The sequence below is a fragment of the Streptomyces goshikiensis genome (genome assembly GCF_014650555.1).
Taxonomy (GTDB): domain Bacteria; phylum Actinomycetota; class Actinomycetes; order Streptomycetales; family Streptomycetaceae; genus Streptomyces; species Streptomyces goshikiensis.
On sequence record NZ_BMVE01000006.1, the window covers coordinates 399990 to 456111 of the forward strand.

49 protein-coding genes and 3 tRNA genes (2 of these 52 only partly in view) are annotated in these 56122 nt (G+C 72.3%); 25 read left to right on the forward strand and 27 right to left on the reverse strand.

Features of this window, described 5'->3' with window-relative positions; all coding sequences use genetic code 11:
* Positions 1 to 342 carry the 3' portion of a maleylpyruvate isomerase N-terminal domain-containing protein gene (locus IE248_RS20500; RefSeq protein WP_190031331.1) on the forward strand. The gene continues 315 nt to the left of window position 1, outside the view, so 342 of the gene's 657 nt are visible here — the last part of the coding sequence; the start codon falls outside the window, past its left edge; its stop codon occupies positions 340 to 342.
* 58 nt (positions 343 to 400) lie between these two features.
* On the opposite strand, the gene IE248_RS20505 is transcribed toward IE248_RS20500, so the two are convergent.
* Complete coding sequence (locus tag IE248_RS20505) at positions 401 to 1765, reverse strand: MFS transporter (RefSeq protein ID WP_190031332.1); 1365 nt, start codon at positions 1763 to 1765, stop codon at positions 401 to 403.
* 19 nt (positions 1766 to 1784) lie between these two features.
* Here IE248_RS20505 and IE248_RS20510 point away from each other — a divergent pair, with 19 nt between their 5' ends.
* From IE248_RS20510 to era, 3 genes are all read left to right on the forward strand, one after another.
* Entirely contained in the window at positions 1785 to 2840 is a 1056-nt protein-coding gene (locus tag IE248_RS20510; RefSeq protein WP_190031333.1) for a GlxA family transcriptional regulator, read from the forward strand.
* A gap of 98 nt (positions 2841 to 2938) precedes the next feature.
* Positions 2939 to 4288 (forward strand): WxL domain-containing protein, encoded by a 1350-nt coding sequence (locus IE248_RS20515; protein WP_229895419.1) that lies wholly within the window; start codon positions 2939 to 2941, stop codon positions 4286 to 4288.
* Between the two features lie 980 nt (positions 4289 to 5268).
* The gene (era, locus tag IE248_RS37445) at positions 5269 to 6219 is read left to right on the forward strand and encodes a GTPase Era (RefSeq protein WP_037791844.1); all 951 of its coding nucleotides are present in this window, start codon (positions 5269 to 5271) and stop codon (positions 6217 to 6219) included.
* 45 nt (positions 6220 to 6264) lie between these two features.
* On the opposite strand, the gene IE248_RS20525 is transcribed toward era, so the two are convergent.
* The 4 genes from IE248_RS20525 to IE248_RS20540 form a co-directional block, all read right to left on the reverse strand.
* Entirely contained in the window at positions 6265 to 6984 is a 720-nt protein-coding gene (locus tag IE248_RS20525; protein ID WP_190031335.1) for an SAM-dependent methyltransferase, read from the reverse strand.
* Between the two features lie 102 nt (positions 6985 to 7086).
* Positions 7087 to 7896 (reverse strand): GNAT family N-acetyltransferase, encoded by an 810-nt coding sequence (locus tag IE248_RS20530; RefSeq protein ID WP_190031336.1) that lies wholly within the window; start codon positions 7894 to 7896, stop codon positions 7087 to 7089.
* A 95-nt stretch (positions 7897 to 7991) separates the two neighbouring features.
* Positions 7992 to 8261 carry a protealysin inhibitor emfourin gene (locus IE248_RS20535; protein ID WP_073799477.1) on the reverse strand — a complete coding sequence of 90 codons (270 nt, stop codon included), beginning with the start codon at positions 8259 to 8261 and terminating at the stop codon, positions 7992 to 7994.
* Positions 8262 to 8282: 21 nt separating this feature from the next.
* Complete coding sequence (locus IE248_RS20540) at positions 8283 to 9359, reverse strand: M4 family metallopeptidase (protein ID WP_190031337.1); 1077 nt, start codon at positions 9357 to 9359, stop codon at positions 8283 to 8285.
* A 339-nt stretch (positions 9360 to 9698) separates the two neighbouring features.
* Here IE248_RS20540 and leuA point away from each other — a divergent pair, with 339 nt between their 5' ends.
* From leuA to IE248_RS20565, 5 genes are all read left to right on the forward strand, one after another.
* Positions 9699 to 11471, forward strand: a complete 1773-nt coding sequence (gene leuA, locus IE248_RS20545) for a 2-isopropylmalate synthase (RefSeq protein ID WP_190031338.1) — start codon at positions 9699 to 9701, stop codon at positions 11469 to 11471.
* Positions 11472 to 11696: 225 nt separating this feature from the next.
* Positions 11697 to 12398: a TerB family tellurite resistance protein gene (locus IE248_RS20550; protein WP_190031339.1), complete on the forward strand. Its 702-nt coding sequence runs from the start codon at positions 11697 to 11699 to the stop codon at positions 12396 to 12398.
* A 623-nt stretch (positions 12399 to 13021) separates the two neighbouring features.
* Positions 13022 to 14527: a nucleobase:cation symporter-2 family protein gene (locus IE248_RS20555; protein WP_229895420.1), complete on the forward strand. Its 1506-nt coding sequence runs from the start codon at positions 13022 to 13024 to the stop codon at positions 14525 to 14527.
* Between the two features lie 75 nt (positions 14528 to 14602).
* A complete protein-coding gene (recO, locus tag IE248_RS20560; protein WP_190031340.1) occupies positions 14603 to 15349 on the forward strand; it encodes a DNA repair protein RecO in 747 nt (248 codons plus the stop codon).
* An 11-nt stretch (positions 15350 to 15360) separates the two neighbouring features.
* Positions 15361 to 16182 (forward strand): isoprenyl transferase, encoded by an 822-nt coding sequence (locus IE248_RS20565; RefSeq protein WP_008739301.1) that lies wholly within the window; start codon positions 15361 to 15363, stop codon positions 16180 to 16182.
* Between the two features lie 140 nt (positions 16183 to 16322).
* Here the strand turns inward: IE248_RS20565 and IE248_RS20570 are convergent, their stop codons facing one another.
* The 4 genes from IE248_RS20570 to IE248_RS20585 are packed head-to-tail and all read right to left on the reverse strand — an operon-like array spanning position 16323 to position 19490.
* Positions 16323 to 16745, reverse strand: coding sequence for a Fur family transcriptional regulator (locus IE248_RS20570; RefSeq protein ID WP_008739300.1), 423 nt, complete (start codon positions 16743 to 16745; stop codon positions 16323 to 16325).
* 56 nt (positions 16746 to 16801) lie between these two features.
* On the reverse strand, positions 16802 to 17668 hold the full coding sequence (locus IE248_RS20575) for a metal ABC transporter permease (protein ID WP_037791778.1): 867 nt from the start codon (positions 17666 to 17668) through the stop codon (positions 16802 to 16804).
* Entirely contained in the window at positions 17668 to 18462 is a 795-nt protein-coding gene (locus IE248_RS20580; protein ID WP_073799482.1) for a metal ABC transporter ATP-binding protein, read from the reverse strand. Before IE248_RS20580 ends, IE248_RS20575 begins: the two co-directional genes overlap by 1 nt.
* Before the next feature lie 32 nt (positions 18463 to 18494).
* On the reverse strand, positions 18495 to 19490 hold the full coding sequence (locus IE248_RS20585) for a metal ABC transporter substrate-binding protein (protein ID WP_190031341.1): 996 nt from the start codon (positions 19488 to 19490) through the stop codon (positions 18495 to 18497).
* Positions 19491 to 19644: 154 nt separating this feature from the next.
* Between IE248_RS20585 and IE248_RS20590 the strand changes: the two genes are divergently transcribed.
* The gene (locus IE248_RS20590) at positions 19645 to 21027 is read left to right on the forward strand and encodes a glycine--tRNA ligase (protein WP_073799484.1); all 1383 of its coding nucleotides are present in this window, start codon (positions 19645 to 19647) and stop codon (positions 21025 to 21027) included.
* A gap of 88 nt (positions 21028 to 21115) precedes the next feature.
* On the opposite strand, the gene IE248_RS20595 is transcribed toward IE248_RS20590, so the two are convergent.
* The 4 genes from IE248_RS20595 to IE248_RS20610 form a co-directional block, all read right to left on the reverse strand.
* Positions 21116 to 21856: a VC0807 family protein gene (locus tag IE248_RS20595; protein WP_190031342.1), complete on the reverse strand. Its 741-nt coding sequence runs from the start codon at positions 21854 to 21856 to the stop codon at positions 21116 to 21118.
* Between the two features lie 135 nt (positions 21857 to 21991).
* Complete coding sequence (locus IE248_RS20600; protein WP_008739292.1) at positions 21992 to 22585, reverse strand: TetR/AcrR family transcriptional regulator; 594 nt, start codon at positions 22583 to 22585, stop codon at positions 21992 to 21994.
* Between the two features lie 21 nt (positions 22586 to 22606).
* Positions 22607 to 23647 (reverse strand): aldo/keto reductase, encoded by a 1041-nt coding sequence (locus IE248_RS20605; protein ID WP_190031343.1) that lies wholly within the window; start codon positions 23645 to 23647, stop codon positions 22607 to 22609.
* Positions 23648 to 23701: 54 nt separating this feature from the next.
* Positions 23702 to 24058 carry a DoxX family protein gene (locus IE248_RS20610; RefSeq protein ID WP_229895421.1) on the reverse strand — a complete coding sequence of 119 codons (357 nt, stop codon included), beginning with the start codon at positions 24056 to 24058 and terminating at the stop codon, positions 23702 to 23704.
* A gap of 79 nt (positions 24059 to 24137) precedes the next feature.
* On the opposite strand from IE248_RS20610, the gene IE248_RS20615 reads away from it, so the two are divergent.
* Entirely contained in the window at positions 24138 to 24614 is a 477-nt protein-coding gene (locus IE248_RS20615) for a MarR family winged helix-turn-helix transcriptional regulator (RefSeq protein ID WP_073799487.1), read from the forward strand.
* A 140-nt stretch (positions 24615 to 24754) separates the two neighbouring features.
* Here the strand turns inward: IE248_RS20615 and IE248_RS20620 are convergent, their stop codons facing one another.
* Positions 24755 to 26206: an MFS transporter gene (locus IE248_RS20620; protein WP_190031345.1), complete on the reverse strand. Its 1452-nt coding sequence runs from the start codon at positions 26204 to 26206 to the stop codon at positions 24755 to 24757.
* A 34-nt stretch (positions 26207 to 26240) separates the two neighbouring features.
* On the opposite strand from IE248_RS20620, the gene dusB reads away from it, so the two are divergent.
* From dusB to IE248_RS20640, 4 genes are all read left to right on the forward strand, one after another.
* Positions 26241 to 27401, forward strand: coding sequence for a tRNA dihydrouridine synthase DusB (dusB, locus tag IE248_RS20625; protein ID WP_073773397.1), 1161 nt, complete (start codon positions 26241 to 26243; stop codon positions 27399 to 27401).
* A 366-nt stretch (positions 27402 to 27767) separates the two neighbouring features.
* Positions 27768 to 30476, forward strand: coding sequence for a pyruvate, phosphate dikinase (gene ppdK, locus IE248_RS20630; protein WP_100583500.1), 2709 nt, complete (start codon positions 27768 to 27770; stop codon positions 30474 to 30476).
* A gap of 475 nt (positions 30477 to 30951) precedes the next feature.
* Positions 30952 to 31959: an ArsR/SmtB family transcription factor gene (locus IE248_RS20635; RefSeq protein ID WP_073773395.1), complete on the forward strand. Its 1008-nt coding sequence runs from the start codon at positions 30952 to 30954 to the stop codon at positions 31957 to 31959.
* Between the two features lie 198 nt (positions 31960 to 32157).
* On the forward strand, positions 32158 to 32565 hold the full coding sequence (locus tag IE248_RS20640) for a VOC family protein (RefSeq protein ID WP_008739268.1): 408 nt from the start codon (positions 32158 to 32160) through the stop codon (positions 32563 to 32565).
* Positions 32566 to 32621: 56 nt separating this feature from the next.
* On the opposite strand, the gene nirD is transcribed toward IE248_RS20640, so the two are convergent.
* Complete coding sequence (gene nirD / locus IE248_RS20645; RefSeq protein ID WP_073799489.1) at positions 32622 to 32963, reverse strand: nitrite reductase small subunit NirD; 342 nt, start codon at positions 32961 to 32963, stop codon at positions 32622 to 32624.
* Complete coding sequence (gene nirB / locus IE248_RS20650; RefSeq protein ID WP_190031346.1) at positions 32960 to 35497, reverse strand: nitrite reductase large subunit NirB; 2538 nt, start codon at positions 35495 to 35497, stop codon at positions 32960 to 32962. Before nirB ends, nirD begins: the two co-directional genes overlap by 4 nt.
* A 272-nt stretch (positions 35498 to 35769) precedes the next feature.
* On the opposite strand from nirB, the gene IE248_RS20655 reads away from it, so the two are divergent.
* From IE248_RS20655 to IE248_RS20670, 3 genes are all read left to right on the forward strand, one after another.
* Positions 35770 to 37065, forward strand: coding sequence for a ferredoxin reductase family protein (locus tag IE248_RS20655; protein WP_100583498.1), 1296 nt, complete (start codon positions 35770 to 35772; stop codon positions 37063 to 37065).
* Positions 37066 to 37161: 96 nt separating this feature from the next.
* Positions 37162 to 37407: a hypothetical protein gene (locus IE248_RS20660; protein ID WP_143196397.1), complete on the forward strand. Its 246-nt coding sequence runs from the start codon at positions 37162 to 37164 to the stop codon at positions 37405 to 37407.
* Positions 37408 to 37443: 36 nt separating this feature from the next.
* Positions 37444 to 38220, forward strand: coding sequence for a sulfite exporter TauE/SafE family protein (locus IE248_RS20670; protein ID WP_008739252.1), 777 nt, complete (start codon positions 37444 to 37446; stop codon positions 38218 to 38220).
* 3 nt (positions 38221 to 38223) lie between these two features.
* Here IE248_RS20670 and IE248_RS20675 read toward each other — a convergent pair whose 3' ends face one another.
* Together IE248_RS20675 and IE248_RS20680 are read right to left on the reverse strand one after the other, a co-directional pair.
* Positions 38224 to 38949 carry a class F sortase gene (locus IE248_RS20675; protein ID WP_190031347.1) on the reverse strand — a complete coding sequence of 242 codons (726 nt, stop codon included), beginning with the start codon at positions 38947 to 38949 and terminating at the stop codon, positions 38224 to 38226.
* Positions 38950 to 39073: 124 nt separating this feature from the next.
* On the reverse strand, positions 39074 to 39625 hold the full coding sequence (locus IE248_RS20680) for a GVDTG sorting domain-containing protein (protein ID WP_073799490.1): 552 nt from the start codon (positions 39623 to 39625) through the stop codon (positions 39074 to 39076).
* 261 nt (positions 39626 to 39886) lie between these two features.
* Here IE248_RS20680 and IE248_RS20685 point away from each other — a divergent pair, with 261 nt between their 5' ends.
* The gene (locus IE248_RS20685) at positions 39887 to 40318 is read left to right on the forward strand and encodes a gamma-glutamylcyclotransferase family protein (protein ID WP_008739249.1); all 432 of its coding nucleotides are present in this window, start codon (positions 39887 to 39889) and stop codon (positions 40316 to 40318) included.
* A 1-nt stretch (position 40319) separates the two neighbouring features.
* Here IE248_RS20685 and dnaG read toward each other — a convergent pair whose 3' ends face one another.
* The 4 genes from dnaG to IE248_RS20705 all read right to left on the reverse strand — a co-directional run bounded on the left by dnaG (position 40320) and on the right by IE248_RS20705 (position 45744).
* The gene (dnaG, locus tag IE248_RS20690; RefSeq protein ID WP_008739247.1) at positions 40320 to 42227 is read right to left on the reverse strand and encodes a DNA primase; all 1908 of its coding nucleotides are present in this window, start codon (positions 42225 to 42227) and stop codon (positions 40320 to 40322) included.
* A 34-nt stretch (positions 42228 to 42261) separates the two neighbouring features.
* The gene (locus IE248_RS20695; RefSeq protein ID WP_008739246.1) at positions 42262 to 43536 is read right to left on the reverse strand and encodes an NAD(P)/FAD-dependent oxidoreductase; all 1275 of its coding nucleotides are present in this window, start codon (positions 43534 to 43536) and stop codon (positions 42262 to 42264) included.
* Between the two features lie 93 nt (positions 43537 to 43629).
* Positions 43630 to 44967, reverse strand: coding sequence for a deoxyguanosinetriphosphate triphosphohydrolase (locus IE248_RS20700; RefSeq protein ID WP_100583496.1), 1338 nt, complete (start codon positions 44965 to 44967; stop codon positions 43630 to 43632).
* Positions 44968 to 45024: 57 nt separating this feature from the next.
* Positions 45025 to 45744, reverse strand: coding sequence for a sirohydrochlorin chelatase (locus tag IE248_RS20705; protein ID WP_073799493.1), 720 nt, complete (start codon positions 45742 to 45744; stop codon positions 45025 to 45027).
* Positions 45745 to 46120: 376 nt separating this feature from the next.
* On the opposite strand from IE248_RS20705, the gene IE248_RS20710 reads away from it, so the two are divergent.
* Positions 46121 to 46828 carry a SanA/YdcF family protein gene (locus IE248_RS20710; RefSeq protein WP_190031348.1) on the forward strand — a complete coding sequence of 236 codons (708 nt, stop codon included), beginning with the start codon at positions 46121 to 46123 and terminating at the stop codon, positions 46826 to 46828.
* 172 nt (positions 46829 to 47000) lie between these two features.
* Positions 47001 to 48125 carry an RNA polymerase sigma factor gene (locus tag IE248_RS20715; protein ID WP_073799494.1) on the forward strand — a complete coding sequence of 375 codons (1125 nt, stop codon included), beginning with the start codon at positions 47001 to 47003 and terminating at the stop codon, positions 48123 to 48125.
* A gap of 96 nt (positions 48126 to 48221) precedes the next feature.
* Here IE248_RS20715 and IE248_RS20720 read toward each other — a convergent pair whose 3' ends face one another.
* From IE248_RS20720 to IE248_RS20735, 4 genes are all read right to left on the reverse strand, one after another.
* The gene (locus IE248_RS20720; RefSeq protein WP_190031349.1) at positions 48222 to 50144 is read right to left on the reverse strand and encodes an ABC transporter ATP-binding protein; all 1923 of its coding nucleotides are present in this window, start codon (positions 50142 to 50144) and stop codon (positions 48222 to 48224) included.
* Positions 50141 to 51874 (reverse strand): ABC transporter ATP-binding protein, encoded by a 1734-nt coding sequence (locus tag IE248_RS20725; RefSeq protein WP_190031350.1) that lies wholly within the window; start codon positions 51872 to 51874, stop codon positions 50141 to 50143. Before IE248_RS20725 ends, IE248_RS20720 begins: the two co-directional genes overlap by 4 nt.
* Positions 51875 to 52023: 149 nt before the next feature.
* Complete coding sequence (locus IE248_RS20730) at positions 52024 to 53472, reverse strand: FGGY family carbohydrate kinase (protein ID WP_037797571.1); 1449 nt, start codon at positions 53470 to 53472, stop codon at positions 52024 to 52026.
* A 76-nt stretch (positions 53473 to 53548) separates the two neighbouring features.
* Positions 53549 to 53860, reverse strand: coding sequence for a hypothetical protein (locus IE248_RS20735; protein ID WP_073798183.1), 312 nt, complete (start codon positions 53858 to 53860; stop codon positions 53549 to 53551).
* A 145-nt stretch (positions 53861 to 54005) separates the two neighbouring features.
* Here IE248_RS20735 and IE248_RS20740 point away from each other — a divergent pair.
* The 3 genes from IE248_RS20740 to IE248_RS20750 all read left to right on the forward strand — a co-directional run bounded on the left by IE248_RS20740 (position 54006) and on the right by IE248_RS20750 (position 54416).
* A tRNA-Asn gene (locus tag IE248_RS20740) sits at positions 54006 to 54078 on the forward strand.
* Positions 54079 to 54083: 5 nt separating this feature from the next.
* Positions 54084 to 54156: transfer RNA gene (locus IE248_RS20745), tRNA-Asn, on the forward strand.
* A gap of 186 nt (positions 54157 to 54342) precedes the next feature.
* Positions 54343 to 54416, forward strand: a tRNA-Ile gene (locus tag IE248_RS20750).
* Positions 54417 to 54513: 97 nt separating this feature from the next.
* Here IE248_RS20750 and IE248_RS20755 read toward each other — a convergent pair.
* A complete protein-coding gene (locus IE248_RS20755; RefSeq protein ID WP_190031351.1) occupies positions 54514 to 55659 on the reverse strand; it encodes a carboxylate-amine ligase in 1146 nt (381 codons plus the stop codon).
* Positions 55660 to 55874: 215 nt separating this feature from the next.
* Between IE248_RS20755 and IE248_RS20760 the strand changes: the two genes are divergently transcribed.
* On the forward strand, positions 55875 to 56122 hold the start of the coding sequence (locus IE248_RS20760) for an MFS transporter (RefSeq protein ID WP_190031352.1). Its footprint extends 1015 nt past the window's final position; the window shows 248 of its 1263 coding nt (coding positions 1-248); the start codon lies at positions 55875 to 55877; its stop codon lies off the right edge, out of view.

A 56122-nucleotide genomic window follows, 5' to 3' on the forward strand; every position in this document is an offset into this window, starting at 1 on the left:
GGATCCGCCGCCGGGCGCGCCGCCGCACTCGCCGACCCGGGTGTCCGGGTGGGCACCCGGGGCGAGGTCCTGACCGTGGCCGACTACCTCGACGCGTACGTCCTGGAGTGGACGCTGCACCACCTCGACCTGACCGCGCACCTGCCGGCGGTGGCCGGGCCGCCCGCCGAGGGCACGGCCCGGTCCCGCGCGATGCTGGAGACCATCACGGGCGCCGCGTTCCCCGCGTCGTTCACCGACACGGACGCCCTGCTGGTCGGCACGGGCCGCAGGGCCCCGACCGGCGAGGAGCGGGCCGCGCTCGGCGCACTGGCCGAGCGGCTGCCGTTCGTCATCGGCTGACCGCCGCGCGACCGCCGAGCGACCGCCGAGCCGTCGCCGCGTCGCTGCCGCGCCCCCGCTACGCCGCCGCGAGTCCCGCGGTGGCCGGCCGGCGGCGGATGACCATCGCCATCAGCGCCGCCATCGCGCACAGCGCGCCCGACGCGTACCAGACGACGTCGTACGAGCCGAACGCGTCCCGCGCCAGGCCGGCCAGCAACGCCACCACCGCCGCGCCGACCTGGTGCGAGGCCAGCACCCAGCCGAACACGATCGCGCTGTCCTCCCCGTACTGCTCGCGGCACAGCGCGATCGTCGGCGGGACGGTGGCGACCCAGTCCAGCCCGTAGAACACGATGAAGAACACCATCGGCGGGTGCACCGACGGGGCGAGCAGCAGCGGCAGGAACAGCAGCGAGATACCGCGCAGCGCGTAGTAGACGGCCAGCAGCCGCCGGGCCTCGAAGCGGTCCGTGAACCAGCCGGACGCCACGGTGCCGATGACGTCGAAGACGCCGATCACGGCCAGCAGCCCGGCCGCCGCGGTCACCGGCATGCCGTGGTCGTGCGCCGCCGGCACGAAGTGGGTCTTGACCAGCCCGTTCGTGGTGGCCCCGCAGATCGCGAAAGTGCCCGCCAGCAGCCAGAACGGGCCGGTGCGGACCGCCTTGAACAGCACCGTCAGCGTGCGCCGAGCCGCGCCCGCCGCCGGTGCGGGCTTCTGCGCGTACGTGCCTCCGTACGGGGCGAGTCCCACGTCGGCCGGGTGGTCGCGCAGCAGCAGCCACACGAACGGGACGACGGCCAGCGCGGCCAGCGAGACCGTCACCGCCGCCGGGCGCCAGCCGTGGTGCTCCACCAGCCTGGACAGCAGCGGCAGGAAGATCAGCTGGCCGGAGGCGCCGGCGGCGGTCAGGATGCCGGTGACCAGGCCCCGCCGGGCGGTGAACCAGCGGTTGGTGATCGTCGCCGCGAAGGACAGCGCCATCGAGCCGCTGCCCAGGCCCACCAGCACGCCCCAGAACAGCACCAGTTGCCAGGACGCGGTCATCCAGACGGTGGCGACCGAGCCGCCGGATATGACCATCAGGGCGAGTGCCACCACCCGGCGGATGCCGTAGCGGTCCATCAGCGCGGCCGCGAACGGCGCGGTGAGCCCGTACAGCGCGAGGTTCACGGAGACGGCGAAGGCGATCGTGCCGCGCGACCAGTCGAATTCCTCGTGGAGCGGTTCGATGAGGAGTCCGGGCAGGGAGGCGAAGGCGGCCGCGCCGATGATCGTCACGAAGCCGACGGCGGCGACGAACCAGGCGCGGTGCACCCGGCCGGAACCGGCCGGGGGAGCGGGGGCGGGGGCGGTCGAGGGCGTCGTGGAGGGATCTGTCTGCGTCACGGGAACAGCCTCCGGCCTGCGCCTTCCCCGGGACAGTGGCCTGAATGCCATGCTTCGGTACGATCGGGCCATGGACTTGGAGCGCAGGGCACATCGCGTCGTCGTACTCGCCCTCGGCGGGCTGCTGCCCTTCGAGCTCGGCATCCCGCATCGGATCTTCGGCCGCGCCAAGGACTCCGCCGGGCGGCCGCTCTACACGATCGTCACCTGCGGGCTCGCCCCCGGGCCGGTCGCCACGGAGGCCGATTTCGCGATCCAGGTCGAGCACGGTCCCGAGGCGCTGGCCACCGCGGACACGGTGGTGGTGCCCGCCTCGTACGAGCTGGGGCCGGTGCACGAGGAGGGCAGGCTGACCGGTGAACTCGCGGCGGCGCTCGCGCACATCCGCCCGGGCACCCGGCTCGTTTCCATCTGCACGGGTGGTTACGTGCTCGCCGCCGCCGGGTATCTGGACGGCCGCCGGGCCACGACCCACTGGGCCTCCGCCGAGCACTTCCAGCGGCTGTTCCCGGCCGTGAGGGTCGATGCGGACGTGCTTTACACCGACGACGGGGACGTGCTGACCTCCGCGGGCGTCGCCGCCGGCATCGACCTCTGCCTGCACATCGTGCGCCGCGACCACGGCGCCGCCGTCGCCAACGACGTGGCCCGGCGGACCGTGGTGCCGCCCCACCGGCCGGGCGGGCAGGCCCAGTTCATCGCGCGCCCGGTACCCGAGCCGGCGCAGGCCAGTACGGCGGCGGCCCGCGCGTGGGTGCTGGACCGGCTGCACGAGCCGCTGGTGCTGGCCGACCTGGCGCGGCAGGAGGCCATGTCGGTACGGACCTTCACGCGCCGGTTCCGCGAGGAGTGCGGGGCCAGCCCCGGCGAGTGGATCGTCGGGCAGCGGGTGGAGCGGGCCCGCTCGCTCCTGGAGGAGACCGGCCTGCCCATGGAACAGGTGGCGCGGCAGGCGGGGTTCGGGACGGCGCAGTCGCTGCGCAAGCACCTGCAGACGGCGCTGGGGGTGAGCCCGACGGAGTACCGGCGCACGTTCCGGGCGTCATCGGGCGCGAGGGGTGGCGCGGGGGCCGGTGCGGACGCCGAAGCGGAGGGCGGCGGGGAGCGGGATCCAGCCATCTCCTGATGGGCCATCAGTTGATGCCGGGTCCGCGCATTGACTTCTCCCGCCGCCCGCTCGTGAATGGCCCCCTGTCGCGGCGGGACGGACCCAGGGGGCGGACAGTGCGGACAGCGCGGACGCGGGCGGGCAGCAGGAGACGGGCGTGGACCCGCGGCGCCCTCGGCATGGTGATCCTCGCGGCCACGACCGGGGGCGCGCTCGGTGCACCGGCCGCCGCCGAGGGGGAAACGCCCCCGGGGCAGGTGGAGTTCCCGACGCACTGCCTGCCGCCGCAGGAGGCCGGACTCCCGCCCGCCGACGGGACGACGACCGCCCGGATCACCGCCGACGACCCCGCGCCGCGCGTCGGGGACACCGTCACCGTGACGTACCAGGTGGCCGCCACCCCCGCCCTGAACCCGGCCGCGGGCGCGCTGCCCGCCGACACGCTGACCCCGGCCGGGCGGATCCTGCTCGGGGGCGCGCAGAGCGGCGAGGTCACCGTCGTGGGCGCCAAACGGAACGACCCCGTCGAGGCCGGTGCGGCGCTGCCCGGGGTCACCATGACGGGCACCTTCACCGTCACCGCGCCCGGGGAGATAACCCTGGCCCCGGGCGGATACACGCTGCACACCAGCCACCTACTGGACCTGGACACCGTGTGCGCGGCGACCGGAGCCCCGGTGTCACAGCGCCTCACCGCGAGCCCGCTGCCGACGGCCAACCTGCGGGGCGTCTCCCTCGGCGCGGCGTACGGGAAACCGGGCGCGCGGGTGCGGGTCACCGGCGCGGGCTTCGTCCCCGGGGCGGCGGTGACGGTCGCCGGCCGGGCGGGCGCCGCCGAGACCCCGGACCGCGTGGCGGCCCGCGCCGACGAACGGGGGGAGTTCCGGGCCGAGCTGCCGGTGACGGACAAGGCGACGACCGGGGTGGTGGCCTACGAGGGCGCGGCCTGGTCGGCGGGAACGGGCTCGGGACCGGCCGCGTACACGGTCGTCGAGGCGGCGCCGGCGCCGCCGCCGGGCACCCGGCAGGTGACCGCGGTGGTGGAGCCGGGGGCGCTGTCCATGACGCAGGCGGGCGAGTCGGTGGTGCTGGGCGCGGTCCCGTACGGGGACGGGGGCGCGGCCCCGGGCCGGATCGGGACGGTCACGGTCACGGACGCGCGGGGCGGCCCGGCGGGGTGGTCGCTGACCGGCAAGGTCACCGACTTCACCGGCCCGGGCGGGGTGCGGATCCCGGGAGCGTCGCTGAGCTGGACGCCGCGGTGCACGGCGGCGCAGGGGAGCCCGAGCCGGTGCGCGGCGGGCAGCGCGGGCGTGGTGGGGCCCGAGGGGGCGGTGCTGGCGTCGGCGCCCGACGCCGAGCGGGCCGGCGGGACCTTCACGGTGGACGCGACCGTCACCCTCCGGGTGCCCCCGTACACCCCGCCGGGCGCCTACCGGGCGGTGCTGACCCTGACCCTCTCGTGACCCGGCCCCGCGCGGACCTGCCGCCGCGCGGCCGGCGCGCCCCGGCCCGCCCGGCGCTCGCGCGCGTCCGGGCGCTGCTGCGCGGGGCGGTGCTCGCCCTGGTCGTGCTCGGGGTGCTGCCGGCCGGCGGTACGGCCCGCGGGGACGACAACGGGGAGTGGGCCGTGCGGCCCGCCGCCAACGCCGTGACCCGGCGGCCGTACTTCTACCTCGCCGCCGCCCCCGGCGCGACCGTCGCGGACACGGTCACCGTCACCAACCGGACCGACCGCCCCCGCAGTTTCCGGCTCTACGCCGCCGACGCGTACAACACCCCCCGCGACGGCGGCTTCGCGCTCCGCGGCCCCGACGAGCCGCGCCGCGCCACCGCCGCCTGGGCGGAGCTCGCCCGGGAGCGGGTCACCGTGGCGGCCGGGGCGTCGGCGGAGGTCGCCTTCACGGTCACCGTCCCCGACCGGGCCGAGCCGGGGGACCACCCCGGCGCCATCGTGGCCGTGGAGGACGCCCCGGGCGGGACGGGCCCCGGCATCGGAGTCCGGCGGGCCGTCGCCGCCCGCCTCTACCTCCGGGTCACCGGGCCCACCGCCCCCGCCCTCGCCGTCCGGGACCTCGCGGTCACCCCGCGGCGCGGCGCCGCCGGCGCGGAGGTCTCGTACACGCTCCACAACCTCGGCAACGTGACCCTGCGGCCACGCGCCACCCTCACCGCATCCGGCGCCTTCGGCCGCCGGCTGCTCCACCGGGAGCTCACCGGGCTGCCCGCGGAGCTGCTGCCCGGTCAGCGGGTCCGGCTCTCCGCGCCCTGGGCCGACCCGCCCGCCGCCGAGTGGGCCGAGGTGACGGTGCAGGTCAGCGCCCCCGGAGCGGCCGCCAAGGCTTCCGTCGGGCATGCCGCGCGGCCGGGTCTGGCGACGGCGCTCGCGGCTCCTGCGGCCCTCCTGGCCGTGGCCTGGTCGGCGCTGGTAGCCGCATCGGGGAGAATGGCCCGTATGAGCGATCGTTCCCCCGAGCCCACCGCCCCGCACCGCGCGGGCTTCGCATGCTTCGTCGGCCGCCCCAACGCGGGGAAGTCGACCCTGACCAACGCACTCGTGGGTACCAAGGTCGCGATCACCTCCAACCGGCCCCAGACCACCCGCCACACCGTCCGCGGCATCGTGCACCGCCCCGACGCCCAGCTCGTGCTGGTCGACACACCGGGTCTGCACAAGCCGCGCACGCTGCTCGGCGAGCGCCTGAACGACGTCGTCCGGACCACCTGGGCCGAGGTCGACGTCATCGGCTTCTGCCTGCCGGCCGACCAGAAGCTCGGCCCCGGTGACAAGTTCATCGCCAAGGAGCTCGCGGGGATCAAGAAGACCCCCAAGATCGCCATCATCACGAAGACGGACCTGGTCGAGTCCAAGCAGCTGGCCGAGCAGCTCCTCGCCGTCCACCAGCTCGCCGCCGAGCTGGGCTTCGAGTGGGCCGAGATCGTCCCCGTCTCGGCGGTCGGCGACAGCCAGGTCCAGCTGCTGGCCGACCTGATCGCGCCGCTGCTGCCGCTGAGCCCGCCGCTGTACCCGGAGGGCGACCTCACCGACGAGCCCGAGATGGTGATGGTCGCCGAGCTGATCCGCGAGGCCGCGCTGGAGGGCGTGCGCGACGAGCTCCCGCACTCCATCGCCGTCGTGGTCGAGGAGATGATCCCCCGGGAGAACCGCCCGGCGGACCGCCCGCTGCTGGACATCCACGCGAACCTCTACATCGAGCGGCCCAGCCAGAAGGGCATCATCATCGGCCCGAAGGGCGCCCGTCTGAAGGAGGTCGGGATGAAGTCGCGCACGCACATCGAGGCGCTGCTCGGCACCCCGGTCTTCCTCGACCTGCACGTGAAGGTCGCCAAGGACTGGCAGCGCGACCCCAAGCAGCTGCGCAAGCTGGGCTTCTGACGCGGGCGGCCGGTCCCCCCGGCGGGGGACCGGCCGGCGCACCCGCTACGCGGGACGGCGCAGCCGCACCACGTTGTCCGTACGGGTCCCGGGCGTGCCGTCGGGCTGGTTCTGGACCCGCTCGGTCTCCTCGGCCCGCAGCACCTCCCAGCCCGCCGTGACCGGCTCCAGCTGCGCCAGGACGTCCTGCGGCGTGGGGAAGTACGCCTCCTCGCGCTCCTCCTGCCAGGGTGCCCAGCCCGCGTGGCCGACGACCAGCAGCGTGCCGCCCGGCGCCACGGCCGAGGCGGCGGCGCGCAGGACGCGGTCGCGGGGGAAGTCCCCGTAGTTGTGCAGGAAGCACGCCGAGACCAGGTCGAACTCCCCCTCCGGGAAGGACTCGGTCAGGTCGTGCCGCTCCAGGGTGACGCGGTCCGCGACCCCGGCGTCCGCGGCGTGCTCGGCGCTCCGGCCGAGGGCCACCCCGGAGATGTCGGTCCCGGTCACCGTCCACCCGAGGCGGGCCAGCCACACCGCGTCGCCGCCCTCCCCGCAGCCGATGTCCAGGGCCCGGCCCGGGGCCAGGCCGGACACCTCGTGCACCAGCATGGCGTTGGCCTCGCCGCTCCAGATCCGGCCGGTCTCCTGGTAGCGGGCGTCCCAGAACTCCTCGCCCGCCCCGCCCTGCGGGTGGGTGGCGTGCTCGGGCCCGTGGCCGTGGCCGTGGTCGTGGCCATGGCCATGGCTGTGCGGGTGCCGGTGGTCGTGCGTGCGCTGCTCGGACATCGAGGCCCCTCCTGTAGGCGCACCGGTCGCGGTGCTGTGCCGCCGATGCTCCGCCCGCCGTCCCGCGCGGTCAAAAGTTGTTGCCGGTTCGGCAAACGCCGGTCAGGGGCGCTCCGGCGGCTCCGCGATCAGGGCCGTCGCCACCCGCCGGAACCCGGCGCGGGAGTAGACGCGGGCCACGTCCTCGTCGCCCGCCGTCAGGAACACCGTGGCCGCCCCGCGCGCCAGGGCGTCCGCGACCAGCGCCGCCGTCACGCCGAGGGCCAGCCCCTGGCGGCGGGCCGAGGGAAGGGTGCCGACGGCGACGACCTCGGCGACCTCGCCGACCGGGTTGTACAGGCCGGAGCAGAGCACCACCCCGTCCCGCGCGGCCGCCGCCATCGCCGTCGTGCCCGCCGTGAGCTTCGCCGCCAGCGAGGCCCGGCGGACCTCCACCGCCGGGTCAGCCGCCGCCACGGCCAGCTCCGCCGGACCGGCCTCGCCCCGGGCCGTCCCCGGATCCGCGAAGGCGAGGGCGGGCACCGCCACCGCCGCCGCGAGCAGCGGGTCGTCGGCGCCGAGCAGGCGTACGTCAGGATGCGGCGCGAGGGGTTCCGCGGCCGGATCCAGCACCATCAGCGGGTGCTCGTGGACATGCAGCCCGGCGGCTTCCACGGCCGCCCGCAGCGCGGGGCTGGTTTCGGCCACCCATTCGAAGGCCTCCGGGACCCCCAGCTCCCGCTGGCGGGCCAGGACCCGTTCCACATCGGCCACCGAGGCGTCCGCCCCGCCGAGCGAGGGGCGCGCGTAGTACGGCCAGCCGGCGCCCTCCTGGACGAACAGGGTCAGCGGCCCGAAGTCCTCGCCCCGTGCCCCGCCCACGCGCGGTACGGCGTCGTAGTAACGCTCCAGCGATTCCAAGATCTTTGTCATCGGGCCATCCAAGCAAAGCGACCCGCAGCGGGCACCTGGTTTGCCGTCGGCGGGCGGCCTCGCCGGCCGGCCCGCCCACGCCGCGGGGGACCTTCTCAGGCGCCCTCCTTCAGGACCCGCGAGATCAGCGAGCGCTGCGCGTCCGACAGGTGCGGGTCCGCGCAGGACACCGTCCGCCCGTCCACCGTGATCCGGTACGAGAACCCGTCCCGCACCCGGTTCGCCTCGTCCCCGGGCGGACCGGGCCGCAGCGCCAGCTGCGCCAGCGCCCGCCACTCGTCCTCATCGGGCCGGCCCGAGGTGTCCACCTCGACCCGGCGCTCGATGCCCGTGAAACCTCCGGTACGTACCACCAGAATCCGCATGGGGGCTTGTCTACCCCACCCCTAGGCGGTCGGCACGCCCACCGTCGACCACGCCTTCTGGAGCGCCCGCTGCTCCGCGCCGCCCTCCCCGAACCTGGCGACGGCCGCCGCCATCGAGAGCCGGGCGAAGTCCTTGAACGTGGCCTTCGGGGTCAGTTCGCCGCCGGTCAGGGTGTCGTACCAGATCTGCCCGGCGCGCTCCCAGGCCTTGCCGCCCAGCTCCGTCGCCACGAGGTAGAAGGCGTGGTTGGGGATGCCGGAGTTGATGTGCACGCCGCCGTTGTCGCTGTAGGTGTCGACGTAGTCGTCCATCGTCGCGGGCTGCGGGTCCTTGCCGAGCTCGTCGTCGTCGTACGCCGTGCCGGGCGCCTTCATCGAGCGCAGCGCGACCCCGGTGACGTTGGGGCCGAGCAGTCCGGCGCCGATCAGCCAGTCCGCCTGGTCCGCGGTCTGCTCCAGGGAGTACTGCTTGATCAGGGAGCCGAACACGTCGGACATCGACTCGTTGAGCGCGCCCGACTGTCCCCGGTAGACGAGGTTGGCCGAGTACTGGGTGACGCCGTGGGTGAGCTCGTGGCCGATCACGTCCACCGACACCGTGAAATCGAGGAACAGGTCCCCGTCGCCGTCGCCGAACACCATCTGCTGGCCGTCCCAGAAGGCGTTGTTGTAGTCCTCGCCGTAGTGCACGGTCGCGTCCAGCGGCAGTCCGGAGTCATCGATCGAGTGCCGTCCGAAGCCCTTGAGGAACAGCTCGAACGTGGCCCCGAGCCCGGCGTACGCGCGGTTGACGGTGGCGTCCGCGTGCGCCGGGTCGCCCTCGCCGCGCACCTTCTTGCCCGGCAGCCGGGTGCGGTGGCCGGCGTCGCAAATGGTGCGCCGCGGGTCGTCCCCGGCGGGCGCCTCCAAGGCCGGGGTGATGCCCCGGACGGTGGTCACCCGGCGCCGGGTGCGCAGCAGGGAGTCCTGTTCGAGGGTGCGCTGGGCGGCGTCGGCCCGCCGGGTGTCCTCGGACTGGGCGATCTTGTCGAGGAGGTGCGGGGGGATCACGGTGCAGAAGACGGGGTGGCGGTGGGCGTGCGCGTGGGAGGTATCCATGCCCGGCAATGTGGCACCGGGTAACCGTCATGTCACTAGATGCGACCATGATTCATTCGGTTGTGTTACCTGCCCGTAGAGACGGGGCGAGTGAGGCTTAACTCACATTTGGTACAAAACGGACAGGGTGGTCTTGCATACTGAACAGGTCCTCGCGTCACGGCGCGGCTCGGCTAGGCTCGGTCCATCATGCGTTTCGGGCTGCTTCTCCTTAGCTGCCGCGGCGAGGGTCTGTAGTCGTAGGCCGACCCCCTCCCCGCGGAGTCTGGTGTTGCGGATTTACGACCGCCGTCGGCCGTCCCAGCGAACTACACTCGGACACGCGAGGAGCCCCACGCCATGAGTCAGCACACTTTCGCCGGCAGCCCCACGCCCATCACGAACGCGACCCACGCCCAGCGGCCCTCCGGGATGCCCATCCACAAGTACGGCTCGTACGAGCAGGTGGACATCCCCGACCGCACCTGGCCGGACGCCCGCGTCACCAAGGCTCCCCGCTGGCTCTCCACCGACCTGCGCGACGGCAACCAGTCGCTGATCGACCCGATGACCCCCGCCCGCAAGCGCGAGATGTTCGACCTGCTGGTGCGCATGGGCTACAAGGAGATCGAGGTCGGCTTCCCCTCCTCCGGCGAGACCGACTTCGCCTTCGTGCGCTCCATCATCGAAGAGGGCGCGATCCCGGACGACGTCACCATCTCCGTACTGACCCAGGCCCGCGAGGACCTGATCGAGCGGACCGTGGAGTCCCTGGTCGGCGCCAGGCGCGCCACCGTGCACCTGTACAACGCGACCGCTCCCACCTTCCGCCGCGTGGTCTTCCGCGGCTCCAAGGAGCAGATCAAGCAGATCGCCGTCGACGGCACCCGCCTGGTCATGGAGTACGCCGAGAAGCTGCTGGGCCCGGAGACCACCTTCGGCTACCAGTACAGCCCGGAGATCTTCACCGACACCGAGCTGGACTTCGCCCTGGAGGTCTGCGAGGCCGTCTGTGACGTCTGGCAGCCCTCCGAGGGCCGCGAGATCATCCTGAACCTGCCCGCCACCGTGGAGCGTTCGACGCCGTCCACGCACGCGGACCGCTTCGAGTGGATGGCCCGCAACCTGACCCGCCGCGAGCACATCTGCATCTCCGTCCACCCCCACAACGACCGCGGCACCGCCGTCGCCGCCGCCGAGCTGGCCCTGATGGCCGGCGCCGACCGCATCGAGGGCTGCCTGTTCGGGCAGGGCGAGCGCACCGGCAACGTGGACCTGATCACCCTGGGCATGAACCTGTTCTCGCAGGGCATCGACCCGCAGATCGACTTCTCGCAGATCGACGAGATCCGTCGCACCAGCGAGTACTGCAACCAGATGGAGGTCCACCCGCGCCACCCCTACGCGGGCGACCTGGTCTACACCGCCTTCTCCGGCTCCCACCAGGACGCCATCAAGAAGGGCTTCGACGCCATGGAGGCCGACGCGGCCGCCCAGGGCAAGACCGTCGACGACATCGAGTGGGCGGTCCCGTACCTGCCCATCGACCCCAAGGACGTCGGCCGCTCCTACGAGGCCGTCATCCGGGTCAACTCGCAGTCCGGCAAGGGCGGCATCGCGTACGTCCTGAAGAACGACCACAAGCTGGACCTGCCGCGCCGCATGCAGATCGAGTTCTCGCGGATCATCCAGGCCAAGACCGACACCGAGGGCGGCGAGGTCACGCCGAAGGCGATCTGGGACGTCTTCCGCGACGAGTACCTGCCCAACCCCGAGGACGCGGCGGCCCAGTGGGGCCGCATCCAGCTGCGCTCCGGTTCCACGGCCACCGACAAGGACGGTACGGACACGCTGACCGTCGAGGCGGTCGTGGACGGCGTCGACGCGGTCCTGAACGGCACCGGCAACGGTCCGATCTCGGCCTTCTTCGACGCGCTGGCGGGCATCGGCATCGACGCCCGCCTGCTGGACTACACCGAGCACACCATGAGCGAGGGCGCCTCCGCCGTGGCCGCCTCGTACATCGAGTGCGTGATCGACGGCCGCGTGCTGTGGGGCATCGGCATCGACGCCAACACCACCCGTGCCTCCCTGAAGGCGGTCATCTCCGCCGTCAACCGCGCGGGCCGCTGACCCGTCACCCCGTAGTGCCCCGGCCCCGCCCCTCCGCCCGGAGGGGCGGGGCCGCGCCGTTCGGCCGGGAAAGGGCGCCGGGAAGGCGGAGGCGGGCGGGGGCGCAGTTCGGCCAAGTCCCCCAGGTGGCGCAGGTTGTCTTGTCACACGGCTGACGGATCCTCACCGATGTGGCTAACATCACGCCAATCCGGCGATGTTGCCGGCAGGTGACGGAGGTGCGACGTGCTGCCAGTTCGGGGTGGGGACGGCCGGAAGCTGACGGTCTGGGGCGTCCGTACCACCTGGAGCACCGTGGATGACGGGGAGTTCTTCTGCCCCGACTGCGGCGGTGACCGCAACTACCGCCGGCGCACCGGGCGGCGCCGGTTCACCGTCCTCGGCGTTCCGCTGCTGCCGCGCGGGCAGGCCGGACCCGTCGTCGAATGCCAGGCCTGCCGGGAGCGCTTCGACACCGAGGTCCTGGACCACCTCACCACCCACCGGTTCTCGGCGCTGCTGCGCGACGCCGCGCACACCGTGGCGCTGGCCGTCCTGGCGGCGGGCGGGACGGCCTCGCGCAGCGCGCTGGAGGCCGCCGTGTCGGCCGTACGGTCGGCGGGCTTCCAGGACTGTACGGAGGAGCAGCTGGAGTCCCTCGTGGAGGCGCTGGCCACCGACGAGGGCCGGCTCGGCCTGTACGACGGCCCGGAGTGCTGCGGGGCCGCGCTGTCGATAGAGCTCCACGAGGCCCTGGAACCGCTGGCCCCGCACCTGGCCGGGCCCGGCCGGGAGGCGATCCTGCTCCAGGGCGCCCGGATCGCCCTCGCGGACGGCCCGTACATCCCGGCCGAGCGCGAGGTGCTCGCCACGGTGGGCGCGGCGCTGCGGATGACCCCGGACGAGGTGGCCCGCCTGCTCTCCGCCGTACGGGCCACCGGGGCGTAGCCGAGGGCCGCCGGTCCGTCGTTCGGCGGGCGCCGGGCCTGCCGGTGCGGCGATGAACCGGTGCGGCCCCGCCCGGCCGCCCGGTGGCCGCCCTCCCGCGGCCGTATACCGGCATGCCGTCCGGGCCGGGTAACGATCCGGCCTCGCGGGGCCTGAAACCGGCCTGCCCCGCCCTTCGCGCCGGGGTCGGAGGGGGTCGCTCCCGGCTGCGGCGATCCACCCCCCGGACGCCCTGAAGCGGCCGCCCCGACGGGCCGCGCCGAGCCCCGGCGAACCGCGTTCGCGCAGGCCGGGCGGTGGGCGCCGGGCAGGTACGGGGGCAGCGGCGCGGCCGTGTCCCGCGCGCGCCCCCATACGCTCCCCGGCGGCTCGGCCGCCATGGGGGAAACCTCCAACGCGGACATCGTCTGACGTCAACAGTTTGTAGAAGTCGACGATATCTGTGAGCACGCCCACAGGCGTTCAATTCCGGTCACACGACGAGACACCGGCGGAAACATTCCGGGGCTTCGATTCACGTGAACGCACTGACAACCCCGGCGGACCAACGGGACAGCGGCCCACTCCGTCCAGGGACAACCAGATTCCTCTCGATTACCTACCTCTTGAAGGGCAAGGCAGAGATGGCACGTGTCGCCGCCCGGCTTTCCGCCAGTGGAGAGCAGAGCACGCACCCGGTCGACGAGGTGCTCCCCCTCCCCAAGCTCGCGCTGTACGGCTTCCAGCACGTACTCGCCTTCTACGCCGGCGCGGTGATCGTCCCGATCATCGTGGGCGGCGCCCTCGGCCTCAGCACCGAGCAGCTGGTCTACCTGATCAACGCCGACCTGTTCACCTGCGGCATCGCCTCGATCCTGCAGGCCTGGGGCATCGGCCGGATCGGCGCCCGGCTGCCGCTGATCCAGGGCGTCACCTTCACCGCGGTGTCCCCGATGATCGCCATCGGCCTCGGGGCCGGCGGCGGGACGGCGGGCCTGCTCGTCATCTACGGCGCCGTCATCACCGCCGGCATCGCGACCTTCGCCTTCGCCTGGCTGCCCGCCAGGGCCTTCCGGACCATCATGCGGATCTTCCCGCCGGTCGTCACCGGCACGGTGATCACGGTGCTCGGCATCGTGCTGATACCCGTCGCGCTCAACGACGCGGCGGGCGGCCTCGGCAGCCCCGACTTCGGCGATCCGAAGAACTTCGCGTACGCGGGCGGCACCATGCTCTTCATCCTCGTCCTGATGAAGACGGGCCGGCCCTTCCTCTCCAGCATCGCGATCCTGCTGGGCCTGGTCGGCGGCACCGCCGTCGCGTTCCTGCTCGGTGACGCCAAGTTCGGCGGCGTGGGCAACGCGGACTGGGTCGGCGTCACCACTCCGTTCCACTACGGAGCCCCGAAGTTCGAGTGGTTCCCGATCCTGCTGATGCTCATCGTCATGCTGATCACGATGGTCGAGACGACCGGCGACACCTACGCCGTAGGCGACATCGTCGGCAAGGAGGTCGACAGCGAGACCGTGGCCCGCGCCCTGCGCGCCGACGGCGCCGCGACCGCACTCGGCGGCGTCCTGAACTCCTTCCCGTACGTGGCCTTCGCCGAGAACGTCGGCCTGGTCCGGATGACCAAGGTCAAGAGCCGGTTCGTGGTGGTCGCCGCGGGCGTCTTCATGATCGTCCTCGGCCTGCTCCCCAAGGCCGCCGCGATCGTCGCCGCCGTCCCGCACGGGGTCCTCGGCGGCGCCGCGACCGTGATGTTCGGCATGGTCGCCCTGGCCGGCATCCAGACCCTGGCCAAGGTGGACCTGAAGGAGGAGAAGAACGCCCTGGTCGTGGGCGTCTCGCTGGCCTTCGCCCTGCTCCCGGCCACCGTCCCGGTGTTCTTCAAGGAGCACCTGGACCCCGACCTGTCCTCGCTGCTCAACAGCGGTGTGACCCTCGGCGCCACGGCCGCGATCGTGCTGAACCTGATCTTCAACGGCCTCGGCGAGGACGACCCGCACGCCGTCGCGGAGGCAGCGGTGGCCGCCGTCCCCGCCCAGGCGGAAGCCCCGGCCGACCCGGCCCCGGCCGACCCGGAGAAGAGCGGGGCCGAGAAGAGCGGGGCCGCGAAGGCCGCCGACGGAGCGCCGGCGACTCCCTGACCCTCCCCGGCGGTGACGGCCCTCCGGTCCGGACCGGAGGGCCGTCACCGCGCCCGCACAGGCGACAATGGGCCCATGAGTCTGTTCCGCGACGACGGCATCGTGCTGCGCACCCAGAAGCTGGGTGAGGCGGACCGCATCATCACGCTCCTCACCCGGGGACACGGCCGGGTGCGGGCCGTCGCCCGCGGCGTCCGGCGTACGAAGTCCAAGTTCGGCGCCGGGCTGGAACCTTTCTCCCACGCCGACGTGCAGTTCTTCGCCCGGGGCAGCGAACTGATCGGCCGCAGCCTCCCGCTCTGCAACCAGACCCAGATCATCGCCCCGTACGGCAACGGCATCGTCACCGACTACGCCCGCTACACCGCCGGCACCGCGATGCTGGAGACCGCCGAGCGGTTCACCGAGAACGAGGGCGAGCCCGCCGTACAGCAGTACCTGCTGCTCGTCGGCGCGCTGCGCACCCTCTCGCGGGGCGAACACGAACCGCACCTGATCCTGGACGCCTTCCTGCTGCGCTCGCTCGCCGTCAACGGCTACGCGCCCAGCTTCGACGACTGCGCGAAATGCGGGATCCACGGCCCCAACCGGCACTTCTCGGTCGCCGCGGGCGGGGTCATATGCGGCGACTGCCGCGTCCCCGGCAGCGTCGTACCCTCGTCGGAGGCCATCGCCCTCCTCAGCGCCCTGCTGACGGGCGACTGGGGCCACGCGGACGCCTGCGAGGCGCGTCACGTGCGGGAGGGCAGCGGGCTGGTCTCGGCCTATTTGCACTGGCATCTGGAGCGCGGGCTACGCTCCCTGCGATACGTCGAGAAATAGGAGCTGGACACATGGCACGACGCGGGATTCTGGGACGCTCTCGACGGGAGTACAAGGTTCCCGAGCCGCACCCGTCCGGTGCGCGCCCGCCGAAGATCCCCGGTGAGCTGGTCCCGAACCACGTCGCCGTCGTCATGGACGGCAACGGCCGCTGGGCCAAGGAGCGCGGTCTGCCGCGCACCGAGGGCCACAAGGTCGGCGAGGGCGTCGTTCTCGACGTGCTCAAGGGCTGCCTGGAGATGGGCGTCAAGAACCTCTCCCTGTACGCCTTCTCGACGGAGAACTGGAAGCGCTCGCCCGACGAGGTCCGCTTCCTGATGAACTTCAACCGCGACGTCATCCGCCGCCGCCGCGACGAGATGAACGAGCTGGGCATCCGGATCCGCTGGGTCGGCCGCATGCCGAAGATGTGGAAGTCGGTCGTCCAGGAGCTCCAGGTCGCCCAGGAGCAGACCGTCGACAACGACGCGATGACCCTGTACTTCTGCGTCAACTACGGCGGCCGCGCCGAGATCGCGGACGCGGCTCAGGCGATCGCGCGCGACGTGGCGGCGGGCCGGCTGGACCCGTCGAAGGTCAACGAGAAGACCTTCGCGAAGTACATGTACTACCCGGACATGCCCGACGTTGACCTGTTCCTGCGGCCGAGCGGCGAGCAGCGCACCTCCAACTACCTGCTCTGGCAGAGCGCGTACGCCGAGATGGTCTTCCAGGACGTGCTGTGGCCGGACTTCGACCGCCGCAACCTCTGGCAGGCCTGCCTGGAGTACGCCCAGCGCGACCGCCGCTTCGGCGGCGCCGTCCCGAACCAGTCGGAGGGCTCCACGGGCTGACCGCCGGGCCCTGGGGGCGGCCGGGGCGACCGTACGGGCGGGCCTGGCCGTCCCGCCGCACCCCCGTGGATGGCCGCGGGCCGCCCCAGGGGACTGGAGCGGCTGCGCGGGCTCCTCGGCCGGAACCTGAACCGCGCCGGCTAGCCGGCGGCGGCGCAGTCGGCGCAGGTGCCGAAGATCTCCACCGTGTGGGCGACGTTCACGTAGCCGTGCTCGGCGGCGATGGACTCCGCCCACTTCTCCACCGCGGGACCCTCCACCTCGACGGCCTTGCCGCACTTGCGGCAGACCAGGTGGTGGTGGTGCTCCCCGGTGGAGCAGCGGCGGTAGACGGATTCGCCGTCGCTGGTCCGCAGCACGTCGACCTCGCCGGCGTCGGCGAGGGACTGGAGGGTGCGGTACACGGTGGTCAGGCCCACGGAGTCACCGCGGTGCTTGAGCATGTCGTGCAGCTCCTGGGCGCTGCGGAACTCGTCCACCTCGTCCAGCGCCGCGGCCACGGCGGCCCGCTGCCGAGTGGATCGTCCTCGTACTGGCGCGGTCTCGCCAGGCGCAGTCGCCACCGGTTCCTCCTCGTGTCGGTCTTGGCCCATTGTGCCAGGAGACCGATCGGGCCGAACTAGACCTTTACGTCGTCCCGGGTGCAGATCTGTTCGGCGGCGCGGGCCGCTCTGGCCCGGCGGCGGGCGAGCGGGGCCGAGACGCCGGTCATCACCATGAAGACGCCGATCGCGAGCAGCACGATGGTGCCGCCGGACGGGGCGTCGATGTAGTAGGTCGCGACGGTGCCGGACAGGGACACCAGCACGCCGATGACCATGGCCGTCGTCAGGGTGGCGGTGAACCCGCGGGTGACGCGCTGGGCGGCGGCGACGGGGATCACCATCATCGCGCTGACCAGCAGCAGGCCGACGATCCGCATCGCCACGGTGACGGTGACGGCGGCGGTGACCGCGATCAGCAGGTTCAGGAAGCGCACCGGCAGGCCGGTGACGCGGGCGAACTCCTCGTCCTGGCAGATCGCGAACAGCTGGCGGCGCAGGCCCAGGGTGACGGCGATGACGAACGCCGCGAGGATCACCACGGCCGTGACGTCCTCGGCCGAGACGGTGGTGATGGAGCCGAAGAGGTAGCTGGTCAGGTTGGCGGTGGAGCCGCCCGGGGCCAGGTTGATGATCATGACGCCGCCGGCCAGGCCGCCGTAGAAGAGCATGGCGAGCGCGATGTCGCCGCTGGTCTTGCCGCGGGAGCGGATCAGCTCCATGCCGACCGCGCCGACGACTGCGACCAGCGTCGCCATCCACACCGGGCTCGTGTTGAGCAGGAAGCCGAGGGCGACACCGGTCATGGCCACGTGGCCGATGCCGTCGCCCATGACGGCCTGGCGGCGCTGGACGAGGTACGTGCCGATCGCGGGGGCGGTCACGCCGACGAGCACGGCCGCGAGCAGGGCCCGCTGCATGAAGGCGTAGTTCAGGAGTTCCATCAGCTCAGCAGTCCCGTCCGCAGGGGCTCGGCGTCGTGCGCCGCGTGGGGGTGTACGTGGTCGTGGCCGGGCAGGGCGTGCTGTCCCACGGCCTCCGGCGGCGGGCCGTCGTGGACGACGCAGCCGTCGCGCAGTACGACGGCCCGGTCGATCAGCGGCTCCAGCGGGCCCAGCTCGTGCAGGACGAGCAGGACGGTCGAGCCGGCGGCCACCTGCTCGCGCAGGGCCCCGGCGAGGACCTCCTGGTTGGCCAGGTCCACGCCGGCCATCGGCTCGTCCATGATCAGGAGTTCGGGTTCGACGGCGAGGGCCCGGGCGATCAGCACGCGCTGGTGCTGGCCGCCGGAGAGGGCGTTGACCGAGGCGTCGGCGTACCCGCCCATGTCCACCAGGTCCAGCGCGCGCGTGACGGCGGCGCGGTCGGCCTTGCGCGGTATCCCGAAGCGGGAGCGGGCCAGCCGGCCGGAGGAGACGACCTCGCGGACGGTGGCCGGGACCCCGCTGGCGGCGGTGGTGCGCTGCGGGACGTACCCGATGCGCGACCAGTCGCGGAAGCGCTTGAAGTCGGTGCCGAACAGGGAGAGCGTGCCGTCGGTCAGCGGGACCTGGCCGACCACGGCGCGGACGGCTGTGGACTTCCCGGAGCCGTTGGCGCCGAGCAGGGCGACCACCTCGCCGCGGTGGACGCTCAGGTCGACTCCGCGCAGCACGGGGCGCGAGCCGAGCGAGGCCGTGGCCCCGCGCAGGGATATGACGGGCTGCTCGGCCGCCTTCGCGGCTGTCGCGGTCTCCATGGCTCGCGCCTCCGTTGTCGATGCTGCTGCCGTCACTTGGTGCCGAGCGCCTTCTGCAGGTTCTTCAGGTTGGACCGCATGACCTCGAAGTAGTCGGCGCCCTGGGACTTGTCGGTGATGCCTTCGAGCGGGTCGAGGACATCGGTTTTCAGGCCCGTGTCGGACGCGAGGCTCTTGGCCGTCTTGTCGCTGGCCAGCGTCTCGAAGAACACGGTGGAGACATTCTCCTTCTTCGCGACGGCCTGGAGATCCTTCATCCGGGCCGGGCTCGGCTCGGACTCGGGGTCGACGCCGGAGATGCCCTCCTGGTCGAGGCCGTAGCGCTCGGCGAGGTAGCCGAAGGCGGCGTGGGTGGTGATGAAGGTGCGGGTGGCCGTGTTCTTCAGGCCGTCCTCGAACTCGGTGTTCAGCGCGGTCAGCCGGGCCACGAGCTCTTCGGTGTTCTTGCGGTAGTCCGCCGCGTGGCCGGGGTCGGCCTTCTCCAGGGCCGCGCCGACGCCCTTGGCGACCTCGGCGTACTTCACCGGGTCGAGCCAGACGTGCGGGTCCTCGGCGGCCTCGCCGTGGCTGTGGCCGTGCTCGTCGCCGTGGCCCTCCTCGGGGTGGTCCGCGTCGGCCCCGTGGCCGTGGTCGTGGCCGGAGGTGCCGTGCACCTCCAGCGGGGTGAGGGTGGCGGCGTCGACGACGTTCTTCACGCCGGACTGGGCGACGGCCTTGTCGACGGCGGGCTGGAGGGACTTGAGGTAGAGCACCACGTCGGCCTCGCCCAGCAGGCCGGTCTGCTTCGGGGTGATCTCCAGGTCGTGCGGTTCGACACCCGGCTTGGTCAGGGTGGCGACCTTCACGTGGTCCTTGCCGATCCGCTCGGCGAGGAACTGCAGCGGGTAGAACGAGGCCATCACATCGAGCTTGCCGTCCGCGCCGCCGCCGCTGGCGGCTCCGGCTCCGGCGCAGGCGGTGAGGGTCGTCGCGCCGAGGGCGACGGCTCCGGCGAGGGCGGCGGCGGGTATGAGGCGTCGTACGTTCATGACATCCATTTTCATCAAAGATGGAAACGATTGTCAAAAACCCTGGTGGACGGGCGGGCGTAGGGTCGTGGAAGGGGAACCGATTTGAAAGGGAGGGTGCGGGCGCCGGTAACCTGAGGCATTCGCCGTTCGTCCTCGTAATGAAGAGAGCACCGTGGCCGCCGACAAGATCGAAACCATCGTCAGCCTGAGCAAGCGCCGTGGCTTCGTTTTCCCGTGCAGTGAGATCTACGGCGGCTCCAGGGCTGCCTGGGATTACGGCCCGCTCGGTGTCGAGCTGAAGGAGAACATCAAGCGCCAGTGGTGGAAGGCCATGGTCACCGGCCGTGAGGACATCGTCGGCCTCGACTCCTCCGTGATCCTGGCCCCCGAGGTCTGGCAGGCCTCCGGTCACGTCGCGACCTTCTCGGACCCGCTGACCGAGTGCACCTCCTGCCACAAGCGCCACCGCGCGGACCACCTGGAAGAGGCGTACGAGGCCAAGCACGGCCGTCTGCCCGCCAATGGCCTCGCCGACATCAACTGCCCCAACTGTGGTGTGAAGGGCCAGTTCACCGAGCCCAAGCAGTTCTCCGGCATGCTGGAGACCCACCTCGGCCCGACCCAGGACACCGGCTCGAAGGCGTACCTGCGCCCCGAGACCGCCCAGGGCATCTTCACCAACTTCGCCCAGGTCCAGACCACTTCGCGCAAGAAGCCCCCGTTCGGCATCGCGCAGATGGGCAAGTCCTTCCGGAACGAGATCACTCCGGGCAACTTCATCTTCCGCACCCGCGAGTTCGAGCAGATGGAGATGGAGTTCTTCGTCAAGCCGGGCGAGGACGAGCAGTGGCAGGAGTACTGGATGGCCGAGCGGTGGAACTGGTACCGCGACCTCGGCATCCGCGAGGAGAACATCCGCTGGTACGAGCACCCGAAGGAGAAGCTGTCCCACTACTCGAAGCGCACCGCCGACATCGAGTACCGCTTCAACTTCGGTGGCAATGAGTTCTCCGAGCTCGAAGGCGTCGCCAACCGCACCGACTTCGACCTCAAGGCCCACTCCGCCGCCTCCGGCCAGGACCTCACGTACTTCGACCAGGAGGCCGGCGAGCGCTACACGCCGTACGTCATCGAGCCGGCGGCCGGTGTCAACCGCGCCATGCTCGCCTTCATGCTCGACGCGTACAACGAGGACGAGGCCCCGAACGCCAAGGGCGTCATGGAGAAGCGCACCGTGATGCGCCTCGACCCGCGCCTGGCCCCGATCAAGGTCGCCGTCCTGCCGCTGTCCCGCAACCCGCAGCTGTCGCCGAAGGCCAAGGGCCTCGCCGCCGACCTGCGCAAGAACTGGAACATCGAGTTCGATGACGCGGGCGCCATCGGCCGCCGCTACCGCCGCCAGGACGAGATCGGTACGCCGTTCTGCGTCACCGTCGACTTCGACACCCTGGACGACAACGCGGTGACCGTGCGCGAGCGCGACACCATGAAGCAGGAGCGCGTCTCCCTGGACCAGATCCAGAGCTACCTCGGCAGCCGTCTGCTCGGCTGCTAGGTTCGCCCGCCGAACGACCGGTGGCCCGGTGCGCACTGCGCACCGGGCCACCGGTCGTCTGCCGTCTGCCGTCCGCCGGCTTCCGCGCCTACGAGGCCGTGGCCCCGGCCCCGCTCGCCCGCGCCTGCGCCTCGGCCTTGGCGTCGGCCTCGGCGGCGCGACGCTCGCCCTCGCGCTGCGAGCGCTTCCCGTAGAGCGCGGTCCACACGCCCAGCATGCCGAGCACCGCGTAGACCATGATCGGGCTGATGATCACCATCGTGTCGGTGGGCAGCGTGTACGCCAGGACGATCCGCAGCGCGGACTCGGCGAGATAGGTCACGCCCCAGACCGTCGTCATGACGGTCATCGTCCGCCGGAAGCCCTCGAACTCCCACAGGCCGTTCCACCAGGCGGTGCTCTCTGGGGTGCCGTCGGTGGCGAACTTGCGGCCGAAGTAGAACATCAGCGGACGCCGCGCGAGCAGGGTGGCGAGACAGAGCGCCCCGAACAGCCCGGTCACCCCCGAGTCCTTGATCAGCAGGGCCCGGGCCGAGTGCGCCCCGATCAGCGAGACGACGGCCGTGATCGCCAGGAACACCATGGTGACGACGGCGAACTCGTCGACCTTGCGGCGCCAGGCCACGCTGATGGCGGTGTCGAGCACCGGCCAGGCGCTGCTGACCAGCAGCGCGCCGAACTCGCTCCAGCCGTGGTCGCGCAACTGGTTGTACGTGATGATCGGCGCGACCACGTTGAGGCCGATGGTCAGGATCCAGCCGAGCGCGGCGGCTTTGCCGGAGCGGGCCGGCGACGCGGGCTGCTCGACCCGGGTCTGTTGATCGGACATGGTTCCCCCTGTGAAGTGCCTGATGAATGGAGCTGGGGGGAACCTAAAACAGGAGTGTGGCCCGCGACAGGACCCCCGGCTCAAATGATCACCAAGGTGTCCGGAATTACGCACTCCGGTACCGCGGTGGCCGGATCAGGCCCGCAGGCCGCGGATCACGAGGGCGGTGACCGCCTCGAACTCCGTGACGATGGTGGGCGAGAGCCAGTCCGCAGCGTACTGCGGATCATGGAACCGGCCGGTGGCATCGAACACCGCGCGCGCGGCGGCCGGTACGTCGGGGGCGGCCAGCGAGCCGGCGGCGACACCGTCGGCGATGATCCGGGCCAACTGGTCGATCAGCTCGGACAGATGCTGGTCCACCACCCCGCTGTTCTCGGCCAGCAGCACCGTGTACGTCGCGAACAGCTCCGGATCGGCGCCCGCCTTGCGGCGCTTGGCCTCGAACAGCGCCTCCAGCCAGGACTCCAGCTTGGAGGGAGCCGTCCCGCCCGGGGCCGAGGCGATCTCCTCCAGGACGACCACGCTCTTGGTGAGCCAGCGCTCCGTGACGGCCTCGCGCAGCGCCGCCTTGGACGGGAAGTGCCGGTACACGCTGCCGTGGCTGACGCCGAGGGCCCGGGCCACGTCCACCACGGTCGCCTTGGCCGGGCCGAAGCGGCGCAGCACCTCCTCGGTGGTTTCGAGGATGCGCTCGGGCGTCAGGGGTTCGGCGGCAGCGGGTGGCATGGGTACGACCGTACCGCCCGGTCAGCGCTCACTGTCGAGGTGGGCCATCTGCTCCGCCGCATACCGGTCGCCGGCCGCGGACCCGGCCGGAACCGCCTCCTCGATCGCCGCCAGATCGGCAGCGGACAGCCGCACCTCCATGGCACCCAGTGCCTCGCTCAGCCGGTCCCGGCGCCGGGCCCCCACCAGCGGCACGATGTCCTCGCCCCGCGAGAGCACCCAGGCGATGGCGGCCTGCGCGACGCTCACGCCCCTGCCCTCGGCGACCTTGCGCAGCGCCTCGACCAGATCGAGGTTCCGGTCCAGGTTCTCCCCCTGGAAGCGCGGGCTCATCCCGCGGAAGTCGCCCGGGGCCAGCGCGCGGTCACGGCTGAAGTGGCCGCTGATCAAGCCTCTGGACAGCACCCCGTACGCCGTGATCCCGATGCCGAGCTCCCGCGCCGTCGGCAGGATCTCCTCCTCGATGCCGCGGGAGACCAGGGAGTACTCGATCTGGAGGTCGGAGATCGGAGCCACGGCCGCGGCCCGGCGCAGGGTGTCCGCGCCGACCTCGGAGAGGCCGATGTGCCGGACGTGCCCCGCCTGGACGGCCTCGGCGATGGCGCCGACGGTCTCCTCGATCGGCACATCCGGGTCCACGCGGGCGATCCGGTAGATGTCGATGTGGTCCCGGCCGAGCCGCTGGAGCGAGTAGGCCAGGAAGTTCTTCACGGCCGCGGGCCGGCCGTCGTACCCGGTGAACCCGCCCTCCACCGTGCGCAGCGCGCCGAACTTGACGCTGGTGAGCGCCTGCTCGCGGGCCGCCGCGGGCGCGCTGCGCAGCGCTTCGCCGATCAGCAGCTCGTTGTGGCCCATGCCGTAGAAGTCGCCCGTGTCCAGCAGCGTGACCCCGGCGTCCAGCGCGGCGTGGATCGTGGCGATCGACTCCGCCCGGTCGGCCTCCCCGTACAGGGCGGACATGCCCATGCAGCCGAGGCCGACCGGGAAGACGGCGGGGCCGGTGGTGCCGAGCGCGCGCCGCGGGGGAGTCGTGTGCGTGAGGGAGTTCTCGTTCGTCGTCATGGAACGAGAATGGCATGACGAGTGACAGATTTCAATATCTGTCACTCGTCAGGGTCAGGCGGCGACCCGCAGGGCCAGCGCCGCCACCGCCATCAGGGCGAGCACGGCCGCGGGGGCGAGGTCGAAGTCCTTCACGCGCAGGTGGCTGATGACCGCGCCGACGAAGTAGAGGCTCACGCCGATGGCGGCGGCCACGCCCAGCGGAGCCGCCCACAGTCCCGCGAGGAGGCCCACCGCGCCGGCGGCCTTCAGGGCGGCCAGTCTCGGCAGCCAGGAGTCGGGGACCTGGACCTTGCGCATGTTGGCCACGATCTGGTCGTTGCCCTGGAGCGTGAGGGTGGCGGACGCGGCGAGGGTGAGGGCGAGCAGGGTGGCGACGGCGGCGTAGGCGATGAACATGATGATCTCCAATGGTCGAAACTCTAGAACCATTGAATAGCATCAACGATCGATTGATCGCAATCATTCGTCGACTGCTACGGTGTGGTACATGACGGCAGCACAGGAAGCGACGGCGGCCACGCAGGACTCCCCGCACCCGCCGCAGCGGCTGGGCATGCTGCTGGCGTGGCACGGATCGGTCACCCAGACCCGCATGAGGAAGGCCCTCGGCGCGGCCGGGCTCACCCCCCGGCACGCCATGACGCTCATGCACCTGGAGGGCGGCCCCATCGGCCAGCGGGCGCTCGCCGAGCGGCTGGAGGTGGACCCGAGCGTGCTCGTCGGACTCCTCAACGACCTGGAGCGCGACGGCCTCGTCGAGCGCCGCCGCGACCCCGCCGACCGCCGCCGCCACAACGTGGTCATCACCGACGCCGGCTCCGCCGTGCTCGCCAGGACCAACGCGGCGCTCGACGAGGTGGAACTCGGCCTGTTCGCCGGGCTCTCCGAGCAGGACCGCGACGTACTGCGCGGCCTGCTGGCCCGGATCGACTCGCACTCCGACGATTTCGACTGCCAGGAGTAGCCGCGAGCGGCCCCCCGGGCCCAGGTACGCGACCGCCCCGGCGCGCGGTCTGCGCGCCGGGGGCCGGGGCGTGAGCGGGACGGGTTCCGGTTCCGGGACCGGGGGCGGAGCCACCGCGGCCGAACGCAGCCCGCAGCCCGTCAGGAGTGCGGCGGCGCCCCGGCCGGGGCCCGGTCCGCGTGCGGCGGCTCCAGGGTCCGGGCGGTCCGTTCGGCCGTCGCCATCGCCCACGGCCCGCTGCTCACGGCGCCCACGACCAGCACGAACGCCCCGCAGAGCGTGATGATCCACCAGGCCGGCCCGGTTGCCGACTCGAAGTCGCGGCCGCCCGCCATCCCGGCCGCCAGCACCGCGCCGATCACCGCGACGCCCAGCGTGCTGCCGGTCTGCCGGCTCGTGGAGGCCACGGCGGCCGCGACGCCCGCCTGCGAGCGCGGCATCCCGGACACCGCCGTGTTGGTGATCGGTGCGTTGACCATGCCGAAGCCCAGCCCGAAGAGCACGTACCCGGTGAACATCAGCGAGGTGGAGGTCTCGGCGGAGAACGCCGCGAACAGCAGCCCGCTCACCGCCATGGCCACGCCCGCGATCAGCAGCGGCAGCCTCGGCCCCCGGGCGGCGACCAGCCGGCCCGCCACCGGGGCGGCCAGGATGGTGCACGCCGCCATCGGGAGCATGTAGAGCCCGGCGTCCAGGGCGTCCAGCCCCCGCACGTCCTGGAGGTACAGGGTGTTCAGGAAGAGGAACCCGGCCATCCCCGAGAAGGCGGAGACCGCCATCACCGTGGCGCCGCTGAAGGGGACGCTCCGGAAGAACCGGGGGTCGATCAGCGGCTCCGTCCGCCTCTGTTCGTACGCCACCAGTCCCACCAGCGAGGCGACGGCGACCGCGCCGCAGCCGAGGATCAGCCCGGAGCTCCAGCCCGCCGCCGGGCCCTCGATGATCCCGTACGTCACCGAGCCCAGCAGTGCCATGACCAGCAGCTGCCCCACCGGGTCCGGGCGGCGGGGCCGCTCCGCCCGGGACTCGGGGATCCAGCGCAGGGTCAGGGCGAGGGCGAACAGCCCGACCGGGACGTTGATCCAGAAGATCGACCGCCAGCCGACCGAATCGGTCAGCACGCCGCCGATCAGCGGCCCGGCGGCCATGGAGATGCCGGCCACCGCACCCCAGATGCCGATGGCGCGGGCCCGCTCGGCGGGCTCGGTGAAGGTGTTGGTGATGATCGACATGGCGACCGGGTTGAGCATGGCGCCCCCGACCGCCTGGACCGTCCGGAAGACGATCAGCCACCCCAGGCTGGGCGCCACCGAGCAGAGCAGCGACCCGAGGACGAAGACGGTGAGGCCGATGGTGAACACCTTGCGGCGCCCGATCCGGTCCGCCGTCGAGCCCATCAGTATCAGCAGCGAGGCCAGCACCAGGGTGTAGGCGTCGATGGTCCACTGCATCCCGGCGACCGAGGCGTGCAGCTCGCGCCGCATGGAGGGGAGCGCGACGTTCAGGACGGTGTTGTCGAGACTGACGATGAGCAGGCTCATGCAGCAGATCGCCAGGACGAGCAGGCGCCGCCGGTGGCTCAAGTCGGACATGGAGCCGATAGTACGGCTAACTAACGACCCTGGCATGCGCGACAATGGGGGGATGACCACGCTCCCTCCGCCTCTCGCGATCGGCCCGCACACCGTGCAGCCCCCGGTGGTGCTCGCGCCGATGGCAGGCATCACCAATGCCCCGTTCCGTACCCTTTGCCGTGAATTCAGCGGCGGCAAGGGGCTGTTCGTGAGCGAGATGATCACGACCCGCGCCCTGGTCGAGCGCAACGAGAAGACCATGCAGCTGATCCACTTCGACGCGACCGAGAAGCCCCGCTCGATTCAGCTGTACGGAGTAGACCCGGCGACCGTCGGCAAGGCGGTCCGCATGATCGTCGAAGAGGACCGGGCCGACCACATCGACCTGAACTTCGGCTGCCCGGTCCCCAAGGTGACCCGCAAGGGCGGCGGCTCGGCCCTCCCGTACAAGCGGAACCTGCTGCGGGCCATCCTGCGCGAGGCCGTCGCGGGCGCCGGCGACCTGCCGGTGACGATGAAGATGCGCAAGGGCATCAACGACGATCACCTCACGTACCTGGACGCGGGCCGGATCGCCGTCGAGGAGGGCGTCACCGCCATCGCCCTGCACGGGCGCACCACCGCCCAGCACTACGGCGGCACCGCCGACTGGGAGGCCATCGCGCGGCTCAAGGAGCACGTGCCGGAGATCCCCGTGCTCGGCAACGGCGACATCTGGTGCGCCGAGGACGCGCTGCGGATGGTCCGCGAGACCGGCTGTGACGGCGTGGTCGTCGGCCGTGGCTGCCTGGGGCGGCCGTGGCTGTTCAACGACCTGGTGGCGGCCTTCGAGGGACGCCCCGAGGACTTCCACAAGCCGACCCTGCGCGAGGTCGCCGCGACCATGCACCGGCACGCCCAGCTGCTGGGGGAGTGGATCGGCGACGAGGCGCGCGGGGTGATCGACTTCCGTAAGCACGTGGCCTGGTACCTCAAGGGCTTCTCGGTCGGGTCCGAGATGCGCAAGAAGCTCGCCGTCACTTCGTCACTGTCCGAGCTGGACGCTCATCTGAGCGAGCTCGACCTGGACCAGCCCTGGCCCGACAGCGCGGACGGCCCGCGCGGCCGGACGTCCGGAAACAACCGGGTTGTCCTGCCGGAGGGCTGGTTGAAGGATCCGTACGACTGCGCCGGGGTGAGCGAGGACGCCGAGCTGGACACGTCCGGAGGCTGACATTTCGCCCTCGCGGTAGCGTGATATACGCCACGCATGGGTGGGGTTGCGCTCAGATGAGCATGGAAATCTCGGATATGACTTCCAAAGGGTGGCACTGGGTGCCACCCTTTGTGCGTTCAAGACTTGAACGCAAACGGATCGATGATCGCTCATCCGAGTGTGAACAAGCCTCAATAGCCCCTTCCGTCTTCGGGAAGTGAACGCCTTTCGTACGATCGGGCTACCCATCAGTCACTTTCGATCTGCTGGCGCACGGGTGGTTACGGCCGTATGACGACCAAGTGGACGTACCCAGACGCCTTCGATCTGGGTATGTTCCTGGCCGTCAGGGCAGCCACCCGAGTCCTCGAGGAGTCGAGACCCGTGTCGGAAAACAAAGATCAGAAGTTCGTCTACGACTTCACCGAGGGGAACCGGGACCTCAAGGACCTTCTCGGCGGCAAGGGAGCCAACCTCGCCGAGATGACCAACCTGGGTCTTCCCGTCCCTCCCGGCTTCACCATCACCACCGAGGCCTGCAAGGTCTACCTCGAAAGCGGTGAGGCCCCGGCCGCGCTGCGCGACGAGGTCAGCGCCCACCTTGCCGCCCTCGAAGCGACGATGGGCAAGAAGCTCGGCCAGTCGGACGACCCGCTGCTGGTCTCCGTACGCTCCGGCGCCAAGTTCTCCATGCCCGGCATGATGGACACGGTCCTCAACATCGGCCTGTCCGACGAGTCGGTCAAGGGCCTCACGGCCCAGTCCGGTGACGAGCGCTTCGCCTGGGACTCGTACCGCCGCCTGATCCAGATGTTCGGCAAGACCGTCCTCGACGTCGAGGGCGAGCTCTTCGAGGACGCCCTCGACGAGGCCAAGGCCGCCAAGAAGGTCACCGTCGACACCGACCTCGACGCCGCCGACCTGAAGAAGCTGGTCAAGGCCTTCAAGAAGATCGTCGCGAAGGAGGCCGGCCGCGAGTTCCCGCAGGACGCCCGCGAGCAGATGGACCTCGCCGTCGAGGCGGTCTTCAACTCCTGGAACACCGACCGCGCCAAGCTCTACCGGCGCCAGGAGCGCATCCCGAGCGACCTGGGCACCGCGGTCAACATCTGCTCCATGGTCTTCGGCAACCTCGGCCCCGACTCCGGCACCGGCGTCGCCTTCACCCGCGACCCTGCCAGCGGCCACCAGGGCGTCTACGGCGACTACCTCCAGAACGCCCAGGGCGAGGACGTGGTCGCGGGCATCCGCAACACCGTCCCGCTCGCCGATCTGGAGCAGATCGACAAGAAGTCGTACGACCAGCTCATGACGATCATGACGACGCTGGAGACCCACTACAAGGATCTCTGCGACATCGAGTTCACCATCGAGCGCGGTCAGCTGTGGATGCTGCAGACCCGCGTCGGCAAGCGCACCGCGGGCGCCGCCTTCCGCATCGCCACCCAGCTCGTGGACCAGGGCCTCATCGACGAGGCCGAGGCACTCCAGCGCGTCAACGGCGCCCAGCTGGCGCAGCTGATGTTCCCGCGCTTCGACGAGGACGCCAAGACCGAGCTGCTCGGCCGCGGCATCGCCGCCTCCCCGGGCGCGGCCGTCGGCAAGGCCGTCTTCGACTCGTACACCGCCGTCAAGTGGTCCCGGTCCGGCGAGAAGGTCATCCTGATCCGCCGCGAGACCAACCCGGACGACCTGGACGGCATGATCGCCTCCGAGGGCATCCTGACCTCCCGCGGCGGCAAGACCTCGCACGCCGCCGTGGTGGCCCGCGGCATGGGCAAGACCTGTGTCTGCGGCGCCGAGGACCTGGAGGTCGACACCAAGCGCCGCCGGATGACGGTCGGCGGCACGGTCGTCGAGGAGGGCGACGTCGTCTCCATCGACGGCTCCACCGGCAAGGTCTACCTCGGTGAGGTACCCGTCGTACCCTCCCCGGTCGTCGAGTACTTCGAGGGCCGCACGCACGCCGGCGCCGACGACGCCGACGAGCTCGTCGCCGCCGTGCACCGGATCATGGCCTACGCGGACCGCGTGCGGCGCCTGCGCGTCCGCGCCAACGCCGACAACGCCGAGGACGCGTCGCGCGCCCGCCGGTTCGGCGCCCAGGGCATCGGCCTGTGCCGCACCGAGCACATGTTCCTCGGTGAGCGCCGCGAGCTGGTCGAGCACCTGATCCTCGCGGACACCGACAAGGAGCGGGAGGAGGCACTGAGTGCCCTCCTGCCGCTGCAGAAGAAGGACTTCGTCGAGCTGTTCGAGGCGATGGACGGGCTGCCCGTCACCGTTCGCCTCCTCGACCCGCCGCTGCACGAGTTCCTGCCCGACATCACCGAGCTGTCGGTGCGCGTCGCCCTCGCCGAGTCCCGCAAGGACGCCAACGAGAACGACCTGCGCCTGCTCCAGGCCGTGCACAAGCTGCACGAGCAGAACCCGATGCTGGGTCTGCGCGGTGTCCGCCTGGGCCTGGTCATCCCGGGTCTGTTCAAGATGCAGGTCCGGGCGATTGCCGAGGCCGCCGCCGAGCGCAAGAACGCCAAGGGCGACCCGCGGGCTGAGATCATGGTCCCGCTCGTGGGCACCGTCCAGGAGCTGGAGATCGTCCGCGAGGAGGCCGACCAGGTCATCGCCGAGGTCGAGGCCGCCACCGGCACCAGCCTCAAGCTGTCCATCGGCACGATGATCGAGCTGCCCCGCGCCGCCCTGACCGCCGGCCAGATCGCCGAGGCCGCGCAGTTCTTCTCCTTCGGCACGAACGACCTGACCCAGACGGTGTGGGGCTTCTCCCGCGACGACGTCGAGGCCAGCTTCTTCACCGCGTACCTGGAGAAGGGCATCTTCGGGGTCTCCCCGTTCGAGACCATCGACAAGGACGGCGTCGGCGCGCTGGTCCGCAGCGCGGTCCAGGCCGGCCGGGCCACCCGCCCCGACCTCAAGCTCGGCATCTGCGGCGAGCACGGCGGTGACCCCGAGTCCGTCCACTTCTTCCACGAGGTCGGCCTCGACTACGTCTCCTGCTCGCCGTTCCGGATCCCGGTGGCGCGTCTGGAGGCCGGCCGCGCGGCCGCCGAGTCGAAGGGCTCCGACAGCCGCTGAGCCGAAGGGCTCCGGCGCGCTCGCCGGGCCCCCCTTGACGCGGCCCTCGGGCCGCTGCCGGGCCGTCGCACGAACGGCGGCCCGGCCCCAGGACCGTTATTCGGTCCCCCTGACCGCGCCTGCCCCGGGATCCCTGACCACCGGTGGCGGGCGCGGTCTTGTTTGTGCGACGCGCATTCAACAAATCTTTACGGCAAGGCGGTGGACGGATCCCCACCCGTCCACCGCCTGCCGCCAATCCGCCAAGCACGTCGGCGCTTCCCGGTGCGACCGACCGCCAGGCCCCGCAAAGCCCCCCACGGCCTTCGCGGAGCGTTTCGGTCGCGCCGGAGTGTGCCTGGCGGAGTACAGGATTTCGGTTGTCACGCCCCTGCCGAAAGGGGTTTCAACTGTGGCCGAAAGGGCGTGGTGACAACGTGTGACGGCATGCATACTCATGGGGCGGGGGGATTGCGGTTGCACAGGTGGGGGTTCGGTGCTTCGTATCCATTTCACTGGAGTGGACCTGGCACGCGTACGGATGGCAGGGCGTCCCGATGCGTTGTGGGAAACGATTCTTAGTTTTCACCGTTTAAGAGACCGGCGCGATGCCCGGTTGTTCGGTGAATGGCGTACTGAAGCCCGGAGCCGGTTGAATAGTGAAACACGTCTGCTCGGAGCGCTCATACCGAGTCGGGGCTATTTCCCGGATTTCCTGACTCCGGTCGAGGGCCAGTACGGGTGGGACGTGGCCCTCGACGCGCTGCGCGGGATCCGCCCCGACCGGCTGCGGCAGGAGCTGACGCTGCTCGGTGCCGGGACGGCGCCGTCGTCGCCCCGCATACGGGAGTTCCTGGATGCCGGGACCCAGCACCTGCCACGGCTGCTGGGCGAGCTGCGCGGGTACCACCGCGCCGCCGTGGAGCCGTACTGGACCCACATCCAGGCCCAGATCGAGGCCGAGCGGGCCGCGCGGGGCCGGGCCCTGCTGGACGGCGGCGCGGACGAGCTGCTGGCCTCGCTGCCGCCGATGCTGCGCTGGCGGGCACCGGTGCTGGAGTGCGACTACCCGGTGGACCGGGACGTACGGCTGCGGGGGCGCGGGCTGCTGCTCCAGCCGTCGTTCTTCTGCCGGCGCACGGCGGTGACGCTGCACGACCCGGAGCTGCCGCCGGTGCTGGTCTACCCGGCGGCGGCGCAGCTGGCATCGGCCCCGGCCGGGTGCGAGGGCGGCGCCGGGCGGCCCGTGGAGGAGCAGCGCCAGCGCACCCTGGGCAAACTCGTCGGGCACACCCGGTCGGTGGTGCTGCGGGCCATCGGCGACGGCGCCACCACCAGCGAGCTGGCCCGCCGGGCCGGGGTCTCGCTGGCCTCGGCGAGCCAGCACGCCTGTGTGATGCGGGAGGCGGGGCTGGTGACCACCCTGCGCCGGGGGAACGCCGTGCTGCACACGGTGACCCCGCTGGGGGCCGCGCTGCTCAAGGGCGGCGCGGTCGCATCCTAGGGAGCCGCGCGGGCTCCCGGGCCCCGTGGGGCGGGAGCGCGGCGGGCGGAGGGCCCCAGGGGGTCCTCCGCCCGGCGGCGACCGCTCCGAAAGAATCCCGGAAAAGTTCTCCGGGCAGCGATGAGTTCTTCCGGAGCCCCCGGTCTACCCCTCGAACGACACGCGAGAGACGCGAAGCCCGAGAGAAGAGAGACCGAGATGTCCGCCACCATGATCTTCGTCAACCTGCCGGTCAAGGACCTCGACGCCAGCAAGGCCTTCTGGGGCAAGCTCGGCTACTCCTTCAACGCCCAGTTCACCGACGAGAACTGCGCCTCGATGGTCATCAGCGACACCATCGTCGCGATGCTGCTGACCGAGGCCCGGTTCAAGGACTTCACCCACAAGGCCATCACCGACACCTCCACCAGCACCGAGGCGCTGCTCTGTCTGAGCTCCGAGAGCCGCACCGCCGTCGACGAGCTCGTCGACGCGGCCGTCGGCGCCGGCGCCACCGAGCCGCGCCCCGCCCAGGACTACGGCACCATGTACGGCCGCGCCTTCGAGGACCTCGACGGCCACACCTGGGAGATCATGTGGATGGACCCGGCCATGATCGAGAGCTGAGCCCCCGAGCCCTCTTGGCCCCCCGAGCCCCCTGAGCGCCCCGAGACCCCTGGGCCTCAGCGGGCGGCGGAGGTCGCGGCGGTCCGTACCGGGTAGGTCCGGACCGCCACCTCGTCGTGGTCCAGGCAGCGCCCCGACTCCAGGTCGAAGCGCTGCTTCAGGAGCGGGGAGGCCACGAAGGCCCGCCCCGCCACCGTCCCCACGAGCCCCCGCGAGAGCACCTGGGCCCCCGTGAAGGGGTCCTGGTTGGCGATGGCGTACGGGCGCCCCGCGCGGTCGACGAAGACCGCGGCCTGGCTCCCGTCGGGCAGCAGGGCCGCCACCCCGCGTCCGGGGATGAGCGCCGACAGCTCGCACACCGTCAGCCAGCCTTCGGACACACGCAGTTCCACGGTCATCGGGGGCCTCCCACGGGAAGAAGGGTCAGGGCGGTCAGGTCGGGCTTGACCTGATCGCGCTCGGGAACGAACCTCACGGTCGGATCGGGGGCGCCGGGCGCGTTGACGAACGACACGAACCGGCGCAGCCGCTCCGGGTCCTGGAGCGTTTCGGCCCATTCGTCGCGGTAGTGCGCCACGTGATCGGCCATCAGCGACTCCAGCTCCGCGCACAGCCCCAGCGAGTCGCGCACGATCACGTCCCGCAGGTGCTCCAGGCCGCCCTCCAGCCGGTCCAGCCAGGTGGAGGTCCGCTCCAGCTGCTCGGCGGTGCGGATGTAGAACATCAGGAACCGGTCGAGGAGCCGGACCAGCTCGGCGTCCGACAGGTCCTGGGCGAGCAGATCGGCGTGGCGCGGGGTGGCCCCGCCGTTGCCGCCGACGTACAGGTTCCAGCCGCTCGCCGTCGCGATGACCCCGAAGTCCTTGCTCTGCGCCTCCGCGCACTCGCGGGCGCAGCCGGACACCGCCGACTTGAGCTTGTGCGGGGCGCGCAGGCCCCGGTAGCGCAGCTCCAGGTCGATGGCCATCCGCACGCTGTCCTGGACCCCGAAGCGGCACCAGGTCTGCCCGACGCAGGACTTCACCGTCCGCAGCGCCTTCCCGTACGCGTGCCCGGACTCGAACCCTGCGTCGACGAGCCGCGCCCAGATGCGGGGGAGCTGCTCCACGCCGGCGCCGAACAGGTCGATGCGCTGCCCGCCGGTGATCTTCGCGTAGAGGCCGAAGTCGCGGGCCACCTCGCCGATCACGATCAGCTTGTCCGGGGTGATCTCGCCGCCGGGGATGCGGGGGACGACCGAGTACGAGCCGTTGCGCTGGAGGTTGGCGAGGAAGTGGTCGTTGGTGTCCTGGAGGGCGGCCTGCTCCCCGTCCAGGACGTAGCCGCTCGCGCCGAGCGTGGGCGCCAGCGAGGCGATGATCGAGCCGACGGCCGGCTTGCAGACCTCGCAGCCCTCGCCGCCGCGCGCCTCCGGGCGGCCGTGGCCGTCGAGGAGCCGCTCGTACGAGGTGAGGCGGCGGGTGCGGACGATCTCGTAGAGCTCGGAGCGGCTGAAGGGGAAGCAGCGGCACAGCCCCTTGTCGGCGGCGCTCGGCAGCAGCCGGCCGATCACCTTGACGCAGCTGCCGCAGCCGGTGCCGGCATTGGTGCACTTCTTGACCTCGGCGAGGTCGGCGCAGGCGGTGATGGCCTTCTTGGTGACGTTGTGGCAGGAGCAGATCACCGCGGTGTCGGGGAGCGCCGACGGGCCGAGCGTGACGGGCGCGCCGAGGCCGGCGGGGAGCACCAGCTGTTCGGGCGCGACGGGCGGGACGCTGCCGGTGAGCGGGCGCAGCAGCCCGTACGAGTCGGCGTCGCCGACCAGGACGCCGCCGAGGAGGACGCCCTCGGGGGAGACGACCAGCTTCTTGTAGACGCCGGAGCGGGAGTCCGAGTAGACGACGGCCAGGCTGCCGGAGGCCGCGCCGTGGGCGTCGCCGAAGGAGGCCACGTCCACGCCGAGCAGTTTGAGCTTGGTGGAGAGGTCGGCCCCGGTGAACTCCTTGGCGCGGCCGAGCAGGTCCTCGGCGGCGGTCTCGGCCATCTCGTAGCCGGGGGCGACCAGGCCGTAGACGCGGCCGTCGGCGGCGAGGGCGCATTCGCCGATCGCGTAGACGCGCGGGTCGGAGGTGCGGCAGCGGGCGTCGATGCCGATGCCGCCGCGTTCGCCGACAGTGAGGCCCGCGGCGCGGGCGAGCTGGTCGCGGGGGCGGACGCCGGCGGAGAAGACCACGAGGTCGGTGGCGACGGTGGAGCCGTCGGAGAGCCGCATGCCGGCGACCGAGCCGTCCTCGCCGGTGAGGATCTCCTGGGTGCCGACCCCCGTGTGGACGGTGAGCCCCATGTTCTCGATGGTGCGTAGCAGGGCCGTGCCGCCGCCCTCGTCGATCTGGACGGGCATCAGGCGCGGGGCGAACTCGACGATGCGGGTGGTGAGTCCGAGGCCCTGGAGGGCGCCCGCGGCCTCCAGGCCGAGGAGGCCGCCGCCGACCACGGAGCCGCTGGTGCGGGTCCTCGCGTACTCCTCGATCTCCAGGAGGTCCTCGATGGTGCGGTAGACGAAGCAGCCGGGAGCGTCCTTGCCGGGGACGGGCGGGACGAAGGGGTGGCTGCCGGTCGCGAGGACGAGCACGTCGTACGGGAACACCCGGCCCGAGCGGGAGGTGACGGTGCGGGCCTCGCGGTCGACGGCCTCGGCGGGGTCGCCGAGGTGCAGCTCGATGCCGTGCTCCGCCATGAACCCGGGCGGGGTCAGCGACAGGTCCTCGGGCGTGCTGCCGGAGAAGTACGAGGTCAGGTGGACGCGGTCGTAGGCGGGCCGGGGCTCCTCGCAGAGCACGGTGATCCGGTGCGTGGCGGTCGCACCGCGCTCGGCGAGGGCCTCCAGGTAGCGCTGGCCGACCATGCCGTGGCCGATGAGCACGATGGCGGGAGTGGGCGTGGCTGCGGCCATGATCAGGAGCCTCCTGCGGTAGGTGCGGCGGGCGCGGCCCGCGGGTGCCGCGGGACCGGCGCCGGCCACGGCCGCACCCGGGTTCCGAGGGCATGGCACGAGCGTGCGCCGCCGCTGTTTCCCCGCCGCATCGCCGGGGTTACCCGAGCGGAACGCTGACCTCAGCGCGCGGATTAAGCGCCCGTGAGGCGTTCCTCAAGGCCGGCTTAAGGATCATCCGCGGGGCCCGGAGCGGGTCCTCGCGGCCCGGGCGGGCCCCTAGCGTGAGCGCCATGCGAGATGCGGCGGTGCGGGTCAGGGGCGGGATGCTGGGCGGGGCGGGGGTGGTGGCCCTGCTGTGGGCGGCGCAGGTGCGGCCCTCCGCCCGGCTCGACGCGCTCTTCGCCACCGCCGCCCACCTGACAGGGCTGCTCGCCGGGTACGGGGTGCTGGTGCTGCTGTTCCTGATGGCCCGGGTGCCCGCCGTCGAGCACGGGGTCGGCGCCGACCGGCTCGCCCGCTGGCACGCGCTCGGCGGCCGGTACGTGCTGCTGCTCTGTTTCGGCCACGGGCTCCTCGCCCTCCTCGGCTACGCCGTGCACCAGGACGCCGACGTGGTCTCCGCCGTCCGGGACCTGCTCGGCTACCCGGCCGTCGCCGCCGCCGCGGCCGGTACGGGGCTGCTGGCCGCCGTCGGCGTCAGCTCCGCCCGCGCCGTACGCCGCCGCGTCTCGCACGAAACCTGGCGCGGCGTGCACCTGCTGGTCTACCTCGCCGCGGCGCTCGCTTTCGGCCACCAGCTCGCCGGGCCCGATCTCGCGGTCGCCGCCTGGTTCTGGGCCCTCGCCCACGCCACCGTCGCCGTGCTGCTGGTCTGGTACCGCGCCGTGGTCCCCGTACGGCAGGCCCTGCGGCACGCGCTGCGGGTGGGCGAGGTACGGGCGGAGGGGCCCGGGGTGGTGTCCGTCGTCATGTACGGGACGCACCTGGCGGAACTGCGCGCCGAGCCCGGGCAGTTCCTGCGCTGGCGCTTCCTCCAGCGCAGGCTCTGGCACACCGCCCTGCCGTTCTCGCTCTCCGCGCCGGCTGGCGGGGGAACCCTGCGGATCACGGTGAAGGCGCTCGGCGGCCACTCCCGCCGGATCCGGCGGCTGCGACCCGGCACCCGGGTCATCGCCACCGGACCGTTCGGGGCGCTCACCGCCGCCCGGCGGACCCGGCCCAAGGTGCTGCTCATCGCCGGCGGCGTCGGGATCACCCCGATGCGGGCCCTGTTCGAGACGCTGCCGGGCGGGCCGGGGGACCTGACCCTGCTCTACCGGGCCGGGGCCGAGGAGCAACTCGTACTGCGCGGCGAACTGGAGGCCATCGCCGCCGAGCGGCAGGCCGGGCTGCACTACCTGCTCGGGCCGTCCGGCGCCGCGTACGATCCGCTGGCCCCGCAGGCGCTGGCGGCGCTGGTGCCGGACCTGGTGGAGCACGACGTGTACCTGTGCGGGCCGCCGGGGATGGCGGAGGCCACCCGGTCCGCGCTGCTGCGGGCCGGGGTGCCGGCCGGGCGCGTCCATTCCGAGTGCTTCAGCTTCTGATCTTTGCCCCGTCCGTCCGTTCGTCCGTCCGTCCGCGAGAGGGCATAGCGCGTCATGCGTCACCCGCTGCACGTTCCGTTGTCTGTCCCTGCGACCGTGGCCGCGCCCGCAGGCGTGCCCGGGGCCCGGCACCGCAAGCCGCGCGGGCCGTCCGCCCTGCGGGCAGGGGTGGCCGCCCTGGCCTCCGTACCGCCCGGGCGGCGGCTGGCGGCCGGGCTGGGGCTGGCCAGCGTGCTGGCCGCGACCGTACTGACGGCGGCCGTGGACCCGGCGGCTCCGGTGGCCCCGGACCGGGTGCCGGCCCGGGAAACCTCAACCTTTGCGCAAGTTTCCGGGGATTGATGAGTGGTGCACCCATCGGCTTCGTAGGGTCAGGACGTGCCTGACATATCAACGACCATGATCATCGTGCTGTGCGTGGCCGCCGCGGCGGCCGGCTGGATCGACGCGGTGGTGGGCGGCGGCGGACTGCTGCTCCTGCCCGCCCTGCTGCTCGGACTGCCCAACGCCCACCCCGCCACTGTGCTCGGCACCAACAAGGCCGTGGCCATCGTGGGCACCGCGGGCGCGGCCGTGACGTACGCGCGCAAGGCGCCGGTGGACGTGAAGCTCGCCGTCCGGATCGGACTGGCCGCGCTCGCCGGCTCGATGGGCGGCGCCGCGCTCGCCGGGGGCATCAGCAAGGACGCGCTCCGCCCGCTGATCATGCTGGTGCTGGTGGTGGTCGCCGGCTTCGTGATCTTCCGGCCGGCCTTCGGCACCGCCCCCGGCGCCACGCCCGTCAGCCGGCAGCGCGTGCTGCTCGCCATCGGGCTCGCGGGGCTCGGCATCGGCTTCTACGACGGCCTGATCGGTCCCGGCACCGGCACCTTCCTGGTCCTCGCCCTGACCGCGCTGCTCCACCTCGACCTGGTCACCGCCTCCGCCACCGCGAAGATCGTCAACTGCTGCACCAACGCCGGGGCGCTCGCGATGTTCGCCTACCAGGGCATGGTGCTGTGGCAGCTGGCCGCGCTGATGGCCGTGTTCAACCTGGCCGGAAGCATGGTTGGGGCGCGGATGGCGCTCAAGAAGGGCAGCGGGTTCGTGCGGGGCGTGCTGCTGACGGTGGTGTCCGCGCTGGTGATCAAGCTGGGCTTCGAGCAGTGGGGCTGAGGCTCAGTACGTCGCCGTGAGGTGGGCGAAGACGACCACGTTCCCCCGGTAGCCGGTGCGGTGCGAGAAGCCGCCGCCACAGGTGATCACCCGGAGCTCGGCGCGCGGCGAGGGCCCGTAGACGCGGGAGTCGGGGAAGGCGTCGGCGTCGTAGACCTCGATCGCGTGGACGGTGAAGACGGCCGTCCGGCCGTCGGCGCGCGGCACCTCGATGGCGGCGCCTCGGCGCAGTGCGCCGAGGTTGTAGAAGACGGCCGGGCCGGTGGCGTGGTCCACGTGCCCGGCGATGACGGCCGTGCCGGTGGCGCCGGGGGTGGTGCCGTCGCGGTACCAGCCCGCGAGGTCCCGGCGGGCCGGCGGGGGCACTTCGAGGCTGCCGTCGGGGTCCAGGCCGAGCCCGGTCAGCGGGGCGTCCACGCGGATGGAGGGGATCCGGATCCGGGTGGGCGGGGAGCCGGGGAGGGGCGCGATGCCCGGGCCGTAGTCGGCCGCGCGGGCGCTGAGGGAGTCGGCGGGGGAGGGCTGCGGGGGCCGGACCGGTTCGCTGGAGCCGCTGCCGACGAGCCAGATGCCGACGCAGGCGGCGAGCGCGAGGAGCCCGCCGCGGCCTGCGCGGCCGCCGGGTCCGGCGGGTCCGCCGTGTCTGCGGGGTCCGCCGCGTTTGCCGGGTCTGCCGGGTCTGCCGGGTCTGCCGGGTCTGCCGGGTCCGGCGTAGCCGGAGGTGCCCATGCCTGCCCCCTGGGGTGTGCGTACGACTGGCCGTCGCCCGGCCCCGCGAACGGGGGGACCTCGCGGGGCGGGCAACGGGGGACGGTACCGGTCGGACCGCGGCCGAAGCCGCGGTGGGCGCCCGTCAGCTCCGCGTGCCGCTCGCCCGGCGACGCAGGAGCCAGGTACCGCCGGCGGCGGCCGCGGCCAGGACGGCCACTCCCGCCGCGATCTTGGCGGGGTCGGTGGTGGTGGTCGTCCCACCGCCGACCCCGGTCTTCACGTGGCCCTGCGGGCCGCGCTCGGTGACGACGAGGTCGCCGGTGGCGAACTTGCCGTTGGCGCAGGTCGCGCCGATCTCGTAGGTGCCGGGAGGGGTGTCGCGGGCGACCTGGAACTGACCCACGACCACCTCCTTGTGCGTGCCCGGGACCAGCTTGAAGCGGCCGCCGCCGATGGTGCTGGCGTCGCCGTCGGCGTGGCTGCCGTTGCCGCAGGCGGAGGTGTTCGCGGTGACGGTGCCGCCGGGGGCGGCGGACTTGGGCCAGACCTCCAGGGAGGCGAAGTCGCCGGGAGCGAAACCGGTCAGGCCGGGCACGCCGAGTTCGGCCGCGGCGACCGCTCCGGCGACCGGGCCGGCGAAGGCGACGGCGGTCAGCGCGGAGGCGGTGAGCACGTGGGCGGTGCGTCGGCGCATGGGGGGCTCCTGGGTGACGCGGGGTCGTGTTCCGAGATAAACCGGGGTGCGGGGTTCGCGCCTGCTGAGGTTGCGTCAGATTTGTGGGCCGGTGTGCGTTGACGCAGGTCAGGGTGGGTGAGGCGGTGTTCGGGGTGGGAGGGCCGTCCGGGTGGGCCCGCGGGGGCCGGGGGCGGGCTGCACCCCACCCCACCCCCGGCCCCCGCGGGCGGGGAGACTGGGGGTGTGTTCGATGCGGCGCGAGGAGTGGGGGCTATGGCAATGGGAGGCGGGGAGACGAGTGGGGAGCTGCCGTTCTTCGTCTACGGGACGCTGCGGCCCGGTGAGGTGAACCACGATCTGTTCCTCAAGGGCCGTACCGCCGCCGAGGAGGCCGCGCGGCTGCCCGGCGCGCTGCTCTACGACGGCCCCGGGTACCCGTACGCCGTTCCGCGGGCGGGGTCGGAGATCGTGGGCGAGCTGATCACCGCCGCCCCGGGGACGTACGGGAGGCTGCTGGCCGAGCTGGACCGGCTGGAGGAGTACCACGGGCCCGGCCGGCCGCTGAACGTCTACGACCGGGTTCGCAGGGAGGCGGTCCGCCCGGACGGGACCAGGGTTCCCGCCTGGGTCTATCTGGCCGCTCCGCTGCTGGAGCGGCGGCTGCGCGAGTCCGGTACCGAGATACCGGGCGGGGACTGGTTCCGGCGCTAGCTCAGAGGCCCTCGGCGCCTCGGTTGCGCAGGCGCTGGCCGTACTGCTGGAGGACCCACAGCTCCTCCTGGACCGCCGCCAGTTGTTCCGCCGGGGCGTGCGGACCCAGGCGGGACATCGTGCCCTGGATCTCGTGCACCCGGCGGTCGACCGCGCGCAGGCGGACCTGGACCAGCTGGACCCCCGCGTAGATCTCGTCCACCGTCTTCGCGTGGATCGCCTCGACCGCGAGCTCCGTCACCAGGGCCCGGACGGTGTCGTTCGGGGCGGCCGCGCGGACCCGGGCCAGGTAGTCGTCCGTGCCCTGCGAAGCGCCGCCCGCGTCGAGGATGGCCTGGCGGACGGCGGCGTAGGGCGGCGCGGTGAACTCGTCCATGCCGTAGGCGTCGAAGGCCGGGGAGACCAGGGCGGGCCGCTGGAGCGCCAGCTTCAGCAGCTCGCGCTCGGTGCGGTGGGCCGGGCTGCGCAGGTTCAGCGCGGGACCGCCCGCGGGGGCGGCGGGCGCCTGGGCGGCGCCCTCGTAACCGGAGGAGGCGCGGCCGCGGGACGGCGGCGGCTGCTGGCCGCCCCGCTCGCGGGCCCAGCGGGCCAGCTGCGCCACCCGCTTGACCACGAACTGCTCGTCGCGGATGCCGAGCATGCCCGCCAGCTGGACCGCCGACTCGTGCTGGATCGCGATGTTCTTGATGTTGGCGACGACGGGCGCGGCCTCGTCGAGCGCGGCCGCCCGGCCCGCCGGGTTCTCCAGGTTGTGCCGGGCCACGATGTGCCGCAGCGCGAACTCGAACAGCGGGGTACGGGCCTCCACGAGCCCGGACACGGCCGCGTCGCCCTGCGCGAGGCGCAGGTCGCAGGGGTCCATGCCGCCGGGGGCGATGGTGATCGAGGTCTCGGCGGCGAACTTCTGGTCGTCCTCGAAGGCCCGCAGGGCCGCCTTCTGCCCGGCCGCGTCGCCGTCGAAGGTGAAGATCACCTCGGCGGTCGCGTTGTCCATCAGCAGGCGGCGCAGGATCTTGATGTGGTCCCCGCCGAACGCCGTGCCACAGGTCGCGATCGCGGTGGTGACCCCGGCCATGTGGCAGGCCATGACGTCGGTGTAGCCCTCGACGACCACGGCCCGGGAGGTCTTGGCGATCTCCTTCTTGGCCAGGTCGATGCCGTAGAGCACCTGGGACTTCTTGTAGATCGCCGTCTCCGGCGTGTTCAGGTACTTGGGGCCGTTGTCGTCGTCGCGCAGCTTGCGCGCGCCGAAGCCCACCACCTCGCCGCTGATGTCGCGGATGGGCCACATCAGCCGGCCGCGGAAGCGGTCGATGGGCTTGCCGCTGCGGCTGTCCTGGGCCAGGCCCGAGGTGATCAGTTCCTTGTCGGTGAAGCCCTTGCCGCGCAGGAAGCGGGTGAGGTGGTCCCAGCCGGCCGGGCTGTAGCCGACGCTGAAGTGCTCGGCGGCGGCCTGGTCGAAGCCGCGCTCCGCGAGGAACTTGCGGCCGATCTCGGCCTCGGCGCCGCCCAGCTGGTCCACGTAGAACTGCGCGGCGGCCTTGTGCGCCTCGACGAGGCGGATGCGCTCACCGCGGCCGCTGGTGCCGGCGGTGTAGCCGCCCTCCTCGTACCGCAGGGTGATGCCGGCCTGGCCCGCCAGCCGCTCGACCGCCTCCGAGAAGGAGAGGTGGTCGATCTTCATGATGAAGTCGAGGGTGTCCCCGCCCGCCTGGCAGCCGAAGCAGTGGTAGAGACCCTTGCCGGGGCTGACCTGGAAGGACGGGGACTTCTCGTCGTGGAAGGGGCAGAGGCCCTTGAGGTTGCCGCCGCCCGCGTTGCGGAGCTGGAGGTAGTCGGAGACCACGGCGTCGATCGGGACCGCGTCCCGTACCGCCTTCACGTCGTCGTCGTTGATCCGTCCTGCCACGCGTGAAGTCTACGGCCGGGCGGGGGCAAACCCGTCAGGCCCCCTGCGCCTGCGGCAGGGAGCTCAGCGGAACCGACGGGTCCGCCAGCGCCTCGCGATTGACCGGGGACTTGGACCTGATCAGGGCCTGGATCTGATCCGTGACATCCCACACATTTACGTTCATCCCGGCGAGCACCCGCCCCTCCGACAGCCAGAAGGCGATGAACTCCCGCTTGGCCACGTCCCCGCGGATCAGCACCTGGTCGTAGCCCCCCGGCGGCGCGTACCCCGAGTACTCCAGACCCACGTCGTACTGGTCCGAGAAGAAGTAGGGCACCCGGTCGTACGACACCTCCTGCCCCAGCATCGCCCGCGCCGCCGCCGGGCCCCCATTGAGCGCGTTCGCCCAGTGCTCCACCCGCAGCCGGGTCCCGAGCACCGGATGGTGGGCGGCCGCCACGTCCCCCACGGCGAAGACGTCCGGATCGGACGTGCGCAGCGAGGCGTCCACCGCGATCCCGCCGCCGTGCTCCCGGTCCACCAGGGCCAGCCCGGAGGTCTCGGCGAGCGCGGTGCGCGGCGCGGCCCCGATCGCCGCGAGCACCGCGTGCGCCGGGTGCTCCTCCCCGTCGTCCGTACGGGCCGCCAGCACCATGCCGTCCTGGCCGATGATCTCCGTCAGCCGGGCCCCGAAGTGGAAGCGGACCCCGTGGTCCTCGTGCAGGTCCCCGAAGAGCCGGCCGATCTCCGGGCCGAGCACCGCGTGCAGCGGGGTGGGCTCCGGCTCGACCACCGTGACCTCCGCCCCGTACCCGCGCGCCGCGGCGGCGACCTCCAGGCCGATCCATCCGGCGCCCGCGACCAGCAGGTGGCCGTTGTCCCGGCCGAGCCGCGACAGCGCGTTGCGCAGCCGTTCGGCGTGCGCCAGCCGGCGCAGGTGGTAGACCCCGGCCAGGCCCGTGCCCGGGATGTCCAGGCGGCGCGGCTCGGCGCCGGTCGCCAGCAGCAGCTTGTCGTAGTGCAGCGCGGTGCCGTCGCCGAGGACGACCTTCTTCTCCTCCCGGACCAGGTGGACCGCGGGCTGGCCGAGGTGCAGCTCGATGTCGGAGCGCGCGTACCAGGACGCCTCGTGCACGAAGACGCTCTCGCGCTCCTCCTTGCCCGTCAGGTAGCCCTTGGACAGCGGGGGCCGTTCGTAGGGATGGTCGCGCTCGTCCCCGACCAGGATCACCCGGCCCGTGAACCCCTCGGCCCGCAGTGTCTCGGCCGCCTTCGCCCCCGCGAGTCCCGCGCCGACGATGACAAATGTCCGGTGTGCGTCGACCACCTGATGCCTCCTCATAACCTCACCGCCATGTGCGACCACATGCGAGCGTCCCGCACTGAGCCTGCCGCGTGAAGGGGCAGTGGCCCGATCGGCTCACCCGTCGGCGCGTCGAGTGCGGTGGGTGAGGCGGTCGTGAAGGGAGCGTGCGGCGGCGTCGGTGAGGGAGGCGATCTGGTCGATGACCGCGCGTTTGCGGGCCTTGTCGTCCGCCGCGGCGTCGAAGACCGCCCGGAACTGCGGGTCCAGCCCCTCGGGCGCGCGGGCGCTGAGCGCCTCCGCGAGTTCGGCCAGGACGACGCGCTGGTCGGCGCGGATCCGCTCCTGCTCGTCGCGCTGCATCACGTACAGATCGGCGACCGCCTTCAGCACCGCGCACTCGTTGCGCGCGGCGCGCGGGACGACCAGCTCCGCCGCGTACCGGGTGAGCCGGCCGGAGCCGTACGCCGCGCGCGTGGCGCCCTCGGCGGCCAGGCAGAAACGGCCGATGAGCTGGCTGGTGGCGTCCTTGAGACGGGCCTGGGCGACGGCCGAGCCGTCGTACCCGTGCGGCCACCACTCCTCCTCCATCAGCCGGTCCAGGGCCTCGCGCAGCTCCTCCGGGTCGGTGTCGGCCGGGACGTACCGCCCGATGGCGACCCGCCAGATCGCGGTCCGCTCGGGCTCGGCGAAGAGCAGGTTGGGATCGAGGTGGCCCGCGTGCAGGCCGTCCTCGAAGTCGTGGACGGAATACGCCACGTCGTCCGCCCAGTCCATCACCTGGGCCTCGAAGCACTTGCGGTCCGCGGGCGCGCCCCGGCGCAGCCACTCGAAGACCGGCAGGTCGTCCTCGTACGCGCCGAACTTGACCGAGCCGGGGTCCGTGGGGTGACCGCCGCGCGCCCACGGGTACTTGGTGGCCGCATCCAGCGAGGCGCGGGTCAGGTTCAGGCCGACGCTGACGAGCTCGCCCGTCCCCGGATCGGGCACGAACCGCTTGGGCTCCAGCCGGGTCAGCAGCCGCAGCGACTGGGCGTTGCCCTCGAAGCCGCCGCAGTCCTCGGCGAACTCGTTGAGCGCCTCCTCGCCGTTGTGGCCGAAGGGCGGGTGGCCCATGTCGTGCGAGAGGCAGGCAGCCTCGACCAGATCGGGGTCACAGCCGAGCGCCGCGCCGAGCTCACGGCCGACCTGGGCGCACTCCAGGGAGTGCGTCAGGCGGGTGCGCGGGCTCGCGTCCCAGTCGTAGGAGCGGGTGCCGGGGGTGACGACCTGGGTCTTCCCGGCGAGGCGGCGCAGCGCGCCGGAGTGCAGCACCCGCGCGCGGTCGCGCTGGAAGGCGGTGCGGCCCGGGCGTTTGTCGGGCTCGGCGGCCCAGCGCTCGGTGTCCGACGGGCCGTACACGCCGTTGGGGCCGTCGGGTCGGTGGGGTGCGGTGGTTGCTTCCGGGCCTTCCATGCCTCAGACGGTAACCGCAGACACCGACAATCGGAGCAATCCGTCCCGGCGGGACCTTCAGGCGGTGGCCAGTTCCCGCTGGTCCCCGGCTGTGGACGCCGCCAGCGCGGCGTCATAGCGCCGCAGCACCAGCCGGGCCAGCGCCGGATGGGCCCCCAGCGGCGCGGCCGCCGCACCGGGCGCGGCCGCCGCGCACTGGGTGGCGAACCGCCCGGGCGCGGTGAAGTACGAGGCCACCGCGACCCGGTGGTGACCCCGCGCGGCCAGCGCCCGCACCGCGTCGGGCACGGTCGGGGCGGCGGCGCAGGCGTAGGCCGCCACCACCGCGACCCCGCCGAGCCGCTCCGACAGCAGGGCGGCGCTGCGCCGGGTGTCGGCGGCGGAGTCCGGATCGCGGGATCCGGCCGCGGCCAGCACCACGGCCGCCCCCGGGGTCCACCCGGCCTCCAGCAGCCGGTCGTACAGGGCCTCCACGAGCAGCGGGTGCGGGCCCAGCGGGGCGGCGATCCGGGTCCGCAGGTGCGCGGCCCGGGCGGCGCTCGCGGGCAGGTCCCGCTTGACGTGGTGCCCGCGCCCGAGCAGCAGCGGCACCAGCACCGCCGAACCGGAGACCTCCCGCAGGGCGTCGCCGAGCAGCGGCCGGTTCAGCTCGATGTGCCCGAGGCGGACATCGAGGCGGGGCCGGAGCTCCCGGACCCGGTCGAGGAGGGCTTCGACGGCGTGCGGTGCGCGCGGGTCCCGGCTTCCGTGGGCCACGGCGACGAGGGTGGGCTGCATACGTGGACTCCGGGGTGCCGGTCCGCCGTCCTGTGCCACGGGCGCAGGCCGCTGAGCTGCGTGCCGAGCTGGGCGGTGATCCGGCCCAGCAGCTCCGCGGTTGTGGCGGGGGGAAGGGGGAGGGTCAATGACTCGGGAGGGTGCACCGGCTCCGTCATGAACCGATCCTGGGGGTTCGAGGTTGCCGTGGCGTTGCGCCGGGATGACGGGTCTTTTCCACCCGCTCACGGCGGCCCCGGCGCGCGGCTGAAACCGCGCGCTCCCCCCTGGCGTCCTGACCAGCGGATCACCGGATCACCGGATCACCGGACGACCGGACCGCCGGACCACCGGCCAGGACAGCCGGCCCGGCCATCACACCCAGGGGGAACGGGAGATGCGCGCACCGCGCCTGACCGAGATCGCGCGCCGGGCGCGGAAACCGCTGCCGCGCACCGTGCGGGCCCGGCGGCGGGCCGTACAGGCGGTGATGGCCGGGTGCGTGCTGGCGCTGCTGCCCTCCGCCTGGACGCACGTGGTGGCCGCCGACCGGCTGCGCACCACCGCCGGGGCCCCGTCGGCCGAGGTGGCCGTGGTGTTCGGGGCGGGGCTGTGGAACGGGCGGCCCACCCCGTACCTGGCCAACCGGCTCGACGCGGCCGCCGAGCTGTACCGCGCGGGCAAGGTCAAGGTCGTGCTGGTCAGCGGGGACAACAGCCGCACCGGGTACGACGAGCCCGACGCGATGCGGACGTACCTGACCGCCCACGGGGTGCCGGGGGAGCGGATCGTCAGCGACTTCGCCGGCTTCGACACCTGGGACTCCTGCGTCCGCGCCAAGGAGATCTTCGGCGTGCACCGGGCGGTGCTGATCAGCCAGGGCTTCCACATCCACCGGGCCGTCGCCCTGTGCGAGGCGGCGGGCGTCGACTCGTACGGGGTCGGGGTGGCCGACGCGCACGACGCGACCTGGTACTACGGCGGCACGCGCGAGGTCTTCGCCGCCGGAAAGGCGGTGCTGGACGCGGTGTTCGAGCCGGAGCCGCGGTTCCTGGGGCCGAAGGAGGAAGGGGTGTCGCGGGTACTGGCCGCTCTGGCGGACTGACGCCGCCGTCGGCCGGGCCCCGGAGCCCGCACCCGAAAGAGTCTGCTCGGACATGCGTCCGGTAGGCATCGGGCCTTCCGGCGGGGGGTAACCATCCGGTCACGCACCGGACTCAGAAAGTGCTCGCACGCCCCTCGTGGCGGCGATGTGCCGTACCCCACACTGAGGTGCGGTGCTTGAGTCCTCGGAGCCCCTGGAGGTCGCCCCCGTGCAGACCCAGACCCTGACCGTGAACCTGAGCGGGCCCGCCCTCGGCGCCGACGGCGCCGAGGCGGACGAGCCCGAGGCCGAGGCCGAGGCCGTGGAAGACGAGCCCGAGCCCCTGGAGCTGATCGAGCAGGTGCCGCAGCAGCGCAAGCGCACCGCCGACAGCGGGAGCGGATCGGGGCCCTCCGCCGACCTCTTCCGGCAGTACCTGCGCGAGATAGGCAGGATCCCGCTGCTCACCGCGGCGGAAGAGGTCGAGCTCGCGCGGCGCGTCGAAGCCGGACTGTTCGCCGAGGAGAAGCTCGCCGGCCACACCGATCTCGACTTACAGCTCACGCTCGACCTGGACAAGCTCGTCGTCATGGGCCGGATGGCCAAACGCCGCCTCATCGAGTCGAACCTGCGGCTCGTGGTCTCCGTCGCGAAGCGCTACGTCGGCCGCGGCCTCACCATGCTCGACCTGGTCCAGGAGGGGAACCTCGGTCTGATCAGGGCCGTTGAGAAGTTCGACTACGCGCGCGGCTACAAGTTCTCCACGTACGCGACCTGGTGGATCCGCCAGGCCATGTCCCGGGCCCTCGCCGACCAGGCCCGGACCATCCGCGTGCCCGTGCATGTCGTCGAGCTGATCAACCGCGTCGTCCGCGTCCAGCGCCGCATGCTCCAGGAACGCGGGTACGAGCCCACCGCCGAAGAGGTCGCCGTCCACCTGGAACTGACCCCCGAGCGGGTCCTTGAGGTACTGCGCCTCGCCCAGGAGCCGGTCTCGCTGCACGCACCCGTCGGCGAGGAGGACGACGTCGCCCTCGGCGACCTCATCGAGGACGGCGACGCCGCCTCGCCCGTTGAGTCCGCCGCGTTCTTCCTGCTGCGCGAACACCTGGAAGCCGTGCTGTCCACGCTCGGCGAGCGGGAGCGCAAGGTAGTCCAGCTCCGGTACGGGCTCGCCGACGGCCGCCCGCGCACGCTGGAGGAGATCGGACGCATCTTCGGCGTCACCCGCGAGCGCATCCGGCAGATCGAGTCCAAGACCCTCAACAAGCTGCGCGACCACGCCTTCGCCGACCAGCTCCGCGGCTACCTGGACTGACGGCGGCCGCCGCCGCACACGCGGAAGGGGTGCCCCCCGTACGAGGGCACCCCCAGCGGTGCGGTCCGCGGTCCGCGCGTGCGGCCGCGCCGCCGCCTAGTCGACCTCGGCCACCGCCTGCGCGAACTGCGCCGTGTACAGGCGCGCGTAGGCGCCGTCCGCGGTCAGCAGCTCCTCGTGCGAGCCCTGCTCCACGATCGAGCCGTTCTCCATCACCAGGATCACGTCCGCGTCGCGGATCGTGGACAGCCGGTGCGCGATCACGAACGACGTACGGCCGTGCGCGAGGCGCGTCATCGCCTTCTGGATCAGCACCTCGGTACGGGTGTCCACCGAGCTCGTCGCCTCGTCGAGCACCAGGATCACCGGGTCCGACAGGAACGCCCGGGCGATGGTGATCAGCTGCTTCTCGCCGGCGCTGACGCCCGCGCCCTCGTCGTCCAGCACGGTGTCGTAACCGTCCGGCAGGGTGCGGACGAACCGGTCGGCGTGCGCGGCCCGCGCCGCCTCCTCGATCTCGGCGCGCGTGACCTCGCGCGACGCCCCGTAGGCGATGTTCTCCGCGATCGTGCCGCCGAACAGCCAGGTGTCCTGGAGCACCATGCCGATGCCCGTGCGCAGTTCCTCGCGGGTCATCTTCGCGATGTCCACCCCGTCCAGGGCGATCCGGCCGCCCGTGACCTCGTAGAACCGCATCAAGAGGTTGACGAGCGTGGTCTTGCCGGCGCCCGTCGGGCCGACGATCGCGACCGTCTGGCCCGGCTCCACCGTCAGTGACAGGTTCTCGATCAGCGGCTTGTCCGGCTCGTAGCGGAACGCCACCTTGTCGAGGGTGACCTGCCCGCGCAGCAGCTCCGGGCGCTCCGGGACCTCGACGTCCGGCTCCTGCTCCCGCGCGTCCAGCAGCTCGTACACCCGCTCCGCCGAGGCGACGCCGGACTGCACCAGGTTCGCCATCGAGGCGACCTGCGTCAGCGGCATCGAGAACTGGCGCGAGTACTGGATGAAGGCCTGCACGTCACCGATCGACAGGGTGCCCGAGGCCACCCGCAGACCGCCGACCACCGCGATCAGCACGTAGTTGATGTTCGAGATGAAGAACATCACCGGCTGCATTATCCCGCTGACCAGCTGCGCCTTGAACGAGGCGCGGTACAGCGCCTCGTTCTGCTCGGCGAAGACCGCCGCGGACTCCTTCTGCCGGCCGAAGACCTTGACCAGGTTGTGGCCCGAGTACATCTCCTCGATGTGCGCGTTCAGCGTGCCGGTGGTCTTCCACTGCGCCACGAACTGCGGCTGCGACTTCTTGCCGATCTTCGCCGCGACGAACACCGACACCGGCACCGTCACCAGCGCGACCAGCGCCAGCAGCGGCGAGATCCAGAACATCATCGCCAGCACGCCGACGATCGTCAGCAGCGAGTTCAGCAGCTGCCCCATCGTCTGCTGGAGCGTCTGCCCGATGTTGTCGATGTCGTTCGTGGCCCGGCTCAGGACCTCGCCGCGCTTTTGCTGGTCGAAGTACGACAGCGGCAGCCGCGACAGCTTCCCCTGGAGCTCCTCGCGCATCCGGTACACGGTGCCGTTCATGACGTGGTTCGACAGCCGCGTCGCCACCAGCATCAGCAGGCCCGCCAGCGTGAAGACCACCAGCGCCCAGATCGCCACGACCCCGACGGCCCCGAAGTCGATGCCCTGGCCGGGGGTGAAGTCGGTGCCGGACAGCATGTCCGCCATCCCGCCGTGACCGTCCGCGCGCAGCTTGTCCAGCGCCTGCTGCTTGGTGATGCCGGCCGGCATCTGCCGCCCCACGATCCCCGCGAACACCAGGTCGGTGGCCTGCCCGAGGATCTTCGGCCCGACGACCGCGCAGCCGACGCTGCCGACGACCGCCACGACCATGCCCCACAGCTTGGCCCGGTCCTGCGTGAGCTGCTTCAGCAGCCGTTGGCCCGAAGCCTTGAAGTCCAGGGACCGCTCGTTCGGTCCCATCATCATCCGTCCTCCGGGCCCGCTCATGCGGCCTCCGCCTCCGTCAGCTGGGAGAGCACGATCTCCCGGTAGGTCTCATTGCCGGCCATCAGCTCGTGATGGCGCCCCTCGCCCACGACCTCGCCCTCGTCGAGGACGATGATCCGGTCGGCGTCACGGATCGTGGAGACCCGCTGCGCGACGATGACCACCGTCGCGTTCTCGGTCTCGCGGGCCAGCGCCGCGCGCAGCGCCGCGTCCGTCGCGTAGTCCAGGGCCGAGAAGGAGTCGTCGAAGAGGTAGATCTCCGGGCGCTGCACGAGCGTGCGGGCGATCGCCAGCCGCTGGCGCTGGCCGCCGGAGACATTGGTTCCGCCCTGGGTGACGGGTGCGTCGAGGCCGCCCTCCAGCTCGGACACGAAGTCCTTCGCCTGCGCCACCTCCAGCGCCTGCCACAGCTCCTCGTCGGAGGCGTCCGGACGCCCGTAGCGCAGGTTGGACGCGACGGTTCCGGAGAACAGGTACGGCTTCTGCGGGACCATGCCGACCGTCTTCGCCAGCAGTTCCGGGTCCAGGCGGCGTACGTCCTCCCCGTCGACCAGCACCTCGCCGCCGGTCGCGTCGAACAGCCGGGGCACCAGGCCCAGCAGCGTGGACTTGCCGCTGCCGGTGGAGCCGATCACCGCGGTGGTCTCGCCGGGGCGGGCCACCAGGTCCACCCCGCGCAGCACCGGGGCCTCGGCGCCCGGGTAGCGGAAGTCGGCGCCGCGCAGCTCCAGGCTGCCGCGGCGCAGGAGCTTCGTGACCGGGTCGGTGGGCGGGACCACGCTGGACTCGGTGTCCAGGACCTCCTGGATGCGCTCGGCGCAGACCTCGGCGCGCGGCACCATCATGAACATGAAGGTGGCCATCATCACGGCCATCACGATCTGCATCAGGTACGCGAGGAAGGCCGTCAGCTGGCCGATCTCCATGCCGCCGCTGTCGATGCGCATCGCGCCGAACCAGATGACGGCGACGCTGGAGATGTTCACGACCACGATCACGGTGGGGAACATCAGGGCCAGCAGCTTGCCGGCGGCCAGCGAGACGCCCGTGAGGTCGGCGTTGGCCTCCCGGAAGCGGTCCTTCTCGTACTCGTCGCGGACGAAGGCGCGGATCACCCGGTTGCCGGTGATCTGCTCGCGCAGCACCCGGTTCACGGTGTCCAGGCGCTCCTGCATCTGCCGGAACAGCGGCCGCGTCTTGAAGACGATCGCGCCGACCGAGACGCCGAGCACGGGCACGACCGCGAGCAGCACGCCCGACAGCTGTACGTCGAGGGAGAGCGCCATGGCGATGCCGCCGACGCACATGATCGGGGCGGAGACCATCAGGGTGAAGGTCATCAGGACCAGCATCTGGACCTGTTGGACGTCGTTCGTCGTACGGGTGATCAGCGACGGGGCGCCGAAGTGGCCCAGCTCCCGGGCGGAGAAGCTCTGCACCCGGTCGAAGACGGCGGCGCGGACGTCCCGGCCGACGGCCGCCGCGGTACGGGCGCCGAAGTAGACGGCGCCGATGTTGCAGCCGAGCTGGACGAGCGAGACACCGAGCATGAGAGCGCCGAAGCGCAGGATGTAGCCGGTGTCGCCGTTGACCACACCCTTGTCGATGATGTCGGCGTTCAGCGTCGGGAGGTAGAGGGTCGCGCTGGTCTGCAGGAGCTGGAGCAGGACCAGGAGGGCGATCGGTTTCCGGTACGGACCCAGATGGGTCCGCAGAAGTCGTATGAGCACGCGCAGGCTCCGGTCGGCAAGATCGAGGGGGTTCAGTCCATCTTGAGCCACCGCGAGGCCCGATCCCCAACCCTTTTCGCAAAGGCCGGTCAAAAGGAGTACCCGCCCGCCGGGAGTCCTTAAGCCGCGCCTTCCCGACCGCGCCGTCGCTAGAACGCCCCGGGGTGGATCTGCTCCCGCGTGGTGACGTACTGCTGGCGCACCGCCCGCCAGGCCGGCAAGTCCTCGTCCGGCTCGAAGACCTGCGCCGCCGGGGCCGGCCACACCGGCGGGGTGTGCGGGGCCAGCGTGCCCTGCTGCGCCCCGAGCGCCCACGCGGCCTGCCGCGCCGCGCCCAGCGCCGCGTAGTCGGCCGGCGCCGGCACCACGATCTGCGTCCCGAACAGCCCGGGCGCGAAGGCCTGTACGGCGGGCAGCCCGGCCGCCGCGCCCAGCAGGAACACCCGGCGGATCTCGACGCCGCGCGAGCGCAGCACGTCGAGGGCGTCCACCAGCCCGCACAGCATGCCCTCGAACGAGGCCCGGGCCAGGTGCTCGGGCTTCATCGAGTCCCGCCGCAGCCCGGACAGGGTCCCGGCGGTGTGCGGCAGGTTCGGCGTCCGCTCGCCCTCCAGGTACGGCAGGAGTACGAGGCCGTGCGCGCCCGGGGTCGACTTCAGCGCGAGCTCGGACAGCCCCTCCAGATCGGTGCCCAGCAGTTCGGCGGTGCCGCGCAGGGCCCGTACCGCGTTGGAGGTGTTCACCACCGGCAGGTGCATGCCGCTGGCGTCGGCGAGGGAGGTGATCAGCCCGCCGGGCTCCGAGAGGGCCTCGTGGTGGACGGCCATCACGGAACCCGAGGCGCCCAGCGAGACCACCGCGTCGCCGGGGCCGAGGCCGAGCCCGAGGGCCGCGGCCATGGTCTCGCCGGTGCCGGCGGAGATCAGCAGCCCCTCCGGGGTGGTCCCGGCGGCGTCGGCCGGGCCGAGCACCTCGGGCAGCAGGGCCATGTGCCCGAGCGCCAGCTCGACCAGGTCGGGGCGGTAGGAGCCGGTGGCCGGGGACCAGTAGCCGGTGCCGGAGGCGCCGCCCCGGTCGGTCGTCCGCCGGGCCGGCCGGCCCAGCAGCTGCCACACCAGCCAGTCGTGCGGGGACATCAGCACGGCCACCCGCCGGGCGGCGTCCGGCTCGGCGCGCGCCAGCCAGGCCAGCTTCGCCAGGGGCTGCGCGGAGTGCGGGACCGACCCGACGGCCTCGGCCCAGGCGCGGCGACCGCCGAGCGCGTCGACCAGGTCGACGGCGGCGACCTGCCCGCGCTTGTCGTTGCCGACCAGGGCGGGACGCACCAGGGCGCCCTGCGCGTCCAGCGGCAGCACGCCGTGCTGCTGGGCGGAGACCCCGATGGCCTGCACCCCTTCGAGGAGCCCGCCGCCGGCGGCCTCGCCGAGGGAGAGCAGCCACGCCTGCGGATCGGTGTCGTGTGGGTGCGCGCCCTCCGGTTCCCCCGCGGGCTGCGGATGGGGCGCGTAGCCCTGGCGCAGCACGGCACCCGTGTCGGTGTCACAGACGACGATGCGAGTGAAGGCGGACGAACTGTCCAGCCCGGCGACTATCCCCATGCGGAGAATTCTGCCGCACGGGGCTGCGGGCTCCACCGGCGCCTCGGGCCCGCGGGTGCCGGTGGAGCCCGGTGCCTCAGGTGTTGCTCGTACCCCAGTCGTCCTCGGTCGCGCCGGCGCCGCCGCCGGCCCGGCCCCGCAGCCCGCGCACCCGTCCGGCGAGCGAATCCGGCACCGCGTCGCCGACCTTGTCGCTCACGGCGGCGAAGGCCTTCCCGGCGACCTGCCGGCCGGCCTGCCCGGCGCTCTCGGCCGCGTTGCGCACCGCCGGGTTCTGCGCGACCTGCCGCGCGGACTTCCGCAGCTGCTCGTACCGCTCGCGCCCCGCCCGGGTCCCGAGCACGTATCCCACGCCCAGGCCGAGCGCGAAAGCGATCTTGTACCGCATGCCTGCCACCCTTCGTCGTGTGGTGCCCGGCCTGCTTCCGATACCGATTGGCGGAGCACCCCCCTGCTTGCGCTAATCTATGACTCGCAGCGAGCGCCCGCCCCCCGGAATCACCGGAGGTGGGCTGTTCGGTGCACCGCAGCAATCCCCTGTAGCTCAATTGGCAGAGCAGCCGGCTGTTAACCGGCAGGTTACTGGTTCGAGTCCAGTCGGGGGAGCGCAGTCCCCTGTAGCTCAATTGGCAGAGCAGCCGGCTGTTAACCGGCAGGTTACTGGTTCGAGTCCAGTCGGGGGAGCGTGGAAGGAGAGGGCCCCGGGTGGGTCCTCTTCTTTTTTTGTCCCCTGGAACGGAACCGGGCAGCCCTCAGCGCGGTCTCTCTGAACAGGCGAAGCCGATCATGCGAGGCATCCGAGGCAGGAGATCGTATGAGCGGCTATGCTGCGGCAGACGGCGCGCACACATGTACGCGCCACGCCGTAAAGGGGCGGTAGCTCAGCCGGTTAGAGCAGCGGACTCATAATCCGTCGGCCGTGGGTTCGAGTCCCACCCGCCCCACTCCAGAGCTGGTCCGCAGAAACGTTGCGGCCGGCCGGTCCGGTGCCCCGCTCGGTTGGATCGACGGGGCACCGTCGCGTTTCCGGGGCCGCGATGGCTAGAAGTTCTCCGTTTCGTCCGCCAGGTGGCGCAGGACGTCGTTCAGGTCCTGGCGGCGGGCGTAGGCCGCGCGTTGGCGGTGGGCGCCCGAACCGTCGCGGAGCAGGCCGGCCATGGTCTTGGCCGCGTGATCGAGGTCACCGGCGACGGCCAGGTCCGCGGCGACGTGGTCGAGCAGGGCCTCCGCGAGGCCGGCCGCCGGGAGTTCCGCGCCCGTGTACGGGTCCAGGCCGAAGCCCTCCAGCCCGTCGTGGGCGGCCCGCCAGCGGGCGAGGCGGAGCACGTCGTCCCGTATCGCCGGTTCCGGGCGGTGCTCGGAGATCTCCTGGAGCGCCTTGGCCACCAGGGCGCGGGCCAACTCGGCCTGGAGGACGGCCGTGTCGAGGTCCGGGGACATGTCCGGCGCCCGGATCTCCAGCGTGGGCCAGTGCCCGGACGGCCGCAGGTCCCAATAGACCATCTTGGTGTCGAGGGCCGCCCCGGAGCCGAGCAGGTTCTGCACCGAGCGCCGGAAGTGGGCCGTGGAGGTGAAGTGCGGGGGCAGTCCCGCCGAGGGCCAGCCCGCCCAGGCCATCGCCCGCCAGCTGGCGTGGCCCGTGTCGCGTCCGCCCCAGAAGGGGGAGTTGGCGGCCAGCGCGATCAGCGTGGGCAGCCACGGTCTGACCCGGTTGGACACCGCCACCGCCGTGTCCACGTCGAGGGTGCCGATGTGGACGTGCCGGCCGCAGCTGACCAGGGTGTCGGTGAGCGCGCCGAACCGCCGGTGCTGTTCGCGCTGGCGCGGCTCGTCGTCGGTCAGGTGCAGCGGCCCCTCCAGGGCCACCACCGGCGAGGGGGCGGCCAGCAGCCGGCAGCCGTGCGCGCGGGCGGCCCGGGCGAGGGTGCGCCGCAGGGCGGCGAGCTCCGCGCGCAGGGTGACCGCCGAGTGGGCCACCGGCGTGGAGATCTCCACCTGGTAGCGGGTGCCCTCGGGGTGCAGCTCGTGCGGGAGCCCGGCGGCCGTGTCGAGGACGAGCGGGGCGGCCGGGACCACCCGGAGGGTGCGGGTGTCGACGAGGAGGAACTCCTCCTCGACCCCGACGGTGAGGGGGCCCGTACCGGTCGTGGTGCTGGTGCTCGTGGTGCTGTTGCCAGGTTCGATCACTGCGCCTCCCTGGACATACGAGTCTTTTCATCATGAGCTGATCGGGAGGCGGGGAGCGCACGCCGATTCAGTCAAATGTCAGGTGATAATGGCGAGTTAGCGGCAAGCGGCTCGCCGCGCTGGGGCCGCCGGTCCGCGAGGGTCGGCTGTTGCGGGTGCGTGAACGGGGACCGGGCCCGCCCGGGGCCCGGACGGGCCGCTGGTTATCATCCGTTGTGACTGGTACCTCCACGGAACCCCGCCCCAGGCCGCGCATATTCGCGGATCTGACCCCGCTCCGTTCCTCGCCGCACTACCGGCGGCTGTGGTTCGGCGGCACCATCTCCTGGATGGGCCAGGCGATGACCGCCCTCGCGGTCTCGCTCCAGGTCTACGAGATCACCGGCTCCAGCTTCTCCGTCGGACTGGTCGGCCTCTTCTCGCTCGTCCCGCTCGTCGCCTTCGGGCTGTACGGCGGGGCGAT

What these genes read in the sequence shown, in the direction of transcription:
- IE248_RS20505 (WP_190031332.1), bottom strand. Translation starts at nt 1,765, where the DNA reads ATGGCATTCAGGCCACTGTCCCGGGGAAGGCGCAGGCCGGAGGCTGTT.
- IE248_RS20510 (WP_190031333.1), top strand. Translation starts at nt 1,785, where the DNA reads ATGGACTTGGAGCGCAGGGCACATCGCGTCGTCGTACTCGCCCTCGGC.
- era (WP_037791844.1), top strand. Translation starts at nt 5,269, where the DNA reads ATGGCCCGTATGAGCGATCGTTCCCCCGAGCCCACCGCCCCGCACCGC.
- IE248_RS20525 (WP_190031335.1), bottom strand. Translation starts at nt 6,984, where the DNA reads ATGTCCGAGCAGCGCACGCACGACCACCGGCACCCGCACAGCCATGGC.
- IE248_RS20530 (WP_190031336.1), bottom strand. Translation starts at nt 7,896, where the DNA reads ATGACAAAGATCTTGGAATCGCTGGAGCGTTACTACGACGCCGTACCG.
- IE248_RS20535 (WP_073799477.1), bottom strand. Translation starts at nt 8,261, where the DNA reads ATGCGGATTCTGGTGGTACGTACCGGAGGTTTCACGGGCATCGAGCGC.
- IE248_RS20540 (WP_190031337.1), bottom strand. Translation starts at nt 9,359, where the DNA reads ATGGATACCTCCCACGCGCACGCCCACCGCCACCCCGTCTTCTGCACC.
- leuA (WP_190031338.1), top strand. Translation starts at nt 9,699, where the DNA reads ATGAGTCAGCACACTTTCGCCGGCAGCCCCACGCCCATCACGAACGCG.
- IE248_RS20555 (WP_229895420.1), top strand. Translation starts at nt 13,022, where the DNA reads ATGGCACGTGTCGCCGCCCGGCTTTCCGCCAGTGGAGAGCAGAGCACG.
- recO (WP_190031340.1), top strand. Translation starts at nt 14,603, where the DNA reads ATGAGTCTGTTCCGCGACGACGGCATCGTGCTGCGCACCCAGAAGCTG.
- IE248_RS20565 (WP_008739301.1), top strand. Translation starts at nt 15,361, where the DNA reads ATGGCACGACGCGGGATTCTGGGACGCTCTCGACGGGAGTACAAGGTT.
- IE248_RS20575 (WP_037791778.1), bottom strand. Translation starts at nt 17,668, where the DNA reads ATGGAACTCCTGAACTACGCCTTCATGCAGCGGGCCCTGCTCGCGGCC.
- IE248_RS20580 (WP_073799482.1), bottom strand. Translation starts at nt 18,462, where the DNA reads ATGGAGACCGCGACAGCCGCGAAGGCGGCCGAGCAGCCCGTCATATCC.
- IE248_RS20585 (WP_190031341.1), bottom strand. Translation starts at nt 19,490, where the DNA reads ATGAACGTACGACGCCTCATACCCGCCGCCGCCCTCGCCGGAGCCGTC.
- IE248_RS20595 (WP_190031342.1), bottom strand. Translation starts at nt 21,856, where the DNA reads ATGTCCGATCAACAGACCCGGGTCGAGCAGCCCGCGTCGCCGGCCCGC.
- IE248_RS20600 (WP_008739292.1), bottom strand. Translation starts at nt 22,585, where the DNA reads ATGCCACCCGCTGCCGCCGAACCCCTGACGCCCGAGCGCATCCTCGAA.
- IE248_RS20605 (WP_190031343.1), bottom strand. Translation starts at nt 23,647, where the DNA reads ATGACGACGAACGAGAACTCCCTCACGCACACGACTCCCCCGCGGCGC.
- IE248_RS20615 (WP_073799487.1), top strand. Translation starts at nt 24,138, where the DNA reads ATGACGGCAGCACAGGAAGCGACGGCGGCCACGCAGGACTCCCCGCAC.
- IE248_RS20620 (WP_190031345.1), bottom strand. Translation starts at nt 26,206, where the DNA reads ATGTCCGACTTGAGCCACCGGCGGCGCCTGCTCGTCCTGGCGATCTGC.
- dusB (WP_073773397.1), top strand. Translation starts at nt 26,241, where the DNA reads ATGCGCGACAATGGGGGGATGACCACGCTCCCTCCGCCTCTCGCGATC.
- IE248_RS20640 (WP_008739268.1), top strand. Translation starts at nt 32,158, where the DNA reads ATGTCCGCCACCATGATCTTCGTCAACCTGCCGGTCAAGGACCTCGAC.
- nirD (WP_073799489.1), bottom strand. Translation starts at nt 32,963, where the DNA reads ATGACCGTGGAACTGCGTGTGTCCGAAGGCTGGCTGACGGTGTGCGAG.
- nirB (WP_190031346.1), bottom strand. Translation starts at nt 35,497, where the DNA reads ATGGCCGCAGCCACGCCCACTCCCGCCATCGTGCTCATCGGCCACGGC.
- IE248_RS20655 (WP_100583498.1), top strand. Translation starts at nt 35,770, where the DNA reads ATGCGAGATGCGGCGGTGCGGGTCAGGGGCGGGATGCTGGGCGGGGCG.
- IE248_RS20675 (WP_190031347.1), bottom strand. Translation starts at nt 38,949, where the DNA reads ATGGGCACCTCCGGCTACGCCGGACCCGGCAGACCCGGCAGACCCGGC.
- IE248_RS20680 (WP_073799490.1), bottom strand. Translation starts at nt 39,625, where the DNA reads ATGCGCCGACGCACCGCCCACGTGCTCACCGCCTCCGCGCTGACCGCC.
- IE248_RS20685 (WP_008739249.1), top strand. Translation starts at nt 39,887, where the DNA reads ATGGGAGGCGGGGAGACGAGTGGGGAGCTGCCGTTCTTCGTCTACGGG.
- IE248_RS20700 (WP_100583496.1), bottom strand. Translation starts at nt 44,967, where the DNA reads ATGGAAGGCCCGGAAGCAACCACCGCACCCCACCGACCCGACGGCCCC.
- IE248_RS20705 (WP_073799493.1), bottom strand. Translation starts at nt 45,744, where the DNA reads ATGCAGCCCACCCTCGTCGCCGTGGCCCACGGAAGCCGGGACCCGCGC.
- IE248_RS20710 (WP_190031348.1), top strand. Translation starts at nt 46,121, where the DNA reads ATGCGCGCACCGCGCCTGACCGAGATCGCGCGCCGGGCGCGGAAACCG.
- IE248_RS20720 (WP_190031349.1), bottom strand. Translation starts at nt 50,144, where the DNA reads ATGAGCGGGCCCGGAGGACGGATGATGATGGGACCGAACGAGCGGTCC.
- IE248_RS20730 (WP_037797571.1), bottom strand. Translation starts at nt 53,472, where the DNA reads ATGGGGATAGTCGCCGGGCTGGACAGTTCGTCCGCCTTCACTCGCATC.
- IE248_RS20735 (WP_073798183.1), bottom strand. Translation starts at nt 53,860, where the DNA reads ATGCGGTACAAGATCGCTTTCGCGCTCGGCCTGGGCGTGGGATACGTG.